The 57,671-nt window shown below is 69.0% G+C and carries 44 protein-coding genes (2 of these 44 running past the window's edge); 25 read left to right on the top strand and 19 right to left on the bottom strand.

The genetic code is table 11. From position 1 onward, the window contains the following. Positions 1-469 carry the 5' portion of a peroxiredoxin gene (locus HUA75_RS21540; protein WP_174461779.1) on the bottom strand. It extends 8 nt beyond the left edge of the window, so only the first 469 of its 477 coding nucleotides appear in the window; it begins with the start codon at positions 467-469; its stop codon lies beyond the left edge, outside the window. Between the two features lie 295 nt (positions 470-764). Further along, positions 765-2,054: a hypothetical protein gene (locus tag HUA75_RS21535; RefSeq protein WP_174487423.1), complete on the bottom strand. Its 1,290-nt coding sequence runs from the start codon at positions 2,052-2,054 to the stop codon at positions 765-767. A 402-nt stretch (positions 2,055-2,456) separates the two neighbouring features. Here HUA75_RS21535 and HUA75_RS21530 point away from each other — a divergent pair, with 402 nt between their 5' ends. The 4 genes from HUA75_RS21530 to HUA75_RS21515 all read left to right on the top strand — a co-directional run bounded on the left by HUA75_RS21530 (position 2,457) and on the right by HUA75_RS21515 (position 7,833). After that, positions 2,457-2,627 carry a hypothetical protein gene (locus tag HUA75_RS21530; RefSeq protein WP_174457234.1) on the top strand — a complete coding sequence of 57 codons (171 nt, stop codon included), beginning with the start codon at positions 2,457-2,459 and terminating at the stop codon, positions 2,625-2,627. A 166-nt stretch (positions 2,628-2,793) separates the two neighbouring features. Further along, positions 2,794-3,960 (top strand): aminopeptidase, encoded by a 1,167-nt coding sequence (locus HUA75_RS21525; protein WP_174487422.1) that lies wholly within the window; start codon positions 2,794-2,796, stop codon positions 3,958-3,960. Next, positions 3,957-5,222: an MFS transporter gene (locus HUA75_RS21520; protein ID WP_141648383.1), complete on the top strand. Its 1,266-nt coding sequence runs from the start codon at positions 3,957-3,959 to the stop codon at positions 5,220-5,222. Before HUA75_RS21525 ends, HUA75_RS21520 begins: the two co-directional genes overlap by 4 nt. A gap of 4 nt (positions 5,223-5,226) precedes the next feature. Then, complete coding sequence (locus HUA75_RS21515; RefSeq protein WP_174487495.1) at positions 5,227-7,833, top strand: pitrilysin family protein; 2,607 nt, start codon at positions 5,227-5,229, stop codon at positions 7,831-7,833. Between the two features lie 30 nt (positions 7,834-7,863). Here HUA75_RS21515 and HUA75_RS21510 read toward each other — a convergent pair whose 3' ends face one another. Further along, complete coding sequence (locus HUA75_RS21510; protein WP_174487421.1) at positions 7,864-9,075, bottom strand: hypothetical protein; 1,212 nt, start codon at positions 9,073-9,075, stop codon at positions 7,864-7,866. A gap of 188 nt (positions 9,076-9,263) precedes the next feature. On the opposite strand from HUA75_RS21510, the gene HUA75_RS21505 reads away from it, so the two are divergent. Beyond that, the gene (locus HUA75_RS21505) at positions 9,264-9,728 is read left to right on the top strand and encodes a DoxX family membrane protein (RefSeq protein ID WP_174487420.1); all 465 of its coding nucleotides are present in this window, start codon (positions 9,264-9,266) and stop codon (positions 9,726-9,728) included. Here HUA75_RS21505 and HUA75_RS47950 read toward each other — a convergent pair. Beyond that, complete coding sequence (locus HUA75_RS47950) at positions 9,683-9,979, bottom strand: hypothetical protein (RefSeq protein ID WP_371746165.1); 297 nt, start codon at positions 9,977-9,979, stop codon at positions 9,683-9,685. The two genes, HUA75_RS21505 and HUA75_RS47950, sit on opposite strands and share 46 nt — an antisense overlap. A 268-nt stretch (positions 9,980-10,247) precedes the next feature. Beyond that, positions 10,248-12,485 (bottom strand): M9 family metallopeptidase, encoded by a 2,238-nt coding sequence (locus HUA75_RS21495; RefSeq protein WP_174487419.1) that lies wholly within the window; start codon positions 12,483-12,485, stop codon positions 10,248-10,250. Between the two features lie 305 nt (positions 12,486-12,790). Here HUA75_RS21495 and HUA75_RS21490 point away from each other — a divergent pair, with 305 nt between their 5' ends. Genes HUA75_RS21490 through HUA75_RS21475 form a run of 4 tightly spaced genes read left to right on the top strand, consistent with a single transcriptional unit; the run spans position 12,791 to position 16,071 of the window. Beyond that, positions 12,791-13,558 (top strand): AHH domain-containing protein, encoded by a 768-nt coding sequence (locus HUA75_RS21490; RefSeq protein ID WP_174487418.1) that lies wholly within the window; start codon positions 12,791-12,793, stop codon positions 13,556-13,558. A gap of 32 nt (positions 13,559-13,590) precedes the next feature. Continuing rightward, positions 13,591-14,178, top strand: coding sequence for an imm11 family protein (locus tag HUA75_RS21485; protein WP_174487417.1), 588 nt, complete (start codon positions 13,591-13,593; stop codon positions 14,176-14,178). Between the two features lie 28 nt (positions 14,179-14,206). Then, positions 14,207-15,301: a hypothetical protein gene (locus HUA75_RS21480; protein WP_174487416.1), complete on the top strand. Its 1,095-nt coding sequence runs from the start codon at positions 14,207-14,209 to the stop codon at positions 15,299-15,301. A gap of 5 nt (positions 15,302-15,306) precedes the next feature. Further along, positions 15,307-16,071: an immunity 49 family protein gene (locus HUA75_RS21475; RefSeq protein ID WP_174487415.1), complete on the top strand. Its 765-nt coding sequence runs from the start codon at positions 15,307-15,309 to the stop codon at positions 16,069-16,071. A 95-nt stretch (positions 16,072-16,166) separates the two neighbouring features. On the opposite strand, the gene HUA75_RS21470 is transcribed toward HUA75_RS21475, so the two are convergent. Together HUA75_RS21470 and HUA75_RS21465 are read right to left on the bottom strand one after the other, a co-directional pair. Then, on the bottom strand, positions 16,167-16,472 hold the full coding sequence (locus HUA75_RS21470) for a hypothetical protein (protein ID WP_371746160.1): 306 nt from the start codon (positions 16,470-16,472) through the stop codon (positions 16,167-16,169). 198 nt (positions 16,473-16,670) lie between these two features. Continuing rightward, positions 16,671-17,024, bottom strand: a complete 354-nt coding sequence (locus tag HUA75_RS21465) for a hypothetical protein (protein WP_174487413.1) — start codon at positions 17,022-17,024, stop codon at positions 16,671-16,673. A 248-nt stretch (positions 17,025-17,272) separates the two neighbouring features. Here HUA75_RS21465 and HUA75_RS21460 point away from each other — a divergent pair, with 248 nt between their 5' ends. From HUA75_RS21460 to HUA75_RS21440, 5 genes are all read left to right on the top strand, one after another. Further along, positions 17,273-18,409, top strand: a complete 1,137-nt coding sequence (locus tag HUA75_RS21460) for a YcaO-like family protein (RefSeq protein ID WP_254627655.1) — start codon at positions 17,273-17,275, stop codon at positions 18,407-18,409. Next, a complete protein-coding gene (locus HUA75_RS21455) occupies positions 18,406-19,584 on the top strand; it encodes a TfuA-like protein (protein WP_174487412.1) in 1,179 nt (392 codons plus the stop codon). Before HUA75_RS21460 ends, HUA75_RS21455 begins: the two co-directional genes overlap by 4 nt. 273 nt (positions 19,585-19,857) lie before the next feature. Next, the gene (locus tag HUA75_RS21450; protein WP_174487411.1) at positions 19,858-21,891 is read left to right on the top strand and encodes a protein kinase; all 2,034 of its coding nucleotides are present in this window, start codon (positions 19,858-19,860) and stop codon (positions 21,889-21,891) included. Between the two features lie 73 nt (positions 21,892-21,964). Beyond that, a complete protein-coding gene (locus HUA75_RS21445; protein WP_174467513.1) occupies positions 21,965-22,780 on the top strand; it encodes a DUF2381 family protein in 816 nt (271 codons plus the stop codon). 97 nt (positions 22,781-22,877) lie between these two features. Continuing rightward, positions 22,878-23,660, top strand: coding sequence for a DNA methyltransferase (locus HUA75_RS21440; protein WP_141647582.1), 783 nt, complete (start codon positions 22,878-22,880; stop codon positions 23,658-23,660). Here the strand turns inward: HUA75_RS21440 and HUA75_RS21435 are convergent. Next, on the bottom strand, positions 23,639-24,277 hold the full coding sequence (locus HUA75_RS21435) for a 2OG-Fe(II) oxygenase (protein WP_141647583.1): 639 nt from the start codon (positions 24,275-24,277) through the stop codon (positions 23,639-23,641). The genes HUA75_RS21440 and HUA75_RS21435 overlap by 22 nt on opposite strands. Positions 24,278-24,384: 107 nt before the next feature. Here HUA75_RS21435 and HUA75_RS21430 point away from each other — a divergent pair, with 107 nt between their 5' ends. The 3 genes from HUA75_RS21430 to HUA75_RS21420 all read left to right on the top strand — a co-directional run bounded on the left by HUA75_RS21430 (position 24,385) and on the right by HUA75_RS21420 (position 28,266). Then, on the top strand, positions 24,385-25,662 hold the full coding sequence (locus HUA75_RS21430) for a dicarboxylate/amino acid:cation symporter (protein ID WP_174461789.1): 1,278 nt from the start codon (positions 24,385-24,387) through the stop codon (positions 25,660-25,662). Positions 25,663-25,734: 72 nt separating this feature from the next. Further along, positions 25,735-26,241, top strand: a complete 507-nt coding sequence (locus HUA75_RS21425; RefSeq protein WP_141647585.1) for a peptidylprolyl isomerase — start codon at positions 25,735-25,737, stop codon at positions 26,239-26,241. A gap of 123 nt (positions 26,242-26,364) precedes the next feature. Beyond that, positions 26,365-28,266, top strand: a complete 1,902-nt coding sequence (locus tag HUA75_RS21420; RefSeq protein WP_174487410.1) for an OPT family oligopeptide transporter — start codon at positions 26,365-26,367, stop codon at positions 28,264-28,266. A gap of 66 nt (positions 28,267-28,332) precedes the next feature. Here HUA75_RS21420 and HUA75_RS21415 read toward each other — a convergent pair whose 3' ends face one another. Continuing rightward, the gene (locus HUA75_RS21415) at positions 28,333-29,238 is read right to left on the bottom strand and encodes a flagellar motor protein MotB (RefSeq protein WP_174487409.1); all 906 of its coding nucleotides are present in this window, start codon (positions 29,236-29,238) and stop codon (positions 28,333-28,335) included. A gap of 288 nt (positions 29,239-29,526) precedes the next feature. Between HUA75_RS21415 and HUA75_RS21410 the strand changes: the two genes are divergently transcribed. Continuing rightward, positions 29,527-31,983, top strand: a complete 2,457-nt coding sequence (locus HUA75_RS21410) for an ABC transporter permease (RefSeq protein ID WP_174487408.1) — start codon at positions 29,527-29,529, stop codon at positions 31,981-31,983. A 47-nt stretch (positions 31,984-32,030) separates the two neighbouring features. Here HUA75_RS21410 and HUA75_RS21405 read toward each other — a convergent pair whose 3' ends face one another. The 3 genes from HUA75_RS21405 to fusA form a co-directional block, all read right to left on the bottom strand. Further along, on the bottom strand, positions 32,031-33,422 hold the full coding sequence (locus tag HUA75_RS21405) for a fibrinogen-like YCDxxxxGGGW domain-containing protein (protein ID WP_141645977.1): 1,392 nt from the start codon (positions 33,420-33,422) through the stop codon (positions 32,031-32,033). A gap of 103 nt (positions 33,423-33,525) precedes the next feature. Beyond that, a complete protein-coding gene (locus tag HUA75_RS21400) occupies positions 33,526-35,454 on the bottom strand; it encodes an ABC-F family ATP-binding cassette domain-containing protein (RefSeq protein ID WP_174487407.1) in 1,929 nt (642 codons plus the stop codon). 86 nt (positions 35,455-35,540) lie between these two features. After that, positions 35,541-37,655: an elongation factor G gene (gene fusA / locus HUA75_RS21395; protein WP_174457212.1), complete on the bottom strand. Its 2,115-nt coding sequence runs from the start codon at positions 37,653-37,655 to the stop codon at positions 35,541-35,543. A gap of 213 nt (positions 37,656-37,868) precedes the next feature. On the opposite strand from fusA, the gene HUA75_RS21390 reads away from it, so the two are divergent. Beyond that, the gene (locus HUA75_RS21390; protein WP_174457211.1) at positions 37,869-38,231 is read left to right on the top strand and encodes a nuclear transport factor 2 family protein; all 363 of its coding nucleotides are present in this window, start codon (positions 37,869-37,871) and stop codon (positions 38,229-38,231) included. A 57-nt stretch (positions 38,232-38,288) separates the two neighbouring features. Next, positions 38,289-38,615, top strand: a complete 327-nt coding sequence (locus HUA75_RS21385; protein ID WP_141645973.1) for a hypothetical protein — start codon at positions 38,289-38,291, stop codon at positions 38,613-38,615. Between the two features lie 3 nt (positions 38,616-38,618). Here HUA75_RS21385 and sthA read toward each other — a convergent pair whose 3' ends face one another. The 4 genes from sthA to HUA75_RS21365 all read right to left on the bottom strand — a co-directional run bounded on the left by sthA (position 38,619) and on the right by HUA75_RS21365 (position 44,697). Next, the gene (sthA, locus tag HUA75_RS21380) at positions 38,619-40,025 is read right to left on the bottom strand and encodes a Si-specific NAD(P)(+) transhydrogenase (RefSeq protein ID WP_141645972.1); all 1,407 of its coding nucleotides are present in this window, start codon (positions 40,023-40,025) and stop codon (positions 38,619-38,621) included. 36 nt (positions 40,026-40,061) lie between these two features. Continuing rightward, positions 40,062-41,861 carry an acyl-CoA thioester hydrolase/BAAT C-terminal domain-containing protein gene (locus tag HUA75_RS21375; protein ID WP_174487406.1) on the bottom strand — a complete coding sequence of 600 codons (1,800 nt, stop codon included), beginning with the start codon at positions 41,859-41,861 and terminating at the stop codon, positions 40,062-40,064. Between the two features lie 94 nt (positions 41,862-41,955). Then, the gene (locus tag HUA75_RS21370) at positions 41,956-43,779 is read right to left on the bottom strand and encodes a right-handed parallel beta-helix repeat-containing protein (RefSeq protein ID WP_254627654.1); all 1,824 of its coding nucleotides are present in this window, start codon (positions 43,777-43,779) and stop codon (positions 41,956-41,958) included. Between the two features lie 111 nt (positions 43,780-43,890). Next, positions 43,891-44,697: a pseudouridine synthase gene (locus HUA75_RS21365; protein WP_141645970.1), complete on the bottom strand. Its 807-nt coding sequence runs from the start codon at positions 44,695-44,697 to the stop codon at positions 43,891-43,893. A 150-nt stretch (positions 44,698-44,847) separates the two neighbouring features. Between HUA75_RS21365 and HUA75_RS21360 the strand changes: the two genes are divergently transcribed. Further along, positions 44,848-45,852, top strand: coding sequence for an alpha/beta hydrolase family protein (locus tag HUA75_RS21360; RefSeq protein WP_174487405.1), 1,005 nt, complete (start codon positions 44,848-44,850; stop codon positions 45,850-45,852). Between the two features lie 5 nt (positions 45,853-45,857). Here the strand turns inward: HUA75_RS21360 and HUA75_RS21355 are convergent, their stop codons facing one another. Further along, the gene (locus HUA75_RS21355) at positions 45,858-46,082 is read right to left on the bottom strand and encodes a hypothetical protein (protein WP_254627653.1); all 225 of its coding nucleotides are present in this window, start codon (positions 46,080-46,082) and stop codon (positions 45,858-45,860) included. A 127-nt stretch (positions 46,083-46,209) separates the two neighbouring features. On the opposite strand from HUA75_RS21355, the gene HUA75_RS21350 reads away from it, so the two are divergent. Beyond that, complete coding sequence (locus HUA75_RS21350) at positions 46,210-47,208, top strand: DUF1028 domain-containing protein (protein ID WP_174487404.1); 999 nt, start codon at positions 46,210-46,212, stop codon at positions 47,206-47,208. 124 nt (positions 47,209-47,332) lie between these two features. Further along, positions 47,333-47,569: a hypothetical protein gene (locus HUA75_RS21345; RefSeq protein WP_141645967.1), complete on the top strand. Its 237-nt coding sequence runs from the start codon at positions 47,333-47,335 to the stop codon at positions 47,567-47,569. Here HUA75_RS21345 and HUA75_RS21340 read toward each other — a convergent pair. After that, entirely contained in the window at positions 47,566-48,288 is a 723-nt protein-coding gene (locus HUA75_RS21340; protein ID WP_174457207.1) for an RNA methyltransferase, read from the bottom strand. The genes HUA75_RS21345 and HUA75_RS21340 overlap by 4 nt on opposite strands. 262 nt (positions 48,289-48,550) lie before the next feature. Between HUA75_RS21340 and HUA75_RS21335 the strand changes: the two genes are divergently transcribed. Then, positions 48,551-54,292: an alpha-2-macroglobulin gene (locus tag HUA75_RS21335; protein ID WP_174487403.1), complete on the top strand. Its 5,742-nt coding sequence runs from the start codon at positions 48,551-48,553 to the stop codon at positions 54,290-54,292. Between the two features lies 1 nt (position 54,293). Then, positions 54,294-56,666 carry a penicillin-binding protein 1C gene (gene pbpC, locus HUA75_RS21330; protein WP_174487402.1) on the top strand — a complete coding sequence of 791 codons (2,373 nt, stop codon included), beginning with the start codon at positions 54,294-54,296 and terminating at the stop codon, positions 56,664-56,666. Between the two features lie 16 nt (positions 56,667-56,682). Here the strand turns inward: pbpC and HUA75_RS21325 are convergent, their stop codons facing one another. Then, a protein-coding gene (locus tag HUA75_RS21325) for a CotH kinase family protein (protein ID WP_174487401.1) crosses the window boundary here: on the bottom strand, positions 56,683-57,671 show its 3' portion. 811 nt of this gene lie beyond the right edge of the window; 989 of the gene's 1,800 nt are visible here — the last part of the coding sequence; its start codon lies beyond the right edge, outside the window; the stop codon is at positions 56,683-56,685.

The raw sequence follows: 57,671 nt of genomic DNA, 5'->3' as shown, positions 1-57,671 counted from the left end.
CCGTGTCGTAGGCGACGGGGAGCGGGGTGGACTCGAGGTAGCGCAGGACGTCATCCAGGTGGCGGTACACGCGCACCTCGTGGCGGATGATGTCCTCGATGCGGCCGTCGGGGCCGATGATGAACGTGACGCGACGGTCCACCCGGAGCACCGGCCAGAGCACGTCATAGGCCCGGCTGATGACCCGGTCCGGGTCTCCGAGCAGGGAGAAGTGGATGTCTTCCTTCTCCGCGAAGGCGCACTGGGTGCGCTGGGTGTCCACGGAGACGCCCACCAGCTCCGCGCCCAGCTCCTGGAGGCGGTGGTGGTTGTCCCTGAACGCCCGGTTCTCGATGGTGCAGCCGAGCGTGAAGGCCTTGGGAAAGAAGAACAGGACGACCCTGCGGCCCCGGAGCGCGGACAGGCTCAGGGGCGCGCCATGGCAGTCCGTGGCGGAGAAGTCCGGCGCGAGGTCTCCAATGGCGAGCATTCCGACGGCTCCCTTTCTGGTGGCCGCGACGGTCCACCGGTACCACGTTTTCCGCGCGAGTCCGGGGACGTATTCCCCACCGGACGCCACCCGTTCTCCCCTCGACTGCGGGACTGTGTCCTTCCCAAGTCCCGGGGAGGGGCGCGTCCTGCATCGCATGGTTGGAGTCACCGGGGTGTTAAGTAATGTTGAGCGCCGCGCCAGGGGGTGGAGCCGTCAACGCACCCGGCGACGCCCGGTGCGGCGCTCACACCCCCCTCACTCCCGCGGAACGTAAGCCAGGCCGTCAGGGGCTTCAGCGAAACCCACGGGGGTTGAACAGGGGCTGTCTGTTCTGCTGGCAGTCAATGGTCTGCTGGATGAGGTTCGGATGGCGGAACGGGAGCAGGTTCATGCCCGGCGCGGCGAGTCCATCCGCCTCCAATTTGCTCTGGAGGAACTCGAGGCTCTCCTTGGGGGTGACTTGCGACTGGCAGGACTCGTCCAGGTAGACCTTGGGGTCGGGAAGGTAGTGGCCGGAGGCGGAGTCCGCCTGGGTGACCTGGCCTCCTTTCGCCAGCAGCATGCCCGCCGCATACACGTCGCCCCCTGACGCCAGATAGCTGTGGGGCACGGCGTTGTTCGTGGTGGCATCCGTCCCCGTGTAGGAGATGGCCACCCGCCCATCCTTCGCGCGGTGGGAATAGGCGTAGTAGCCGTCCTGGGCCAGGTCGTTCGGGCCCGACAGGAAGCTCACCCCGGGAATCTCGGTCGGGTCTTCGGGATAGCTCCACCTCCCCGTGGCGAATGCATTCAGCCAATCCTTCCAGACGCCATGATTGGACCAGGTCTTCGGCGCAACGGGGGCGTCGGCCATATCGCACGTGGGAAGAGGCATGGGCAGGAAGCTGTCCATGAGGCCGGGGACCTTGCACACGTCCTGCCGCAGGCCGGTCATGTTCGTCAGCGCGTTCGACGGGCCACTGGGGCCCATGGGGAGCGACATCGCATTCGCCTTGGGCAGGATGTTCTCCACCGCGCTCTGGGCCGCGAGGAACATGGTGCCGTACTTCAACACCTTCCACGCGAGCCCACCCCAGCCTCCCGAGTCCTGCTGCGTGTCCTTGTCATCAAGGTCCTCCTGCGGCCCCACCGGGTAGTCCGTCCCCTCCCGGGCATTCAGCTGCTGGGTCAGCAGGTCCGCGGCGTCTTCGTAGTACTCGAACTCCTGGTCCTCCCCCATGGCCGCGAGCTGCTGCTTCATCTCGGGCCAGTAGCGGTCGGGAATGCCTTTGTCCCAGAGGAACTCCTCCACCGTCTTCCAGGCCTCGTCGACGCTCTCCGTGATGTCACCACTGGTGATGCGCATGCGCTGGACGACGGGGGCCCGTGCTGGGCCGCGCTGCATCGCCGCCACCCTGGGGCTCGTGTTCAGCAATTGCTGGTAGCCGGACACGCGCTGGACCGGAGGGCTCTGATTGGCGCGTTGCTGGCATTGCGCGAGCCCCCGCTCCGCGCTCGTGTGGACTCCCTCCCCGCTCACGGTGCGCGAGGGATGGGCCATGCCGTGCATCTCAGAGGGGGCTGCATAGGCCGTCGCGCGCATGGGCTCAGCTCCTGTGGGCTGTCCCAAGAATAGACGCGGGGCTCGCCTCGGAAACAGTTGCTGGCGAGTCCTCCCACTCGAAGGGACTCCCCGCGTCGGGCCCCCTACCCGTGGAGTCGAGAGGGATGGGGATGGCTGTGATGCGGAAAGCCCTGTCATGGAAAGCCGCTACAGCGCGGGCGCGCGCCGCGTGGATGGGATTCAAGGCGCTGTCCGGGGATGTCGGGTCGTCAACGGTGCAGCCACGCCATGTCACTGGGTTGAGAGGATATGGTGCTCGGGGGTTGTCTGGAATTCGTGATGGGATTGCCCTGGGTGGCTGGGTGTCTGTTTTGTGGAGTGCGTTGTGATAGTCCTTGGGGGCGCCAATCCAGGCGTGACCGGCGTACCGGGAGGTTGCACATGGAACATTCGAACCGTGATGAAATCCTTGCGCAGACCCTGATGGAGATGCAGAGCGCGGAGCCCGAGGGCTTCGAGAGCTCCGGACTGAACCCCTGCAACCTGAGCGACTCCAACGCCGAGCACACCATCGGCATGTGGTCGATCTGGACCACCGAGCAGAACAACTAGTCGCACCGCGCGACTTCGCGGGCACCTGCCCCAGGCACTGGTGGTGGCCTGGGGCAGGCGTAAAGGCCGGGCGGGACGTCTGGCGCGGTGTTCATGCGCAAGGCCCCGAGCTTCAAACCATGGGCAATCTCAACCTGCTGCCGCAGCACATCCGGGGAGTCGCGAGATGAGCAAAGTGGACGAGCGAGTCTGGGCCGGCATCGATGTCCTGCTTGATGATTACGCGCGCCTCGTGCCGGAGGACCAGGTCCTCGTGGCCTACACGCCCGAGAGTCGCGAGTCCGCCGCGTGGATTGCCACCGTCTTGCGGATGCGTGGGATGGAGGCGGCCTTGTTGGGGATGCGGCCCAAGCCCTTCCCGGACGAGACCTTCCCTCAGCGCCTGGACGCGGCGTTGCCGCCTGCCGAGAGCCTCAAGGGCAAGCTGGTCATCATCACCGTCGAGCGCGACTCGATGTCGCACATGATGACCTTCCGCAACGCGCTGGCGCGCTATGACTTGGACAAGTGGCTGGCGGTGCGGATCATCAACGCCTCCCAGGACTTCTTCCTCAAGGCGCTGAACGTCAGGTCCGGGATGTTGTCGGAGCTCAACGCGGGCTTGCTGGACCGGTTCATGAAAGCGCGCGAGCTGAAGGTGAAGACTCCATCGGGAACGGACCTGCGTATCGGGCTCGACTCGGAGCGGTACCGGTGGATCAGCAACCGGGGCGTGTGGCGTCCTGGGAGCTTCGTCATCCTGCCCGCGGGAGAGGTGGCCACCTTTCCGGGCACCGTGGACGGTGTCCTGGTCGCCGACGGGGCCTTCAACATCAATGCCTTGACGCAGGTCGATGCGCGTCTGGCGAAGAATCCCATCCGCATCCGGATTCAGGACGGCCATGCCGTCGATTACGAGTGTGACAGTCCCGAAGTGAGCCGCCTGGTGGAGGCGGTCTTCGCCCAGCCCAACTCCAGACGGGTGGGGGAGGTGGGGTTCGGGACGAACGGAGGGCTGGGGGAGTTCATCTCCATGAACTCGCACATCAACGAACGCCATCCGGGCGTGCACCTGGGTTTTGGCCAGCACAACCAGAGCATCCATGTCCTGGACTACTACTCGCCCATCCACATGGACCTCATCTCCCCGGGAGGGCAGGTGTGGGTGGACGACGACCAGGTGCCGTTGGACCTGCTGAACCTCAAACCCTCGCAGGTGCCTCACCCCAAGCTGGTCTTCAACGAGGACATCGACGGGAACTGCTGCGGGTTGACCGGCGACGAGGAGATGCGGGAGGTGTGTCCGCTGCCGGATCGCCTGAAGGCCTCCACGCGGACCCAGCGGGCGGGATGAGCCCGGGCCCTCCGCCCGGTCTCTGGCGCAACGCCACCTTCCTGCGGCTGTGGGCGGCGCAGACCGTCACGTTGACGGGCTCGGCGGTGACCAAGGTGGCGCTGCCGCTCGTCGCGGTGACCATCCTGAACCTCACGCCCCAGCAGATGGGGTTGCTGATGGCCGTGGAGATTGCGCCGACCCTGCTGCTGCGGCTCCCCGCCGCGGCGTGGGCCGATGCGAGCTCGCGTCAGGTGCCCGTCCTGGTGGCGTGCAGCCTGACGAGCAGCCTGCTCATCGCCTCCATTCCGTTGCTCTGGTGGATGGGCCTGTTGAGCTTCGGGTTGCTCCTGGGGATGGCTTTTTGTCTGACCTCGGTGAGCGCCATTGGCGGGATGTTCGCCGCGCCCATCCTCCCCGCGGTGGTGGGGGACGGGCAGCTGGTGGAGGCCAATGGCCGGTTCAGCGTGACGCGCAACCTGGCGGACGTCTCGGGGCGCAGCCTGGGGGGCCTGCTCGTCTCCGTGCTCTCGGCGCCCGTGGCGCTGCTCGTGGACGCGGCCTCCTTCGCGGTGGCCGCGCTGCTGACGGTGGCCGTGCGTGTCCCCCGCAAGCCGCAGCATGTCCCGGCGAGGAACACGGCGAGCCTGAAGGGGCTCACCCTGGGCTTCTCGCTGCTGCTCCAGCGGCCCTTCCTGGGCCTGGGGCTCGTCATCGTCGGGTATCTCTGTCTGGCCAATGGCGTGGTCTCCGCTCTGCTGGTCCTCTTCATGTCCGGGGACCTGGGCATGTCGCCGTCGCTCATCGGTCCCATCGTCGGGGTGGGCTCCGTGGGGGGCATCGTCGCCAGCCTTCTCGTGGGGACCTTCCACCGGCGCCTGGGAGCGCAGTGGACCGTGGCGGTGGCAGTGGCCCTGCTCACCGGCTCGTTCGCGTTGCTGCCGCTGGCCCGGCCCGGGGCGCTGGGACTGGTGGCGTGCCTGAACTACGAGTTGATGGGCAGCTTCGGCGCCTCGCTCCTGCTCATCACGCTCTTCGCGGAGGTCCCCCGGCAGGTGCCCTCCAACGCGCTCGCCCGGGTCATGGCCGTCATCAGCCTGATGCCCGAGGTCTCGACGATGCTGGGCGCGCTCCTGGGCGGAACGCTGGGGACTTCGCTGGGCATCCCACGGGCCTTCGCGGTGAGCTTCGCCTTCGCCCTGCTGTCGGGGACCGCGCTGGCGCTGGGGCTCGCGTGGCGCCGTCGCCTGTTGCTCAAGCGCCAGGCCATGGTGGGAGGTTAGGACCCTGACGGCTCAAACGTACACGCTGGACAATGGGCTCACCGTCGTCTTCGAGCGACGAGACACCGCACGCGCTGTCGCCTTCCAGGTCTGGGTCCGGGCCGGCAGCGCGGACGAGCGGCCCGACCAACTGGGCCTGGCCCACCTGCATGAGCACATGCTCTTCAAGGGGACATCGCGTCGGGCACCCGGGGATATCGCTCGCACGGTGGAGGCCCATGGTGGGCAGATCAACGCCTGGACGAGCTACGACCAGACCGTCTTCCATGTCGTCATCGCCAGTCGGTTCGCCCGGCTGGGGCTGGACATCCTCGCGGACGCGGTGCGTGGCTCCTCGTTCGACGCGGGAGAGCTGGCGCGAGAAATCGAGGTGGTGTGCGAGGAGATCAAACGCAACGAGGACCTCCCCGCGCGGCGGGCCTCGCGGCAGTTGTTCGCCGCCGCCTACCCCCAGCATCCCTACGGACGCCCCGTGATTGGCACGGCCGCGAGCGTGCGCGACTTCACCCGGGAGCGGGTGCTCGAGTTCTACGCGCGGCACTACACCCCGCGAAACCTGGTGCTCAGTCTCGCGGGCGACTTCGACGAGTCGCGGCTGCGCGCATGGGTGGACGAACTTTTTGGCGGTGACTGGGGGCAGCACCACTCGGGGCCGATGCCGCGTCCCGCCGAGCCGGAGCGCACCGCGCCGCGGATATGCCTGCGAGAAGATGGCGTGAAGGAGGCCTGGCTGCATCTGGGCTTCTCCATCCCGGACGTCGCGCATCCGGACGTGCCGGCGCTGGACGTGCTGGCGCTGCTGACGGGGCAGGGGGAGCGCTCGCGGGTCATCCGGGAATGCAAACGGAGACAGGGCCTCGTCAGGGCGCTGGAGTCCTCGTCCTATACGCCCTTGGACCCCGGGCTCTTCTCCCTCCGGTTCACGCTCGCGCCGAACCAGGTCGCGGAGGCGGTGGAGGAGGAGCTGCGGGTGCTGGCCCGGCTGCGCGCGGAGCCGGTGCCCGCCGAAGAGCTGGCGATGTTGCAGGCCCACTTCGAGGCGCGGGCCGTGCAACAGCGCGAGGAGGTGCAGGAGCTGGCACGGCGGCTGGGCTACTACCAGTTCATGCTGGGCGGCCTGGAGGCGGAGGCGCGCTACCACGAGGCCATCGCTCGACTCACTCCGGAGCGATTGCACGAGGTGGCGGAGCGCTACCTGCGCTTCGACCGGGCTGTCCTTACGGGGCTGCTCCCCCAGGGCTGCGACTTCTCCACCGAACGGGCGGAGGCGTTGTTGATGCGGGCCGCGCACGACGGTGCGTCACGGGGGCGCGTGCCAGCCTCGGTGCGTGAAGGGCCAGCGCCGCTGCCTCGGCTCGTGAGGCGCAAGACGACCGAGACGGCTCAAGGGGTGGTGGAGTCGCGACTGCCTTCGGGGGCACGGGTGTTGGTGCTGGAGTCGCGCGCGGTGCCGCTCGTCGCGATGCGAGCCTGCTTCGCGGGCGGCGTGCGTTACGAGACCGCGGAGACCAACGGGCTCACCACGTTGCTGGGTCGCTGCCTCACGCGTGGCACGGCCACTCGCGATGCACAGGAGGTTATGCGGCGGGTCACCGCCATGGCGGGCTCGCTCCAGGGGGCCCATGGGCGCAACCTGGTGGAGCTTCGCGGCGAGTTCCTGTCACGCCACTTCCAGCCCGCGTTTCGTCTCTTCGCGGACTGCCTGCGCGCCCCGCTGTTCTCCGAGAGTGAGGTGGCTCGCGAACGCGGGAACTTGTCCAGGGAGCTGGGCACTCGCGATGGCAAGCCCGAGGGCCGGGTGTTCGATGTCCTCGCGAGCACGCTCTACCGCACGCATCCCTACCGGTTGCCGGTGTCAGGGGAGAGCCGCGCGGTGGCGCGACTGGGCCCCGAGTCGCTGCGTGCCTGGCATGCGGCCTACATGAACCCCGCGCAGATGGTGCTGAGCGTGGTGGGGGACGTGCGCGCGGAGGAGGTGCTGGCGCGAGCGCATGAGCTGTTCGGCGACGCTTCGGGAGCGCTGGCCGCACCGCCACCCGTGGCGCCAGAGCCGCTTCCGGAGTCGCCTCGCGAGCACAGGCAGGTGCTCGCGCGCTCCTTGACCCATCTGGCGCTGGGCTTCATGGGGGCACGGGTGACCGATACATGGCGCCACGCCTTGAAGGTGCTCAGCACGCTGCTCGCGGGGCAGGGCGGGCGATTGTTCCGCGAGCTGCGTGACAAACGCGCCATGGCCTACAGCGTGAACAGCTACAGCATGGAAGGCGTGGACCCTGGCTACTTCGCCATCTACATGGGGACGAGCCCGGAGAAGGTGACAGCGGCGCTGGTGGCCATCCGTTCCGAGCTGGAGCGGGTGAGGGACGAACGGGTGAGCGAAGAGGAACTGGAGCGGGCGCGCCAGCACCTCATCGGCACGCATGAGCTGGGGCTGCAGCGCAACGCCGCTCGTGCGGCGATGCTGGCGATGGATGGGTGTCTCGGGGTCGGACAGGAGAACTTCCAGCACTACGCGCAGCGGGTCTCCGAGGTGACGGCCGACCACGTGCGTGACGTGGCCCGGCGGGTCATCGACTTCGAACGCAGCGCCCTGGCGGTCGTCGGTCCCTGACGGGGGAAGGCCCTCGCGGCTCCGTCTCCATCATTGCGTGAGCATGAGCAGCGTGGCGCCGGCTTCCACCCGCGCCCACGGCTGGACGTTCTGCTCCACCGTGGGAAAGGGGCGCCCCGGCTCGGCGACGAAGAGCACCTTGGGGAAGACATTCACCAGCGTCTCCTGACCCTTCCCATCTCCATCGGAGAAGAACACCGAGAACCAGGGCATATAGGTCATTGGATCGTAATAGGTGCGCTTCGCGGGCGGCGGCATGAACCAGTCCAGGGGCAGCTCCACCTCGATGGCCTCCGGGGAGGTCCACCGAATCGTCGGCGGTGGCGTGTCCTTCTTCTTGGGAGGCTTGAACCACGTGGCCACGGGCACCCCCAACGCGTTGCGCGCGACCCCCAGCTCCACCGGCCGATTCTCCATGCGCTTGGTGGTGCCCCACTCCGACCAGCGCAGCTCGAGGTGGTCCGCCGCGAGGATGGCCTTGGGACTGGCATCTGCGGCAACGACTGTTTTGTCATCCTTCAGCCGGACACTGACCACCATCAGGTCGCCTCTGCGACGCAGGCTCACCGTCAGGTCCGCATCCTCGAGTCCCTTCCAGTTCTTCTGGCCCCAGGTGACCTTTCCCGGAGTCGGAAGCACCGTCGACTCCAGGTCCGTCACCACCTGCGCCGGGCCTTCCCACCGGGTCTCATTCCCCTCGGGGTCCTGTTCCTCCGAGGTCGGCGCCGTGTAGTTGTAGGTCTGGGCGCGCTGGGTCAGCAGGTCCATGCGGTTCGAACTGGAATATGTCGTCACGTGGCTCGCCACGAGCAACGGGCCGTTCCGGTCGAAGCGCAGCGACACCGATGACGAACTTCTCATCCCGGTTCGTGGCAGCAGCAGGACCGGCTTGCCCGTGTTTGACGCTTCCGGGGTGGGGGACGGGCAGTCCAGTTCGACGTCCAATCCCACGCCTGTGTTCACCGCGAAGCGCTCTCCGCTGGCCAGCCCCACCAGCGTGACCGGGGCTCCATCCCCGCGACTCGTTTCGTCGCTTTTCACCAGGGAATAGCAGACCACCTCGTCCTCGCGCCCATCACCGTCGAGGTCCACCTGGTATCGCGTCAGGACCTTTGGCTGCTCCTCCTTCGCTCGCGCGTCGAACCAGCTCGAGAAGGCGGCAGGCGCAGGCTCGGCGCGTGCGGCGGCGGGTGGCACGGAGTGAAGGGTGACAAGCACGGGCAGCCACGGGGCGAAGGCCATGACCCCTCACTGAACCCCGGGAGATACATGCATGCAAGGGCAGACCTCGACGCCGAGGGCACCTGGATGAAATCGTCGCCGTGTCGATCTCCCGGAAGGCCGTTCGTCGCGAGGGTAGAGGCAGCGCCCCCGGGGCGGTCCAGGAGCCTTGCCACCAAACCAGAAGTGACACCGAGGAGGAGTACGCCATGGGAACGGGAACGACGCTGAACGCAGAGGTCACCGGAGCGGGCCAGGACACGAAGTCGTTTGCTCGCCACCTTCCAACCGTTGCGAGGGTCCTGTTGGGGCTCCTCTTCTTCGTCTTCGGGCTGAACGGCTTCCTGAACTTCATCCCGCCGCCTTCCGAGCCCATTCCCGAAGGCGCCATGGCGCTCAGCATGGCGTTCATGAAGTCGGGTTACATGATGCCGCTCATCAAGGGCACCGAGGTGCTCGTGGGCTTGCTGCTGCTGACGAACCGCTTCGTGCCGCTGGCGCTGGCCCTCCTCGCGCCCGTCGTCGTCAACATCGTCGCATTCCATGCCTTCCTCGCCCCGACCGGCATCGTGATGACCGTCGTCGTCCTGGCCCTCCACCTCTATCTGGCCTGGGCGTACCGGGCGACCTACCGCCCCATGCTCGTCGCGCGGGCGGTGCCCGGCGCGAAGTGAGCGTTGCGGCGCGGGGAGCCACTCACCCCTATGCCGCGGAGACGTTGGTGTAACCACCATCCACGGGGAGCACGCTCCCCATCATGTAGCGAGAGGACTCCGAGGCAAGCAGCAACAGGGGCCCATCCAGCTCCTCGAGGTGGCTGGTCCACCATGGCCCGGCCCTCCGCGGTGGCGAGGAACTCCCGGTTGATATTCGTCTCGAAGTAGCCGGGCGCCAGCGCGTTGACCCGGATGCCGTGGGGCGCCAGGTCGATGGCGAGTGCACGGGTCAGGTGATTGACGCCCGCCTTCGAGGCGCACTACGCGGGCAGTCCTCCCTGCACCACGCTGCCGAGGATGGATGAGACATTGATGAAGGAGCCCCCTCGTCCGTGCCAGATGAGATGGCGAGCCGTCTCCTGCGCCATCGTCCTCGCGCACCTTTCACGCCTCGGTGACTTCCCGCGCCCAGGCGTGCTGCGGCTGGAGGGACTCCCAGGTGGCTTCACGCCCACCTGGGAGTCTGTCCTTTCCTCGTCAGGGCGCCCTGTCGAAGTGGGCCTCCAACTTCACGTCTGCGTAGGCCGGGCGGGCCACGAGCATGAGGTAGTAATAGCCTCCGGTCGCGGGTGAGGCGATTTCCACCGTCTCGTCATTGCCCGGGAGGTAGGGCCGGTAGTCGTACACCGTCGTCGTGGGCCACGTGCCGGCGCGGGCGTACAGGTCCGCGTTGCCGGTGCCGCCGCTTGCCTTGAGGCGCAGGTTGCTCGCTCCGGGGGGCACGTAGAGATAGAAGTAGTGCACGCTGCCGGTGGAGGCGAGCGGGCCCCGATAGCAGCCGTTGTCCAGTCCCATGGGGTTGGAAGCCGTGCAGGGCGGGGTGGGGCCGGGTCCGGAACCGGGTGGGATGCAGATGCTCGGGTCCGTGGCTGTCGCGACGCAGTCGATCCACTGGTGGAACTCCACGTCGTTCGCCGTGCCCAATGCATCCAGGGACTGGCGATAGGTGCTGTAGTTGCCCGCGCGGAACTGTTCGACGAAGGTGTCCACCTGGTCTGAGTGGCGCTCGAACATGAAGCGCGTCGCCAGATAGCCCCACGAGTACACGCGGTCGGTGCTGCTGTTGTAGTCATTGCGGAGGATCTGGCTGAGCTGGAAGGTCTTGCCCCGGCCCAGCGCCACCGCGCTGGCATTGTCGCTTTTCTTGGAGATGTACTCAGCCAGGCCTTCGATCCACCAGACGGTGGGCTGGCTGATGCTCGTGGTGAAGTCGCCCTTCATGTTGAAGCGGCCGTCCAGGTAGTGGATGTATTCGTGCCGCAGGTTCCAGATTTCAAAGGCGGGCCGCAGCCACTCCGCCTCGTAGGCGATGAAGCGGGCCTGATTGCCGGAGGCGGCGGGGTTTCCCTCCAGGTACATGCCGCCATTGTTGGTGTTGATGCCGAACAACACTCCGCCGTACGTCTGGTAGTCGAACCTGCTGTCGAAGACGACCATCTCCAGGGACGTGTTGTTGTCGCTCGCCACGGGCACGCGGTGGGTCTTCAGCGTGTCGTGGAAGGAGGACTCCTGCGTGGCGACCTGGTCGCAGCTCTGCGTGAGCTGTGGGGCCGTCATGTCCTGCACGCGCATGCGCAGCGTGGGGCCACACGTATGGGTGATGCCGAGCACCGTCTGCTCCAGCGTCCGCCGGAAGTCGCAGACACCGTAGTAGGCGCAGTTGGCTCCATCGTAGAACTCGACCATCTCCGCCGAGCCCACCCAGAGGCCCGCGGTGGGGCCCGTCATCGAGTGGTTGTCGATGACCGTCTTCACCAGGGGGCGCGTCTTGTTCTGGAGGGTTCCGGAGTGCTGGACGAAGCGAGCCATCTCTCGCGCCGCGTTGACGGTGAGGTACTGGTTGGACGTGGCCAGCAGGTGCTCGGTGCGGGTGATGAAGGAGTCGAGCGAGTCGATGAGGGACATGTCCGCCCGCACGGCCGCGACGAAGTCCGTGTTGAATTGACCCCGATAGATGCCGTTGAAGACGCTGTTGGTGGCGCCGCGCATGTATGTGGAGGCCACGGTGGTGTCATTGAATCGGTCCAGCAGGCCCCGCAGGGTGCCCAGGTGCCAGGCGGTCTCTCCCGCGCTGTCGATGAGGGTGACGAACTCCTGCAGCACCGCGCCGTGCGCGTCGTTGTTGTCCGTGAAGTGGCTGTTGGCGACGAAGGCCGCGAGCGCCGGGCGGATGGCGTTGCGCAGCGGGGTGCCGTAGCTGCCCACCGAGCCCGACTGGTAGAACTGCACGTAGTAGCCGGCGCGCAGGAACAGGATGAGCTGGAGCGTCTGGGCGGTGTTGTCGCCCACGTACTGTTGGGCGTTGACCGTGAGCGCATTGGCGACGGTGACCATCTTGCTCTCGGCGAAGACCTGGCCGGCCTGCGTTCCCGTGACACCGAACAGCGTGTTGAGACACTCCGCCGTGGAGCCCTTCACCAGCGTGACGAGCCCGGTGCCACTGGCCGATGCGAAGGCCGCCGTGTCACAGGCGACCAGCAGGGCCCGCGAAAGTGCGACAGGAACATGCTCCCGGTGCAGTTCCTCGGGGGAGACATCCGGCTCACGCTGGTCGGGCCGGATGCGTTGATGGGTGTGTTCCAGCCCGTGGGACTTCCAGGAAGACTCGGCGGGCGGGGGACTCCTCGGGCGGGCGAGTGCCCCCGCCGAGAAGAGGGTGAGCGTGACAGCGAAGGCGATGGGACTGCGATACCAATCCGTGACAGGACAGCGCATGGACTCATGCTCCTGGGTGATAGGGCCTGCTGCGCGGTGTCAGCCGTTCCGGCCGACTCGGGTCGTGCTGGTGAAGTCGCGATAAAATAGTATTAGCAGTCAGGTCTGACAGTGGGGCGGGCTGCCGCGGGCCGGGTCCAGGAGGGCGCGCTCCGATGGGCGCCTACGCTGGTCCCAGGGCGTGGAACCGAGGACGCCGTCCTCTCCAGGGGTTACTTCACTGAGAGTCCAAGTCGACCTTGTCGTTTCCCTGAGCTTTCGCGATGATGGATGCAGGGAAAGCCTGATTTCGTGGAGGGTGCGTCATGTCCGAGGAAAGACACACACGAGATATCGAAAACAAGCTCGACCACCACACCGCGGGTGGCACGGAAGGCGGGAAGTGTCTGAATCGACACGAGTCCCGCAAGCCGAACAACTCCTGCAGCCACATCTGGCAGGCCACGAAGAAGGCCCAGAGTGACGACGGGCTGTATAACTGGCCTCGCTACAAGGACATGCCGGGCACAATCCAGGTCTTCTTCCAGGGGCGCGAGGCGGAAGCCGGCAAGCCCCAGAAGGGAGATTGGGACGTCAAGGCCGGGAACTTCGACACCCACTGCGACGTGCCCTACTTCCACGAGGCGCATCACGTCATCCCGAATTCGACCCTGAGCACCACCATCAGTGACTACCTGGGCAACCCGGATGAAGGGGGCTCGCCGGAGCTGGTCACGGTGGTCCGGGGTGGGCTGCTCACCGCGGGCTACAATCTCAACCATATGGACAACATGATCATGCTCCCCCTCGACGCGACCGTCGCGCGGGTCATGCGCCTGCCCCGACACCGGACGCTGCCCAAGATGTATCACGGTGTCTACAGTGATCATGTCAAGAGCGAGCTGAAGGCGCTGCTCGCCGACAACCTCGAGGACCTGGTCGATCACGAGGCCCCCAAGTACAAGGACTTCAAGGACAAGCTCATTGCCCTGTCCAATCGCCTCTATGGCTCCATCAAGCAGGCCGGCGAGGACGGGGTGGACGCGCTCGACCGTATGGCGAAGGAACTTTTCAAGCAGCAGAGCGCCAGTTGAGACACGGTGGTGCTCACCCCGGAGGGAAGTGAATGAAGTATTTCCTGTTGTCGACGGTCGGAGACCTCAACGACCGCGATCTTTGCCTGATTGATGATCCTCCCAAGGGGATTGGCCTGCGCCGTTTCCTGATGACCAAGGGCCGGCCAGCCAAGGCTTTCTACCCCGCGGAGGCCAAGATCTTCCTGCGCGAAGAGAACCCAGGCATCAAGCTCTCTTCCGTGCTGGGGAACACGGAGAACTACCTCATCGCCTCATCCGAGGTGAAGACGGTGTTCGAGCAGCTCTGCGCGGGCTGCGATATCGAATATCTCCCCTTCGACTTGTATGACCACCGCGAGCGGCTCTACAGCAAGGATTACTTCATCATCAATCCCATCGGTGCGCTCGACTGTCTCGACGAGCAGGCCAGTGGCGTCACCTATGGTGAAGAGGGGAGTGTCATCGACATCGCGGAGTTCGTGCTGGATGACAAGAAGGTGGGGCAGGCCGCCGCGCTGTTCCGAATCGACAAGAAGCCCAGCAAATATGTCGTGGATGAGCGCTTCGCCCAGGCCGTCGAGGCGCGGGGGTTCACCAACGTCCTGCTGACACCGCTCCGCTTGTCGGGACAGGGCTGACGGCCCGGGGGCGGCCTGGGAGGCATGCGTGGTGCTCTCGATTACAGGACTGGGAATGGTCACCAGCGTGGGGCTGGACGTCGTCCAGGCCTGCGCGTCGCTCCGGGCGGGCCTCACGAGGCCCCGGCAGCTTGTCTACTTCCCCGTCCTCGACGAGGAGAGTCAGGAGCGCGTGCCGGTGATGGGCCATCCCATCCAAGGCTTCACCGACGGGTTCGGGCCCGTGGGCAGGTGGATTCGACTCGCGCGAGGAGGGGTGGACGACCTGCTGTCGCTCGGGCAGGTGCCGGGTCGCGAGGACTCGGACTTCTGGCGGCGGACGGGACTCATCTGGGTGGGGCCTGTCTTGGATGAGTCCCGCTTCATGGAGGCACGCCAGCTGAGGCCCGACGTGTTGACGAGTACCTTCTGCCTGCAACTGAAGAAGGCCCTGGAGCTTCCGCTCGTCAGCGACTGTCACGCCATCCACCAGGGACACGCGGGTATGGCGGCGGCGCTCCAGTATGCCTCGCGGCAGCTGTCCCGCTCCGCCGTCGATCGCTTCCTCATCGTGGCCATGGACTCCTACCTGGACATGCTCAGCCTGGAGTGGCTGCAGTCCCACCGGAGGTTGAAGTCTCCTGACGTGCCGGTCGGCCTGATGCCGGGCGAGGCCGCGGCATGCATCCTGGTGGAGTCCCCCCTGTCCGCGCGCAGGAGGGGCATCACGCCCCAGGCCTCCGTGAGCGCCGCCTCGGTGGGACAGGAGCAGGACCTGTTCGTGACCCAGCGGCCGAGGGTCGGGCAGGTGCTGGCGGACACCATCGTCGACGTGCTCACGAAGGCGCCGGGGCCCACGGGCGCCTTCCAAGGAGACATCATCAGCGACCTCAATGGCGAGGTCTGGCGGGCCTCGGAATGGGGCCACGCACGCGTGAGGCTCGGCGACCGGCTGGATGAGTCTCATCGCCTGGTCATCTCAGGCACCTCCCTGGGGGATACCGGCGCCGCGAGTGGTGCCGTGGCCCTCTGCGTGGCGGTCCGGTCATTTCTTCGCAAGTACGCGTCCAGTTCCCGAAGCCTGGTGGTATCCAGCTCGGAGCATGGCTGGGTCGGTGCATTCGTCGTCAGCGCGGAGGCCTGAGCCGCATGTCTTCCAAGTTCCTCCAGGTGTTTGTCAGCAATGCCCGGTCCGACAACGCGGAGTTGTTGAAGGCCTTGGATGCGAACGCGAGTCTTCAGCAGGTCTTGACCTTCTGCGAGAACTATCGGATTCGCGGGATTGGTCGCTTCCTCCTCTACGGTGACGCGGAGGCGCTGCATGCGTGCCTCTACAAGAGTGGCCGCGCCTACCTGTCGCTCATGGAGAAGGTGCCGGAGTCCCAGTGGGTGACGAGCCGCTCGGCGCCGTTCTTCGACGCCCTGGCCGCCCAGGACCTCGACGGCGCCGGGGAGATTGCCAGACGCGCCAGACGCACCTGGCAACAAGGGATGGAATACAAAGAGGACTTTCTCTACGTCCATTTCCTGATGAGTCGTTTCTTCCTCGGGGAGACGGATGCTCGGTTGGTGGAGCTCCTGGCGGATTACGAGCAGGTGCTGCAGGGCTCGGAGGACCTCCGCCTCCCGCTCTGCCACGCCCTCCTGAAGGGAGATGGGGAAGAAGTGGCGCGGGGATTGGAGACGTTCCTTGTCGCGGAGCGGTCCCGTCAGGACCGCCTCCTGCAGCGGGAGAAGATCTCCGAGGAGCGCTGGGCCACGGTCGCGCAGGTGTCGGTCGAGGGACTGGCGTTGATGACCCTGGCTGAACACGCGGGGCTGCCCCTGGTGGGCGAGTTTCCATTCGTGCCCTCCCTGGCGCGTGCGCGTGGCAGGCCGCGGCTGCCAGTGGATTCGTGGCGCAGCCTCGATTGAGCGCCGTCCGTGGAGGGGTATTCCTCGCGCGAAAGCGTCTCCACCGGAGACGACGGGCCCGGAGACGACACGGGCCCGTCCGCGCTCCACTCGGCCTAGAAGCAATCCCCACAGGCGTAGTCGCCCGTGGGTCCCGCGTCGTAGAACTCCGTGCCCGACTGACAATACAGATGCAGGACGTTGTAGTGCCCGGGCCCGCCGTAGTTGCAGGGAGGCGCATGGGCCGCCAGTCGCTTGCAAGCCCAGAGATAGACATCCGTGTAACCCGCTGGACAGCTTGGCGCGAGCGACTGCTCCTGTGAGGAATCAGCGGGTGCTGACTCCTCCGCCGCCACGCCACCGCAGCCCATCACCAGACTCGCCACCAGGAACGAGACACCCCTCAAAGGCACTCTTCGCACGTGACCTCCCGGAGAAGCATTCATGTCTGTACGGCGCCAGCATGATAGCGAATTCCGCGAAGAACATCCGACGGCGAGGGGAGCCGTTGAGGGGCGTGTGTAGGCGAGGAGGGGATGAGGCGCGCCGCTGGCGGAGCCGTCGGAGCTGCGTGCCAGGCCGGGCGGAGGGACTGCTCCGCCCGGCCGTGAGTCAGACGGCTAGCAGTTCTGGACGCACGCCGAAACGGTCGAGGACGGGCGGCTCGTCGCGCTGCTCCCGCAGACGTACTGCTCGTTGCCGCACTCCTGGCGGTACTTCTGGGTGCCAGCCTGGTACTGCTTGCAGGCCCAGAACTTCCATCGGTACGTGCCGCCAGTGCAGGCGGGGTCCGAGTAGCCGCCCGCGCCCCAGTCACGACAATTGTTCTGGAACGTGCCCATGGCACAGGCCCGTTGCTCCACGTCATCCACGAAGACTTCTGATTCTCGCGGCTCGGTCTCCGCGCCGCCGCAAGCGCTCACGCATGCCACCACCGCCCCCAGGAACAACGAACGCACGAAGTGCTTCGACATGGTTCGACTCCATCGGTTGTGTGTCAGCTCGCCGTCCACCGGGTGTCTGCCCTGGCGAAGCCAGTCGCGGGCGGCGGGTGGGCGCCTTATCCCAGACGTCTTCATCCGCCAGGGATTAAGCGGAATTAAGTCCGATTAAGGCCCGGTCCGCCGCGGGTCTCCGCGCCGCCCCGGATGACAGGGCTTCACGCGTCGCTGCTGACCGTGCCCGGCCAAAGTGCTATCCGCCGGGTGTGTCCTTCGAGCGAATGACGTCGTCCCGGCTGGCCCGGGCCATGGGGGTGACGCGGGTGGCTCGCGTCACCGGGCTGGACCGCACGGGTGTGGAGGTGGCGTGCGCGGTGCGCCCGGGCGGGCACGTGCTCCAGGTGTGCAACGGCAAGGGGCTCACCCCGGACGAGGCCGCGTGGGGCGCGCTGTTCGAGACCGCGGAGTTGTGGGCGGCGGAGACGGTGGTGCCGGGGCGGCTCGCCTGGGGCTCTCGCGCCGAACTGGAGGGCCGGCTCGGGACGCTGTGGGGCGCGGACTCGCTGGGCTCGGCCGGCGCGCTCGTGGAACCCCGCCTGTGGGCAGACGGGGTGCGGTGTGCGTGGCGCGAGGCGACGGAGCTGGGCTCGGGCCAGACGGTCTGGGTGGCCGCGCAAGGCGTCCATGTGACGCCCCCGGGAGGCCCCTCGCTGGGGCCGGTGGCGGCGGCGTGGACGAGCAACGGCTCCGGCGCGCATCCGGAGGCGGCGCGAGCGCTGCTGCACGCGCTGCTGGAGGCCACTGAAAGAGATCAGCTCGCTCGGGTGTTTCCGGAGGGGTGGACCGAGGAGACCGTGCGGGGACGCATGCTGCGGACGGCGGAGCTGGAGAAGGCCGTGCCTCGGACGGCGGCGCTGGCCGAGCGTCTGAGGGAGCGTGGCTTCGCGGTGTACCTGTTCGATGCCACGCCATCCGCGCGCACGCCGGGCGCGGTGGGCCTGCCCGTGGGCGCGGCGGTCCTGGTGGACCAGGAGGACGGGCCCGTGCCGCTCACGGCGGGATATGCGTGCGCGCTGGAGCGTGACACCGCGCTGTTGAAGGCCTTGCTGGAGGCGGCGCAGTCGCGCCTGACGGACATCCACGGCGCGCGCGAGGACGTGGCGTCGGTGGACCGACAGGCGGCTCGGGACTTCGCGGAGGCCTGCGCGGGAGTGCGCGCACGGCGACGGGCTGGAGAGCTGCCGGACCTGGGCGCTGTGGCCAGGGGGCCGGCCGACGTGGCCGTGCGGCGGGTGCTGACGCGGTTGAAGCGCGCGGGGTTTGCTCGCGTGGCCTCGGTGGAGCTGGACGCGCCCGTGCCCGGCTTGCACGTGCGGCGGGTGGTGGTGCCGGGCATGCTCATCTCGGAGCTCCTATGAAGCGGCGCGCGGAGGAACTGGTGGTCTTCCTGGGGCCCGCGCTGCCCGCGGAGGAGGCGCGGAAGCTGGCCCCCTGCGTGGTGTTGCCCCCGGCCCGACAGGGCGATGTGTGGCGCGCGCTCGGTGCCAGGCCCCGTGCGATAGCGCTGGTGGATGGCGTCTTCGAGGCGCAGCCGTCGGTGTGGCACCACGAGCTGCTGGCCGCGCTGGAGGCAGGGGTGGCCGTCTTCGGCGGCTCCAGCATGGGGGCGTTGCGCGCGGTGGAGCTGGCGCCCCATGGCATGGTGGGCGTCGGGCGCATCTTCGAGTGGTATCGCGACGGCGTGATTTCCGACGACGCGGAGGTGGCGCTGCTGCACGCGGACTCGGAGCACGGCTGGAGGCCGCTCACCGTGCCGCTCGTCAACGTCCGGCATGTCGCCGAGCGGGCTCGGGAAGCGGGCGTGCTGAATGCGCGCCTGGCCCGGGGCCTGGTGGACGTGGCGAGCGCGTTCTTCTACCAGGAGCGCACGTGGTCCCGGTTGATGGAGCGCGCGCGGGAAGGGTGGTCGGAGGCCACACGGGACGCCTGGGAGCGCTGGTTCTCGAAGGGCGTGGAGGACTTGAAGCGACAGGACGCGCGCGCCTGCATCCTGGCCGCCGCGCAGTGGGTGGCCTCGCGAGCACCCTCCGTGCCGGGGACCCGGCGGTCTCCCTCGTCCCTGGTGCGGCGGCGACGCCTGGTGGAGGACGTGACCCGGCTCCCCGACGCCGTCGTGCCCTCGGGGCAGGTGCTGGAGGTGCTGAGCCAGGCCCCCGACGCGCGGGCGCTGGCGGAGGCGGGGCTGCGACGGGCGCTGCTCGCGGGTTGGGCCCGGACGATGGGGCTGTCACCCACGGCCGACGAGGTGGCGGAGGCGGAGGCCGGGTGGTGGCGCGAGCGCGCGGTGCCGGTGCGCAAGCGCGACGCGTGGCTGGTCTCGAATGGCCTGGATGCCGAGGGGCTGCGGGCGCTGTGCGAGGAGCTGGCGCTGGAGCGGCTGGTCCTGACGCAGTCGACGCGGCTGCTTCCGGATGGCCCGTCCTGGGAGGAGGCGCTGGCCTCCGAGTCCCGGCTGCGCGGGCGCTGGGCGGAGGCCGCGCTCACGGTGGCCGCGAGCGACGAGGTGGACGCGCTCGAGCACGACTCGGACTGAGCGGGGAGGATGGCCCGGAGCCAACGGGTGACGTTGGGTTCCCCTCGCCGGAGCCTACCCACCTGCCGGGTGGGAAAAATCGTGACAGTCCCTGAAGAAAGGCTAGGGTCAACCCTGGAGGTTACCCTTGCTCAACCCCGTTTCCTGGGTGGTCACCGAGCCCCTCGTTCCGCGGGGTGCCGCGCGCATTGAGGCGTGGGCGTCCGCGGGCTCCAGCGCGCATGGGCTGGGGAGTTTCGAGGAAGGCGGGTCTTCGCGGGAGGGGTCGTCGCCGTGAGGTCTCCGCCGTTCCATCCGGACCAGCTCTCGCCGGGCAGCGTGGTGGGGCCCTGGAATGTGGTGGCCTCGCTGGGCGCGGGGGGCTTCGGCCGTGTGTTCAAGGTCGAGCGGGGAGGGCGCTTCTACACGATGAAGATGGCGCTGCGTCCCGCCGGGCCCCAGGTGTCCGAGGAGGAGGACGTCAACGGTCGGCTGTCGCACGAGGTGGCCACGCTCCTGGCCTGCGCGCCCCATCCGAACCTGCCCCGCGTCCACGCGGTGGACCGCTGGCCGGAGCCGCCCGAGGGCTACCTGTTCTTCGTCACCGACTTCATCGACGGAGAGACCTTCCATGAGTGGCGCTGGCGGGTGAAGCCGTCGGCGGCGCACCTCTTGTCCGTGTTCACGGAGGTGGTGCGCGCGGTGTCGGACCTGCATCGGCGCGGGTTGCACCACCGCGACGTGAAGGGCGACAACCTGCTCATCCGCCGCGAGGACGAGCGCCCGTTCCTCATCGACCTGGGCACGGTGCGGATGCCGGGCGCGACGACGCTGACGGTGGGCGTGGCGCCGGCCTCGCCGCACCTCTTGCCGCCCGAGTGCGTGGCCTTCCTGCGCGAGGGCCAGTGGGAGCAGGGCGCGCGGTTCGACGCGGGAATCCCCGGCGACCTCTATGCGCTGGGCGCGCTCCTGTACGAGTCGCTGACGGATGGCTACGCGTTCGACCCGAGGCTCCCGTACGACCGGCTCCTGCCGGCCATCGAGACGGTGACGCCCCGGGCTCCGCATGTCGTCAATCCCAAGGTGCCTCCCGCGCTGGGAGACATCGCGCTGCGGTTGTTGGCCAAGCGCCCCGAGGAGCGCTACGCGGGCACCGAGGCGCTGTTGCAGGCGCTCTGGGAGGTCGCGAAGGAGAAGCGACAGCCGGCGTGGAAGGTGTCGCTGGACCGACCTCCGGACCCCGAGTCTCCTCGTGACGTGGAGGCCGACACGCCTCGGGTGCGCATGGTGCCCGAGCTGGTGCGCTCGTCGGAGTCCCACCCGCACACGCCGGAGCCCGAGGAGTCGCGGCCACCTGACGAGTCCGTCGCCGAAGCGCTCCTGGTCGCGCCTCTCGTCGAGGACCCGGTTTCCGCGGGCTCGGAAGTTGTCGCCCCGGTGGAGTCACCGCGGGCCGAGCGGACCCCGGCGCGAAGGTCGCGCGGCTGGACGATAGGAGTCGGAGTCGTCGCGCTCCTCGTCATCTGCTTCGCGGCGGTGGGCCTCGCCCGCCGCGAGCCCTCCCCGAGTTCCATGCAGGCGGTCGTCCCCCCTCCACCCCCTGCTGAGAAAGGAAGTTCCGTCGTGACGAGTCGTCCCCCTCACACCCCTGTTACAGCCGCTTCTTCGTCGCCGCCTCGCGTTGTCGAGGTGCCTCCCGAGGCTCCCTTGCAGGCGCCCGTCCTGAAGGTCGAGCGCGCCGTGGAGGCCACCCCTGAGGTGTCACCCTCCGCGAGGAAACGCTCATCCGTGGGCAGCACCCTGGGAAAGACAGCGGCGGTCGCATGCCTCGCGGGAGCTTGTGCCGGGGGGGCGCCTCAGGTCCGGACGACGTCTCCGGAACAGGAATGCCCGCAGTCGACCATCGAGGTCATGACGAAGATGGGCTGGAAGCTGCCCAGCGTGGTGACCGACGGGAGACTCTGGCTCATCCCTCGCTTCGATGGGCGACGGCTGATACCGGTCCCGCCAGAAGGGCCCATCACCGCCTATGCCGCGGAGAAGCCCATCCTGGGCTATGGCGGTGTTGTGGACGATGCCGGAGATCCCATCGCCTTTCCCGTGGGCACCCGGTTCCAGGGCACTCTCTTCCATGGGAAGGAGCGCTACTTCGGTTGGTTCACGGAAGCCGAACTCCCCGATGGCAGGCGCGTCCCTTTGTGCCTCCAGATCACCTGGTACGGCCGTAAGGAATTGGGCGTCCCCTACGACCCGTCGAGCACCCCGGAGCTGAAGCTGACGGAGCCCCAGTTGACGGTCACCGCGACGAGATACCTGGGAAGGTTGTGATTTGCCTGCCGCGTCTTCAGTCCTCGTGGTCGCGTGGGGAATGATGGTCGCCCTGGGGGGGGAGTTGGCCCCCGTGCGTCGAATCGAAGTGGGAGCGGAGCCGCGTGTGCCTGCCCCCGAGATTCGCATCGCTCCGGGGCGCTCCACGACGTTCTTCTTCGACGCGCGCATCCTGCCGGACGAACTCTCCTTGGAGGGGCGTGAGCGCTTCCAGCGACTGGGAATCTCCGATGACCACCTCGCCCTCGTTCCGTCGAGTGCGCTCCGGGAGGGGGAGCGGCTGCGCCTGGGGCTGCGTTTTCGGGACGGCGCGGCGCCGGAGCAGGTGACGTTCGTGCTGGTGGTGGATGCGGTGCTGGGTGAACCCCAGGTGGAGGTCTATCGCCGTGCTCGTTCGGTGGAGTCCTACCGGCAGGAGGTGGAGGAGCTGAAGGGTCGTCTGTCGCAGGCCCGGTTTGAGTTGGACAGGCTCCAGTTGGAAGGTCGGTCGTCGGGAGGGGTCGAGTCGCTCGTGGCGGCGCTGGAGAACCCCGAGGAGCTCGCAGTCAGGCCTCTGACTCCCACGAAGGTGGTGGCCCATCCCGAGGTCAGTGTCTCGCAATCACGGTTCGTGACGCATCAGATGCGCTGGCGGGCGATTCGCGTGGATTTGCGAGCGCTGCCAGGGGGCGCGGGATGGGTGGCGACAGGGGCCTCGCTCACGGATGCGCGTGGGCGAAGCCACAAGGTCCTGTCCCACTGGCAGACGGCTCCCTTGCGTGAGGATGTGGCGCAGGCCCTGGTGGTCCGCGTGGACCACACCACCGACCTGGATCCGGGTCACTATGTGCTCAAGCTGTGGGACGCGAAGGGGCGCACGGTGACGCTGGAAGGGCTTTCGTTGAAGTGAGACGGAGCCTTGCTCCTCGGTCGTCCGGGCATCCGCATGAACCCCCACGTCGGGCCTTGAGCCTCGCTGCCCTCCGTGTAGGGTGCCGTCCCGGACGATGACTTCCCCGCTCCCTTCCGACGCCCTCCGCTGCATCCGCGCCGACTCTCGCGAGCCCGAGGGCTACCGCGCCGCCCTGGGCGACCGCCGCGCCTCGCTCCTGCTCACCGACCCGCCCTATTGCCTGCTCACCCGGCGTCGCAAGGGCGGCGACCTGAGAGACCCGCGCGCCCACAAGAAGATCGACCAGAATCCCATCGTCCGCTTCGAGACCGTGCGCGACTACCGCGCCTTCTCCGAGGCCTGGCTCTCCCGCGCCCTGGCCCACCTCACCCCGGACGCCCCCCTCGTCATCTGGACCAACCTGCTCGGCAAGGAGCCCATCGTCACCGCCGCCAGGGCCCTGGGCTATCCCCACCTGCGCGGCGAGTTCACCTGGGGCAAGCGCACCACCGACAAGAACGCCAACGAGCAGACCCTGCGCGTCTACGAGGTCGCCCTCGTCATCGCCCGCACCCCCGAGCCCGTGCTCGCCCCCGGTGACATGCCCACCGTCTGGGCCGTCGTCGGCGGCTATGACGATGACGGCGACGCCGCGCGCTGGGGCAGCCACCCCCACCACAAGCCCTTCTCCGTCGTCGAGCCGCTCGTGCGCACGTACAGCCGCCCCGGCGACACCGTGCTGGACCCCTTCGCCGGAAGTGGCTCGATGCCCGCCGCCGCCCTGCGTCTGGGCCGCCAGCCCGCGTGCCTGGAAATCGAGCCCGAGTGGGCCGAACGAGTCACCCACCGTCTGCGCGAGACGGCCGCCGCCTTCCCTCAGCCTCCCAGCGCCCGGTAGAGCCGCGTCTCCGACCAGCGCGGCACGTCCGTGGGCCGGTGTCCCCACCAGTTCATCACCAGCGTGCGCCTCAGCCGCGAGCGCCCCGGCAGCTTCCCCTCCGGAATCTGGTTCTCCGCGTCCAGCACCCCGTGCGTCAGCGTGCCGTCGAACAGCACCAGCCGGTTGGGGCGCGGCGTCACCAGGTCCGCGGTGTCCATGCGCGAGGGCGCGAGCGACGGATTCGCCTCGTCTGGCTTCTCTCGCGTCACCACCAGCGCCCCGCCGCGCACCCGGTTGAGGAACAACACGCTGCTGATGCGCGGATGCACCAGCTTCCCCGTGCGCAGCGCGAGCTTCTCGTCCCGGTCCTGGTGGAAGTCCACGCGCACGTCCGTCGGGTACATCCTCGACAGCCACCACTCCACCCCGGCGATGCGCCGCTTCCCGGCGACCTGGGGCCGCAAGCTGGAGATGACGTCCTCCACCACGTTGGTCGGCGGCCCGAAGTCGTACCAGAACGTCGTCTGGTAGGTGTCCTTCAGTCGCTCGCGGCCGAGCACGCCCAGCCGCCGCAACAGGCGCCGGAAGAGGGGAGGGGACACGGCGCCTTCAGTGAGCTGGACGAGGGTTTCCACGAGAGACCGCAGCTTTGTCCCATGCGAAGGGTGGGCGCCACCTTCCTTTGCCGGTAGGCTGCGCGCCCCATTGCCCTCCTGCCGGAGGCACGCGGAGAGACTGCTCGATGAAGGCTCACCACAAGATGCTCATCGGCATCGTCACCGGCACGGTGGCGGGACTCGCCGCCAACGCGCTCGCCGGCGGTGCCCCCTGGCTGGACTGGACCGTCACCAACGTGGCCTCCCCCGTGGGGCAGATCTTCATCCGCCTGCTGCTCATGCTCGTGGTGCCGCTGCTCTTCGCCGCGCTCGTCATGGGCGTCGCGGAGCTCGACCTGAAGCAGGTGGGCCGCCTGGGCGTCCGCACGCTGGGCTACACCGTCGTCCTGTCCACCATCTCCGTCCTCATCGGCCTGGTGCTCGTCAACCTCATCCAGCCCGGCGTGGGCCTCAGCGAAGAGGCCCTCGCGCTCGCTCGGAGCGGCACGCAGATCAAGGCGGCGCCGCCCCCGTCCGACACGTCCTTCGGCGCGGTGCTGATGTCCATGGTGCCCACCAACCCCCTGAAGGCCGCGGCCGACGGAGACATGATTGGCCTCATCGTCTTCTCGCTCATCTTCGGACTGGGCGTGGCGCTCACCCCCGGCGAGCCCGTGCGGCACCTGCGCGACACCATCCAGGGCCTCTACGACGTGATGATGAAGCTCATCGACGGGGTGCTGAAATTGGCGCCCTTCGGCGTGGCCGCGCTGCTGTTCGCCATGACGGCGAAGCTGGGCCTGGGCATCCTCGGACAGCTCGCCGCGTACGTGGGCACGGTGCTGCTCGCGCTCGCCATCCACATGTTCATCGTCTACTCGCTGTCGGTGCGCTTCCTCGGGGGCCGCAACCCCATCGAGTTCTTCCGCGACAGCCGCCTGGCCATCGTCACCGCCTTCTCCACGTCCTCCTCCAGCGCCACGCTGCCCACCGCGCTCAAGGTCGCCGAGGAGAACCTCAAGCTTCCGCCCAACGTGTCGCGCTTCGTGCTGACCGCCGGCTCGGCGATGAACCAGAACGGCACCGCGCTCTTCGAGGGCGTCACCGTGCTCTTCCTCGCGCAGGTATACGGCGTGCCCCTGGACCTGCGGCAGCAGGCGCTCATCATGTTCATCTGCATCCTGGCCGGCATCGGCACCGCCGGCGTGCCCGCGGGCTCCATCCCGGTCATCGCGATGATTCTGGGCATGTTCAAGATTCCGGTGGAGGGCCTGGGGCTCGTCCTCGGCGTGGACCGCTTCCTGGACATGTGCCGCACCACACTCAACGTCACCGGGGACCTGGCCGCCGCCGTGTACGTGGCGCGCGGGGAACCGCCTGCCCGCACGGACGTCGAGCGAGCGACAGGCCCCACTGCCTCCTGACGCCGGGCATAAACCGTCCCCATCCTTCCCACCGATAACCGTCTCACCGCCTCACCCGACATAGGAGCCCGCATGAGGGTCACCAAGGATTCGATTGTTTCGCTGGAGTACCGGCTGCACCTCGGTGACGGACAGGTCATCGACCAGAGCGCGCCGGATCAGCCGCTCGCCTACCTGCACGGGCATCGCCAAATCGTCCCAGGCCTGGAGGGCGCCCTGGAGGGCCTGGGTCAGGGCGACAGCAAGCAGGTGGTGGTGCAGCCCGCCCAGGGGTACGGCGAGCATGACCCCGAGGGCGTGCGCGTCGTCCCGCGCTCCATGCTGCCCCCTGGCTTCAACCCGCAGCCCGGCCAGACGCTGATGGCCCAGACGGAGCAGGGCGACATCCCGCTGCGCATCCAGGAAGTGCGGGGCGACGACATCGTCATCGACCTGAACCACCCGCTCGCCGGCAAGACGCTCCACTTCGACGTCACGGTGAAGGACATCCGCCAGGCGTCCTCGGAAGAGCTCTCCCATGGCCACGTCCACGGGGCCGGTGGGCACGACCACGGGGCCGGTGGGCACGACCACGCCTGATCTCGGGGCGTGACGCCGTGCGGCGACACGGAGGGGCGGGGCAGGAATGCCTCGCCCCTTTCGCTTGCCTGCCGGAGTGAATGCTTCGTCGGGGAAGGGGCGTGCACTATCTTTGCCGCCCCAATGAGCCAGTCCCCCCCTCAACAGACTCCGAGCCCCAGTGGGCTTCGCCTCCAGCCCACCGACCCGCACGCAGGCGAGCCGGGTGCTTCCGCGACGCAGGACCCGGAGATGTACTGGCTGAAGAATGTCTACCAGGGGGGCTCGCGCCAGCTCACCGTGCGCGCCGTCATCGCCGGCATGTTGATTGGCGCGGTGATGTGCCTGTCCAACCTGTACGTCATCCTCAAGACGGGCTGGAGCCTGGGCGTCACGATTACGGCGTGCATCCTGGCCTTCGCGGTGTTCGGCACGCTGCGCTCGCTCAGGCTCTTGAAGAACGACTTCACGGCGCTGGAGAACAACGCCATGGGCTCGGTGGCGTCGGCCGCCGGCTACATGACGGGCGGTGGCAACATGGCCGCCGTCCCCGCGCTGCTGATGCTCACCGGCGCGCTGCCTCCGTCGGGCTGGCTGGTGGTGTGGTTCGCCGTCATCTCCGCGCTGGGCGTCTTCGCGGCCATCCCCATCAAGCGCCAGCTCATCAACATCGAGGCGCTGCCGTTCCCCACCGGCACGGCCACCGCGGAGACCATCCGCGCCCTGCACGGCCACGGCGAGGTGGCCCGCCGCAAGTCCAAGCTCCTGGCGGGCGCGGGCCTCATCGGCGCCCTGCTGGTGATGCTCCGCGACGCGCGCTTCACGTGGCTCACCAACATCCCGGACAAGGTGAGCATGCCGTTCACCATCCTGGGCAAGAAGGCCTCCGCGTGGACGCTGTCGTTCGACTTCAGCCTGCTGCTGGTGGGCGCCGGCGCGCTGGTGAGCTTCCGCACGGGCTGGTCCATGCTGCTGGGCGCGGTGCTGACGTACGGCTTCCTCGCGCCCGCCATGGTCACCCAGGGCGCCATTCCAGAAGTGACGTACCGGGCCATCAACACGTGGATGGTGTGGACGGGCTCGGCGGTGCTGGTGTCCTCGGGCCTGTTGGCCTTCGCCTTCCAGTGGCGCAGCGTGGCGCGCTCCTTCAAGGCGCTGTCGGGCCTGTTCGGTCGCAAGAGTTCCAAGGAGGAGGAAGCGGACCCGCTGGCGGGCATCGAGTGTCCTCCGTCCTGGTTCCCCCTGGGCTTCGCGGTGCTGGGCCCCATCGCCATCTTCCTGATGGCCTACCTCTTCCAGATTCCGTGGTGGGCGGGCGTGCTGGCCATGCCGTTGGCCGTGGTCATGGGCGTCATCGCCAGCCGCGTCACGGGTGAGACGGACACCACGCCGACGAAGGCGCTGGGGCCCGTCACGCAGCTCATCTTCGGAGGCCTGGCGCCGGGCAACATCCCCGCCAACGTGATGAGCGCCAACGCCACCGGTGGCGTGGGGCTCCACGCGGCGGACCTGCTGACGGACCTCAAGTCCGGGTGGCTTCTGGGCGCCAACCCTCGCCAGCAGTTCGTCGCGCAGTTGTTCGGCGTGGTGGCTGGCGCGGCGGTGGTGGTGCCGGTGTTCAACATCCTCATCCCCAGCCCGGACGTGCTCGGCTCCGCCGAGTTCCCCGCGCCCGCCACCATGGTGTGGGCCGGCGTGTCGAAGCTGCTCGCCACGGGCGTGTCGGCGATGCCCGTCACCGCGCGCTGGGGCGCCCTGTGTGGCGGAACGCTCGGCATCGTCCTCGTCCTGCTGGAGCGGTGGGCGCCAGCGAAGCTGAAGGGCTACGTGCCGTCACCCGCGGGCTTCGGGCTGGCCATCGTCATCCCCGGCTCCAGCTCCATCGCCTTCTTCCTGGGCTCCGCCATCGCCGAGGTGATGCGTCGCAAGGCGCCGAAGCTCGCGGAGGAGACCGTGCTGCCCGTGTCCTCGGGCTTCATCGCGGGAGAGAGCCTGTTGGGCATCGGCATCGCGATGGCGAAGGCCTTCGGGGTGATGCCCAAGTAGGCAGGCAGCGGCGCCTCGCATCGAATCCCCAGAAGGGGAGCGCGAGGCGCCCTCACGGCTTGTCCGTCAGTCCACCCGGCTGGTGGAGAACGAGGCCCCGGCCAGGAAGCGGAACGTGGGCGTGTCCAGGCCCGCGCCGACACCCGGGCCGCCCATGACGTAGAGGTCCATCCAGGACGTGGTGTGGCGGCGGATGGCCACCATCAGCTCCGCGCCCGTGCGGCCTCCCTGGAGCGGCACGCCGAGCAGCAGGCTCACCTCGCCGCGTGTCAGCTCTCCGGCGCGCGACGTCACCGTGCCGGCCAGCCGCAGCTCGTTGCCGATGACGTCCGCGGACTCGGCGGACAGCGCCATCAGGTTCTTCTTCTCGCGCAGGAAGACGCCGACCTCGGCGCCCAGCTGCCACGTCTCCGCGAGGAAGCCGAGCTGGAGGCTGGGGTGCACCGCGTAGGTGTCGCGCGCCAGCAGTTCCTTGCTTCCCACCGGCAGGGCGGCGGAGAGGTCCACGGCGAGCTGGAAGCCGAAGGCCGGACGCACCAGCGCGGCGCGAGCCCCCAGCCACGGTGAGCCCAGGCCCTGACCTTCCGGCGGGTTCACGTCCATGAAGGTGGTGCCGCCCTGGGTGACGATGAAGGGCACCTCCGCGTCCACCTGGAGCCAGTCCAGCACGCCGATGGCGGCCGTCACGTCCATGGTGAACTTGTTCTCCACCAGGCCCATGCCGCCGCCCGGCTCCCAGCGCGTCTGGAAGTGGAAGGGGAGCTGCTCGTAGTGCCCTTGTACGGCCACTCGCACCATGCCCGCGGGCAGCGTGCGGCCGGTGCTGACGACGAGCGAGCCGAGGCCGGCGGGGTCCAGCTCCAACCGTTGCAGGTTGAAGGTGGGCAGAGCGGCCGACTGCGCGGAGGAGGGCAGGGCCAGGACGACAGAGAACAGCGCCGACAGCAACGCAACCGCGGGCCGGAACGACACGACGACTCCTTCAGCAGTCATTGAAATGGCAGCTCACTCGAACAGAGGACCCCAAACGCGAAGCACTCGCATGGCGGAGGGGGGCGCGCAAGTGGACCTCCAAGTCACCCCTCTCCGGAAAGTATCGAGGCGTCGCCCCATGGAACGGCTTGACGGAAGTCTCATCCGGATTCTCCCGGGCTTGCCGTGAAGTCATTGCCTTGTCCCACGCGTGGGAAAACAGACACCCGGTGCAATGGCTGACGGGGGCGCCGCGTAGGGTCCATGTCCCCCACCAGGAGCCTTTTCGTGGCCATCCTCCTCGAGGATCTCCGCTACGCCGTCCGGCTGTTGCTCAAGAGCCGGGGCTTCACCGTTGTCTCCATTCTCACGCTCGCCCTGGCCATTGGTGCGAACACGGCCATCTTCAGCGTGGTTCACGGAGTGTTGCTGCGGCCGCTGCCGTACCCGGAGCCCGAGCAACTCGTGCAGGTGTTTCGCCGGGATGAGGACGGGCGGGCGACCTCGCAGGCCATCGCGCAATACGTCTGGCTGTCGACGGAGGGCTCGCCCTTCTCCCAGGTCGCCGCGTCGGAGCTGCTGCCCACGGGCTTCAACGTCATGGGGGATGGGCTCCCGGAGCGCCTGTCCGGCATGCGGGTGACGGGGAACTTCTTCGAGACGTTTGGCGTGCGGCCCGCGCTGGGGCGCGGCTTCCTGCCGGAAGAGGACGTGGTGGGCGGGCCTCTGGTGGTGGTGCTCAGCCATGGGTTGTGGCAGCGGCGCTTCGGAGGCGCTCCCGACATCATCGGCCGCTCGTTCACGCTCAACGACCAGCCCTACACGGTGGTGGGCGTGGCGGCGGAGTCCTTCCAGCATCCTCGGCAGGCGCAGCTGTGGACACCGCTCCAACTGGACCTGACGAACACCGATGACTCCAACTTCCTCCACGTCGTTGGCAGGGTGCGCGCGGGGCTGTCGCCGGAGGGCGTCAGCGCGGCCCTGAAGACGCTGTCCGAGCGGCTGCGCGCGGACACGCCGCACCTGCTGCGTGGGCGGGAGATGTTCGTCGCGGAGGACCTGCGGACGTTCCTGGCGGGAGACCTGCGGCTGGCGCTCTGGGTGCTGCTGGGCGCGGTGGGACTGGTGCTGCTCATCGCGTGTGTCAACCTGGCCAACCTCCAACTGGCGAGGGCGGCGGCGCGACAGCGGGAGCTGGTGGTGCGCGCGGCGCTGGGGGCTCCGGCCCGGCGGCTGGTGGGGCAGCTCATGACGGAGAGCCTGTTGTTGTCCGTGGTCGGCGGTGGACTGGGCGTGGTGCTGGCCTCGGCGGTGCTGCCCGCGCTCCTGGCCCTGGCGCCCCCGGAGCTGTCCGTGCCGGGCGCGGCGGTGGGCTTGAATGGCGTGGTGCTTGCGTTCTCCGTGGGCGTGTCGCTGCTGACGGGAGTGCTCTTCGGGCTGTTGCCCGCGTGGCAGGCGTCGCGGCCGGACCTCCAGGACGCGCTGAGGCAAGGGGCGCAGCGGGCGACGTCGGGGCCTGGGGGCGGCAGGACGCGCAAGCTGCTGGTGGTGGGGCAGGTGGCGCTCGCGGTGGTGTTGCTCACGGGGGCCGCGCTGCTCATCCGGGGCTTTGGCGCGCTCCAGGTCGTCCGCCCCGGCTTCGATGCGAGCGACGTGCACGTGCTTCGCCTGTCGCTTCCGGAGGGGCGCTATGGCGAGCGGGAGGCCCTGGAGCGCTTCCACCGACAGGTGGAGGAGCGGGTGCGGGCGCTGCCGGGCGTGACGGCGGTCGGCTTCACGCCCGCCCTGCCGATGGAGCTGGGGCCCAGCATGGGCTTCGCCATCGACGGCAAGTTCGAGGGCCGCCTGGACGGCCCTGGCGTGGGGTTTGGCCAGTATCGGCCCGTGTCGCCGGGGTACTTCGGTGCCCTGGGGCTGGAGCTGGTGCGAGGCCGGTTGCTTTCGGACACGGACGTGGCGGGGGCTCCGCACGTCGTGGTCATCAACGAGACGGCCGCGCGCAAGTACTGGCCGGGCGAGGACGTCATCGGCAAGAGCTTGCGTGTGGCCTACACGGTGCCGTCGCTGCAGGACACCGTGCCGCGCGTCATCGTGGGCGTGGTTCGCGACGTGCGCGAGAACGGGTTGGACCGGGAATCGCCCGCGGTGTTGTACGTGGCCTCGGGGCAGGTGGCCCCGACGCTCAACGGGATGCTGGTGCGCATGCTGCCGCAGAACCTCCTGGTGCGAGCCTCCGGGGGGCACGCGGCGCTGGTGGCGTCCGTGCAACGCGAGCTGTGGGCGGTGGACGCGCGGCAGCCGGTGACGGAGTCGCTGAAGCTGGGAGACCACGTGACGCGCACGCTGGGCTCCGAGCGCTTCAACATGGTGCTGCTGGGATTGATGGCGGCGCTGGCGCTCGGGCTGGCCGCGGTGGGCATCTACGGGGTGCTGTCCTATCTGGTGAGTCAGCGCACGCGGGAGATGGGCGTGAGGCTGGCGCTGGGGGCCACGCGCGGCGAGGTGGTGCGGCTGGTGTTCCTCCAGGGACTGGGCTCGGTGGGCGCGGGCGTGGCGCTGGGCTTCGTGGGCGCGCTGGGCCTGACGCGGGTGGTCTCGGGGATGGTGCACGGTGTCAGCGCGCTGGACCCGTGGGCCTTCGTCACCGCGCCGCTGGTGCTGCTCGCCGTGGGACTCGTCGCCACGGGGCTGCCGGCCCTGAGGGCCTCGCGCGTGGACCCCATCATCGCGCTCAAGTACGACTGAGTGGAGGGACGGGCCCACGCGCGAGGTCTGCGTGGGCCCCGCGCCTGTCAGCGAATGGCGAAGCCCCAGGTGTAGGGCGTGCTCCGGTAGCGGCAGGTGGTGCCGTCGCTCCAGGCCCAGGTGGAGTCGAGCCGCCCTCCCGCGCAGTACTCGCCCGCGTAGTCCGCCAGGTGCCCTCTTGCCCGGCCCTCGTGGTCATTGTCGCAGGCAATCTCGAGGTAGACGCCGCCTCGCCAGCTGAAGCCCACGCAGCCCATCATGATTTCCGAGCTGGCCGGGCCGTAGGTGCCCTGCTTGAAGGCGATGCCCGGTGTGCCGATGGCCATGTTGACCGCGGTGTGGTTCCACGTCTGGGCCGGGTAGGCCTGGACGAAGCCCTCGCCAAAGGTGCGGTTGAAGACGCGAATCTCGGTGAAGGGAACGCACGCGAGTCCGCGAGACCAGTCCTCGCTTCCCACCGTGCCGCGCGAGGTGAGCCCCAGGCTCGTCCTGGCCGAGGCCGCCTGCCAGCCGGCGACGGTCCACCCGCCTCCCTCCGAACTCATGTCGCAGTAGTGCTGCGTGGCGCCGGTGTCACAGGGGTTCAGCGCGTACACGCCACTGGGCAGGGCGGGGCAGTACTGGTGCAGCAGTCGGCACGAGGCGGGCGCGGCGGTGGGGGACTCGGGGCAGGGCTTGTCGGGGATGCTCGGGCCCGAAGGGTCCGTGCCCGTCGCGGGGTTGCTGGTGACGGACACGATGAGGTCGGAGAAGTTGTTGTTGGCCTGCTCGTGGGCGCGGTCGAAGTCCTCGAAGGCCAGCACGCGCCGCTGCGCGCCCGGGTGGTAGAGCGAGACGAGGTGCCGGCGCTGCGACGGGAGGGGCTCCGGGTTCAGCGCATCCACCGAGTAGTAGGTCGTCCGGCCGTAGTCGACCTGGCCCCAATCCCAGCCGTTGGAGACGAGGAAGAAGCCAATCCGGGTGCCCGCGGGAAAGCGTCCCAGGCGCATGCGGTCACCCGGTGACAGCGTGCCCCCGGAGCCCCAGGCGGAGGCGTTGCCGAAGACGAGGTGCTTCTGCAGGCCCACCGTCGTGGTGGGCGGGCTGCTCTCCGGATAGGTGAAGTAGCCGAAGGCGTTCAGGAACGTCGCGGCCTCCGACACGAAGGTCACCCAGACATCCGACTCCGCGACGACGCGCACGTTGGGGTCGAAGCTCGACGACAGGTACTCCGGATGGTGCACCAGGACGGACTGTCCTTCGGGCAGCGCCAGCTGGATGTCCTGGAGGAAGTCCGCGGGAAGGCTCTCCGGCGGTGCCTCCTCCACGGCGGCGCGGGATGTGGCCAGGGCGGGCGGCGCGGATTCCAGGCTCGCCTCCTCCGAATGACAGCCCCACGCCAGCAACAGACACAGCGGTGACAGCACCCGGCGCACCGGGCGGGACGAAATGAAAGACATGTCAGGGGACTCCCTGGAGGGAAGGGATGGCTCCGCGAGAGCCCCTGGATTGAATGGCAAACTTCGCGTGCCGGCAATTCCGGCCGCGCATGGAATGGAGGGACTAGGCCGAGCCGGCCGCGAGGTCCTGGAGGACCTGCCAGCGCGCGTAGAGGCGGTCGATGTCGGCGATGGCGCCGTCGAGCTCCTTCTGCACCTCCGCCACCTTGCCACTCTTGCTGTAGATGGTCGGGTCGGCGAGCTGGACCTCCAGCTCCGCCTTGCGCTTCTCGGCCACTTCGATGGTGGCTTCCATACCGTCCAGCTCGCGCTGGTCCTTGTAGGAGAGCTTGACCGCCTTGCGCGCCTCCGGCTTCGCCGCGGGAGGGGGGGCGACGGGGGCGGGCTCGTCCTTCTTCGGCGCGCCCTTCGCGGCCATGGCATCCGACTGCTCCTTCAGCCGCCGGTACATCGCGTAGTTGCCCTCGTAGCGCGTGACGCGGCCGTTGCCGTCGAACGTCACGATGCTGGTGGCAACCTTGTCCAGGAAGTACCGGTCGTGCGTGACGAGCAGCGTGCTGCCACCGAAGTCCAGCAGCAGCCGCTCCAGCACGTTGAGCGTGACGATGTCCAAATCGTTGGTGGGCTCGTCCAGCACCAGCACGTTGGCGCCTTCCAGGAACAGGCGCGCCAGGAGCAGCCGGTTGCGCTCACCGCCCGACAGGGCCTTCACCTTCATCCGCTGCATGGGCACGGGGAAGAGCAGGTCGTCCAGGTAGTCGCGCAGCGCGACCTTCTGGTCGCCCAGGTCCACCCAGTCCTCGCCCTGCGAGGCCGCGTCGTACACCGTCATCTCCGGGTCCAACTGCGCCCGGTTCTGGTCGTAGTACGCGACCTTGGTGTTCTTCCCGATGACGAGCTTGCCGCCGTCCGGAGGCAGCTCTCCCAGGATGACGCGCAGGAAGGTCGTCTTGCCCACGCCGTTGGGGCCGACGAGGCCCACGCGCTCGCCGCGCTGGAGCCGGAAGTCCACGCCCTGCAGCACCTTGCGCTCACCGAAGGACTTCTGGAGCCCCTCCGACTCGATGACGGTGTGGCCCAGCCGGGGCGCGGCAATCACACGCAGGTCGGCGACCTTGGGGCGCTGGAAGCCCTTCTCCGCCATCAGCTTCTGTGCCCGGTCGATGCGCGACTTGCTCTTGGTGCGCCGCGCCTCGGGGCCCCGGCGCAGCCAGGCGACTTCCTGGGCAATCCACCGCTCGCGCTTGTGCTGCGAGACCTCGGCGTTCTCCTGCGCCACCAGCTTCTGCTCCAGGTACGCCTGGTAGTTGCCCGGATAGGACGTGACGCCGCCGCCCGGCTGGATTTCGACGATGCGGTCCACCAGCCCGTCCAGGAAGTACCGGTCGTGCGTGACGAGCAGGAGCGAGCCGGGCAGCTTGTCCAGCTCCTCCTCCAGCCAGTCCACCGTGTCCGCGTCCAGGTGGTTGGTGGGCTCGTCCAACAGCAGCATGTCCGGCCGCGTGAGGAGCGCGCGGGCAATGGCCACGCGCTTGCGCAGGCCTCCCGACAGCTGCGCCACCGGGCGGTCCCAGTCCTTCACGCCCAGCCTGTCGAGCAGCGTCTTGGCGTGGTGCTCGGTGTCCCAGCCGCCCAGCTGTTCGATGCGGTCCGACACCACGGCGAGCTGCTCCATCAGCTTCTCGTGGGCCTCCGGGGGAGAGGCCTCCAGCTTCAGCGCGAGCTCCGCCTGGGCGGCCATCGCCTCGCGCAGGGGGCCCTGGGCCACGGACAGCTCCGAGGCCACCGTGGCGCCCTCGGCGAACTCCGGCTCCTGGGGCAGGTAGGTGACGCGGGCGCCCCGGCGCAGCTGCAGCTCGCCCGTGTCGGGCTTCGCCGCGCCCGCGAGGATCTTCATCAGCGACGTCTTGCCGGAGCCATTCACGCCCACCAGGCCCACGCGCTCACCCTCTTCGATGGTGACGGTGAGGCCCTGGAAGACGGTGCGACTGCCGAAGCTGAGCTGGACGTTGGCGGCACGAAGCAGCGTCACGGTGTTCTGACTCCTGAAAAGGCGAAAGGCGCCCCTCACTGATGAGGAGCGCCTTCCTTACAACCTCGACGTCGCGGTGGCGCGGACTACTTGCGCGCCGCCTGCTCGGCCGCGAGCTTCTCCTTGTACTGCGCCATCAGGGCCTCGGCCTCGTTGCGCGGCACCGGCGTGTACTTGGCGAACTCCATGGTGAACTCGCCCTTGCCCTGCGTCGCGGAGCGAAGGTCCGTGGAGTAGCCGAACATCGCGTTCAGCGGAACCTCGGCCACCGCGGTCACCTGGCCCTCGGCCGTCTCCGTGGAGAGGATGGTGCCACGGCGCTGGTTGAGCTGACCGACGACGGAGCCCTGGAAGTCCTCGGGCGCCGTGACCTCCACCTTCATCATCGGCTCGAGGATGATGGGCTTGGCGGCGGCGTAGCCCTCGCGGAAGCCCATGATGGCGGCCGTCTTGAACGCCATTTCGGACGAGTCGACCGCGTGGAACGCGCCGTCGTTGATGACCACGCGCAACCCGACGACGGGGAAGCCGATGAGGCTGCCCTTCTTGATGGCCTCGTTGAAGCCCTTCTCGCACGCGGGGATGAACTCGCGGGGAATCGAGCCACCGACGATGTCATCGACGAACTCGTACTGCTGCACCGCGTCCGAGGGCAGGGGCTCGATGTAGCCGCACACGCGCGCGAACTGACCGGAGCCGCCCGTCTGCTTCTTGTGCGTGTAGAAGAACTCGCCCTTCTGGCTGATGGTCTCGCGGTACGCCACCTGCGGCTTACCGGCCTGGACCTCGCACTGGTACTCGCGCTTCATGCGCTCGATGTAGATCTCCAGGTGCAGCTCACCCATGCCGCGGATGATGGTCTGCCCGGACTCTTCATCGCGGTGCACGCGGAAGGTGGGGTCTTCCTTGGTGAAGCGGTTGAGCGCCTTGGAGAAGTTGGCCAGGGCGGAGCGGTCCTTGGGCGCCACGGCGAGCGAAATCACCGCGTCCGGGACGTGCATGGACGTCATCGTGTAGTTCACCGTTCCATCGGTGAACGTGTCGCCGGAGGCGCACTCGACGCCGAACAGCGCGACGATGTCGCCGGCCGTCGCGTCGTTGATGTCGTCCATCTTGTTGGAGTTCATCCGGACGATGCGCGGAACCTTGACCTTCTTCTGGTTCACCTGGTTGAAGATGAAGTCACCCTTGGTGACGCGGCCCTGGTAGATGCGCATGTACGTCAGCTGCCCGTAGCGGCCGTCTTCCAGCTTGAACGCCAGACCGACGAAGGGCTTCTCCGGGTCGGACTCGAGGATGACCTTCGCCTCGTTGTTCTTCTGGTCCAGCGCCTCGTTGGTCGCCTCCTTGGGGTTCGGGAGGAAACCGCAGACCGCGTTCAGGAGCAGCTGCACGCCCTTGTTCTTGTAGGCGGAGCCGCACATGACCGGCGTCATCTTCAGGGCGATGGTGGCCCGGCGGACGGCGGCGGTGATCATGTCGTTCGGGATGGCGGCGTCGGACAGGAACAGCTCACCGAGCTGGTCGTCGACCTCGGCCACGCCTTCGATCATCTGCTGGCGACGGACCTTGGCCTCGTCCAGCATGTCCGCGGGGATCTCCTCCTCGCGGACGATCTCACCGTTCTCACCGTCGAAGTAGAACGCCCTCATCTGGATGAGGTCGATGAGGCCCTTGAAGCGGTCCTCGGCGCCGATGGGGTACTGGAGCTTCACCGGGTGGTGGTTCAGCTTCTCCTTCAGCTGCGCGGCCACGCGGTCATAGTTCGCGCCGGCGCGGTCCATCTTGTTGACGAACGCGATGCGCGGAACGCGATAGCGCTTCATCTGCCGGTCCACGGTGATGGACTGGGACTGCACGCCCGACACCGAACAGAGGACGAGGATGGCGCCGTCGAGAACGCGCAGGGAGCGCTCCACCTCGATGGTGAAGTCCACGTGTCCCGGCGTGTCGATGAGGTTGATGTTGAACTCACCCCACATCGCGTACGTCGCGGCGGACTGGATGGTGATGCCCTTCTCACGCTCCAGATCCATCGAGTCCATGACCGCGCCCACGCCGTCCTTGCCGCGGACCTCGTGGATCTCATGGATCTTGCCCGTATAGAACAGGATGCGCTCGGAGAGCGTCGTCTTGCCCGAGTCGATGTGGGCAGAGATACCAATGTTACGAATCTTGTCGATGGGTGCGTTGGCGGCCACGATCCGGTCCTTCTTCTCTTGAAAGTGCCTGAGGGAACAGAGCAGGCGGGGCCCTTACTTCCCACGGGACTTGGTTTCCAGCCAAATCCGCATGACGGTGGGGTCCTATACTCCCACCTTTGTCTACAGATTCGGCCCACCTTATATACAGGGCGACCGGTCTCCCCGCTGCGCGGAGGGGCCGATCTGAATTCTTCCGAGGGTACCTAAACCATGAGTGCGAGCGAAAACTTCTCCGTGGCCAGAGCCTGGCTGCACGCCTTCAACGCCCACGACGTGGAGGCGCTGGTGGCGCTGTACGCCGAGGACTGCACCCACACGTCCCCCAAGATTCGGGTGCTGCATCCGGAGACCGGGGGGCAGCTGGTGGGGCGCTCGGCCCTGGGGAAGTGGTGGAGGGAGGCCATCGCCCGGCTGCCTGGCCTGCGCTACGAGGAGACGGCGCTGACGGCGGACGGGGAGCGCGTCTTCATGGAGTACCTGCGCCATGCGCCCGGCGAGGCGCCCATGCCGGTGGCGGAGGTGCTGGAGGTGCGCGGGGGCCGGATTGTCGCCTCGCGCGTGTACCACGGCTGAAACGGCCCCTGGCGCTGGGAATGGGCTAGGGTGGCGCGGCTCCAGAGGAGGACGGACGTGGCGACGAACCCCAGCGCTTTCGACAAGGACTTCGGCTACCTGCTGCCCTTCCTGGACAAGGTCGCCGCCGCCGCGGCCGAGCTTCCGGAGGGCTCCGCCCGCGAGGAGCTGACGCGGTTGATGGCGGAGGAGAAGGTCCGCTGGCAGCGCGCCCGGGAGCTGCTTCGCGGTGCCGCCGGGACAGTCGTGGACAGCGGGGCCGCGCCGCGCGCGCTGGCCCGGTCCTCCGCGGACGAGGTCCACGAGACGGCGCCGAGCCCCTCGGGGCTCACCGTGGGCAGTCTGAAGAGCGTGGGGAGCGTGAATCCTCCCCGCCGCCGCTGAGCCTCAGACGGTGCCGTGCTTGAGGTGGTCCAGCGCGTCGAACGTGGCCGCCTTGTAGGCCTCCGACAGCGTCGGGTAGTTGAAGCAGGTCTCGATGAACAGCCGCGCGGTGGAGCCGGTGAGCATCGCCACCAGCCCCACGTGCACCAGCTCCGAGGCCTGTTCTCCGATGACGTGCACGCCCAGGAGCTTCAGGCTCTCGCGGTGGAAGAGCAGCTTCAGCAGGCCGTACATCTCTCCGATGATCTGCCCGCGCGGGTTGGTGGCGAAGGCGGCGCGGCCGGCCACGTAGGGCACCCGCTTCGCGCGCAGGCCCTCTTCCGTCTCCCCGGCCATCGAGACTTCGGGGATGGTGTAGATGCCGTAGGGCAGCACCGTGGCCAGGGCCTGCGGGCCTTCCAACGTGAAGGCGTGCTCCACGGCGATGCGCGCCTGGTCCATGGAGGTGGAGGCCAGGGCGGGAAAGCCGATGACGTCGCCCACCGCGTAGATGTGGGGCACCGCCGTCTGGAAGCTGGGGCCCACCTCCACCTGTCCGCGAGCGCCCAGCTTCACGCCGATGTCCTGTAGCCCCAGGCCCGAGGTGTTCGCCGAGCGACCGGAGGCCACCAGCACCTGGTCGGTGTCCACCTCCTCCCCGGAGGAGAGCGTCAGGCGGATGGGCACCTCGCACGCGGCGGGCACGTCCACCTTCTCCACCGTCTGGCCGAAGCGCAGGCGGATGCCGAGCGCCTCCATGCGCTGGGCGAGCAGCGCGGAGATTTCGTCGTCGAGGAAGGGAAGCACCTCGGGCTTCACCTCCACCAGCGTCACGGGGATGCCCAGCGCGGCGAACATGCACGCGTACTCGCAGCCGATGACGCCGCCGCCCACGACGACGAGCGAGCTGGGGAGCCGTCCAATCTCCAGCACCTCGTCCGAGTCGTGCACGCGGATGTCGCCGAAGGGATACAGCGGAGGCCGGTACGGGGAGGAGCCGGTGGCGACGAGGATGACGGAGCCGGTGAGCAGGAGGTCCTCCGCGCCCTTGCGGCACACCCGCACGGTGTGCGCGTCCACGAACGAGCCGACGCCTTGCAACACCTGGACGCCATGCTTCTGGAGGTTGTGGCCAATGCGCTCGCGCTCCATGCCCTTCACGCGGCGCTCGCGGTAGAGGAAGTCGGAGACGGTGGCCTCGTGGCGCAGCGTGGTCTCCACGCTGTAGAGGCCTCGGGCCTTGAGGCCGGACAGGTGCAGCGCCGTCTCGCGGAGCGTCTTCGAGGGCAGCGTGCCGGTGTTCGCCGCCGTGCCGCCCAGCACCGACTCCCGTTCCACCACCGCGACGCGCTTGCCCGCCATCGCGGCCTGCACCGCGCCCCACTCGCCGGCCGGGCCGGAGCCAATCACCACCAGGTCAAAGTCCACCATGGGGCGAAGGTACGCGAGGCCACGCGACCTTTGAAGTCACGGAAGGAGATGTTCCTCGAAGAAGAGGGCCGTCTTGCGCATCGCCTCGCGCGAGTCCTCCACGTCGTCCGTCAACTCGAAGCCGTGGTGACCCTCCGGAAGCTCCATCAGCGTGAGGGGGGCCCCTCGGCTCCGGGCCTCCTTCACGAAGTCGTCGAGGGCGGCGTTGAGCGGAGGCGTGTCCAGGCCTGCGCGCAGCACGAGCAGCGGCGGCACCTTCCGGGCATTCGCTGCCTTCAGGCCGTCCATGGGCCCGAGGCCCCGGGGCACGTCCGGGCCTCCGAGCAGGGGGTACCACGCCACCGCGCAGCGCAACCAGGCGGGAGGCGCCTTGCTCAACGCGGGAGACAGCCCCCAGAGCCCTCCGGCGGACATGGCCATGAGGCAGACGCGGTCCGCGTCGAGCGGCTCCGTCGCCGCCTGCTTGCGCACGAAGGCCAGCGCCGCGTCCACGCGTTTCTGGAGGTCGGCGACGCGTGTGAGCCACTGTGACTTCTCGATGCCCGTGGACGGGGAGCCCAGCTCCACCAGCGCCACCGCGAAGCCCTGTGTGGCCAGCCAGCGGGCCTGACCGGCGAAGGCGGGCAGGTCTCTCACGAGCGGGGTCAGGTCCGGGTGCAGCAGCCCATGGACCAGCACGATGAGGGGCACGCGTCCCTGGGACACCGCCTCCGGGATGTAGAGGTCCAGCTTGTAGTCGCGGCCGCCCGCGCGCGTGTACGTGAGCGCCCGGCGGACCTGCACCTCCTCCATGCCGGGGATGGTGAGGACGGGCCGGGCCTTGGTCCACTCGGGTAGCGGGAGGCCGTGGAGCTCCGGAGGCGTGGGGAGGGCAATCATCGGCGGGCCGAAGGCGGGTACCTCGCCGAAGCCCAGGTGCGTGCGCAGCCATTGGGCCCGGTCCCTGCGCGCGGCGTCGCCCAGCTCATGGCCTCCTTCGTAGACCTTGGCGAGCTTGGGCATCGTGGCCGCGTCGATGAACGTGTTGACCTGCGCGGCGGTGACCCAGGCGTCCGAGCGGCCATTCTGGAAGAAGAGTGCCCGGGGCGCCGCATGGCCCACCCCCACCACGCCGTCGAGCACCGCCATCTTCCGCACGAGCTTCGCGAAGTCCTCCTTGGACATCGCGTTGGCGAGCTGCTTCTCGTTGTCCAACTCCATCTCGCGGATGCTCTTGGAGTAGTCGCCCACGCCATTCATCAGGACGAAGGCGCGCAGACGGGGCTCCACGCCCGCGAGGGCGCCGCCCACCATCGCGCCCATGCTGTGGCCCACGAAGCCCAGTCGCCGAGCGTCGACCTCCGGCCGCGAGGCGAGCAGGTCCACCGCGCGCCGCATGTCCACCAGCATTTGAAGGGACGAGTCGTAGATGGCCGCGCCCTTGAGCGAACCACGCCAGGGGGCCGGGCGGACATGGGGGGCATCGACCAGCAGCGACACCACGCCCGAGCGGGCCAGGGAGAGGGCCTCGTCGAGGAACTCGTTCTTCGAGCCTTGTCCCCAGTGCAGGAAGGTGAGGCCGGCGAATGGCCCGGGGCCCGGGGGCGTGACGAGGTAGGCGGGGACGCGTCCGCCCTTCGGGCTGGCGTACGTCAGCTCCGTCACCGTGATGTCGCCGCGCCGCTGCGCGCGGACCGTCTTCACGTCGAGCGGCGCCTTCGCGTCGTAGTCCGTCACGCTCCGCAGTTCGCCGAGGAGCGTCGCGGCGGCGGGCTCCTGCTCGGCTCGGGCCGAAGGAATGGTGAGCAGCGCCAGCAGGAGGACGAGCCAGCGCGGAGCGGGTCGATACCGGGTCATGGAAGCGCCTCGGCTTCGGACTGCGGGCCTCCCTGGAGTGGGAGGGAGGCCCGAGTCTGAGCCGTCCCCGCGCGAGCGCAAGTCTCGCGTGAGGTCAGGAGCGCGGGCCGTAGACGGGCAGGGGCGCTCCGACTTCGTAGGCCCCCAGGTCCGGCGCCGCGCCGCTGAAGCCGTCGTTGATGTTGGCGAGGGGCGCTCCCGCGTTCTCCACGGCCGAGCCCGTGCGCGGGCGCAGGTCGGGCGCGGCATACAGCGTCATGGGCGCGGCGGGGTAGGCGACGGACGCGGCGAAGACTCCGAGGTCCACCTGCACGGCGTTCTTTTCGGTGGTGCTGGCACGCAGGGCGCTCAGTCCCGTCAGGGCGCTGCCACCCCAGGTGGCGGTGAAGTTGCCGGACGTGGTGCCGAAGCCGTCGTGGTCCAGGTTGGCGCTCGCGGTGACCAGGTCGGGGATGTGGAGCACCCGCCCGTTGGCGTTGCCGCTGTTGTAGCCGTTGAAGGACCCGCCCGGTCCGCCGATGAACAGGTTGTTGCGCGAGTACAGGTTCGCCACGGGCCTGCCCGCGGTGATGCCGAGCCCGTCGCCATGCTTCACCACGGTGTTGTGCAGCAGCACGTCGCCCGAGCTGCCCCGGTACAGTTTGAAGGCGATGTGCACCGTGTTGTAGGCGGCGTTGCGGACGAAGTACGTGGGGCCGCCGAGGCTCGGCTGCGACGACAGGGCGATGAAGTTGTTGGTGAGGCGGTTGCCGACGATTCGGCAGTTGTGGAAGCAGAAGTCCGCCTCGACTCCATCGTCCGCGTTGCCGATGAGGTCGTTGTTGAGGATGTCGATGCTGTACTGGTCCACCGCGGCGTCGTCCTCCATCAAGGAGATGCCGTCGCGGAACCCGGTGACGCGGTTGTTGAGAATCACGTGGCCCGGGCCCGTGACGCAGATGCCCTCACCCTGGTTGTTGCCGTTGACGCCGAGCGAGGCCTCCGCCCATTGCGTGACACCTGTCACGACGTTGTCGGCGATATAGGCGTTCTCCGCGCGCAGGAAGGTGACGACGGCGTCGCCTCCGTTCGCGGTGGTGGCGTTGACGGTGGAGCGGGTGAGCACGAAGTGCTTCGAGCCGTTGAATCGGACGCGGCCGTTGATGGTGAGCCGGTCGAAGTGCACGTAGCTCTGGTTGAACAGGTTGATGGGGCCGGTGACGATGGTGCCGGTGGTGCCGCGCAGGACGATGGGCTTGCCCTCGGTTCCGCTGCGAGACCAGTCGAACGCGCTGTACGTCCCCGCGCCCAGCTCGAGGATGTCGCCCGGCTGCGCGCCGGAGGCGACGGTGGCGAAGGTGGCGGGGGTCACCGCCTTGACGGGAGCACTCGCCATGGGGGCTGGCACCGCGCGCGTGGTCGCCGTCTCCGTCCGCGTGGTGGAGCCTCCGTCCGGGTCCGTGAGGGTGAGCTCCAACTCGTAGCGCGTCCCTGGCTGGAGGCCGAACACGCTGCCGGAGTGGCGCGCGCCCCAGCTGAAGCCCTCGTTGTCTCCGGCCGGGATGCGGCGCAGCGGCAGGGCCTGCAGCCAGGTGCCCGTTCCGACGGGGCGGTAACGGACGGAGACGACGCCGTTCGCGTTGGGGTCACCGGAGAAGGCCCACTCCACCGTCAGGTGGTGCAGCGTCGGGAAGGGGAGGGTGATGGCTCCAGGGACGGTGGCGTCGGCGCTGGTCGCCCCGCCGTCGGGGTTCGCCTGGGTACCTCCGTCGGGGCCCGGCTGGGAGCCGCTGTCCTCGCGCGTGCCTCCGTCGGGGAGCACGGAGCCATCGGGAGCGCCTGTTCCCGCGTCGTCCCCGGTGTCGTCGTCTCCTCCGCCACACGCGACGCAGAGAAGCAGCAGGACAGCGCAGGACCACTGCCGGATGAGAGCGTTCATGCGCCGGGATTCTGCCCGGAGCGAGGCCTCACCGCGAGAGAACCTGCTGTCGCGGACGGTGTGTCAGCCGCCGTCGCGGATGTGGGTGGCGCGAGCGAGCGCGCCGCGAGGTCACTCGCTCGGTGGGGTGCGCCCCGAGTAGAGCAGGCCGTCGCGCACTTCCTCCTCGGTGAGGAGGCGGTAGGTCCCCTCGGGGATGTCGTTGAGCTCGATGCCACCCACGGCCTCGCGGTGGAGGGCGCGCACGGGGAGCCCCACGGCGCCGAGCATCCGCTTCACCTGGTGGTGTCGGCCCTCGGTGAGGGTGACCTCCACGGTGTGCTCGTCGCGGATGCGCACGGTGGCGGGGCGGGCGGGGCCGTCGTCGAGCGTCATCCCCTGGCGGAGGGGCTCCACGCGCTCTTCGTCGGGGGTGCTGAAGACGGTGGCCACGTAGCGCTTGGGCAGTTGCGTGTCAGGGGAGGTGGCGTGGGCGACGAACTTGTCGTCATTGCTGAAGAGCAAGAGGCCCGTGGAGTCCACGTCGAGGCGGCCCACGGCGTGCCACGTGTAGCCGGCCAGGTCCGGGGGCAACTGGCGCAGGAGCACCTCGAAGACGGTGCCGGTGCGGTGCTGGGACACGGTGGAGGACAGCACGCCCGCGGGCTTGTGGAAGGCGAGCACGCGCGTGGCGGGGGCCGACAGCGGGACGACCTTGCCATCCACGCGCACGACGGAGCCGGGGGGCACGGGGGCGAGGGGCATGAGCGCGACGCGCGCGTTGATGGTGACGCGGCCGGCGCGGATGGCGTCGTCGGCCTCCTTCTGGGGGAACACGCCTGCTCGGGCGAGCGCGCGCGACAGCCAGTCCGGCTTCTCCTTGCCCTCCCAGCGCTGGTGTTGCTGAGGGGCCTTGGGCTTGTCGTACTTGCGAGGCATGGGCTTCCAGGGGGCAGGTGACGCGAGGGCGGGTCGGGAGCACCGGGTGTCGTCGACCCGCCGCGAGGGCGGCGTCATATCATCACCAGTTCCCCGACGTGGCGCATCTCACCGCCGACGTCCGGGAGCGGTCGTCGTAGAGTCAGGGGCATGACCTCGCGTGCCGGAACACCGCCTGTCCGGGATGAAACCCGGATGCATCCGCTGGATGGGTTCATCGCCTCGCTGGCGAGTCACTCGCTGTTCTGTGACGGCTGGGGGGACGAGCAGGCGTTCACGGGGCCGGGTCTGTCGGATCGGCTCTGCGCCCGGCCTGGCCCGCTCTCCATGAGCTGGGAGGCGGAGCAGTCGCGGGGGCGGCGTTGCTTCCGGGATGGCGCGTTCGAGTCGCCCTGGGCGGCGCTGCCTCCGGAGGTTCGTCGCGGCAAGGTGCGGTGGTTCTCCTCCACGCGAGGTCGCGGGCGGAATGCGTGCGTGGTGCTGGCCTCGTCGCGGGACGAGGGATTCCGGCTCAGGACGTGGCTCTTCGCGCCGTTGGTCGACGAGGGCGTGGACTTGTTCTTCCTGGAGAATCCCTTCTACGGAACGCGCAGGGCGACGGGGCAGAAGGGGCCGCACATCCGCACGGTGAGCGAGCAGTTGAACATGAACATCGCGAGCATCGAGGAGGCGCGGGCGCTCGTGGCGCATGCGCGGCGGGAGGGCTACGAGCGCGTCGCGGTGGCGGGATACAGCATGGGTGGCTACATGGCGGCGCTCGCGGCGGCGACGATGCCGGAGCCCGTGGGAGTCGCGGCGCTCGCGGCGGGAGCGTCACCCGCGCCCGTGTTCACGAAGGGCGTGCACGGGCGCTCCATCGACTTCAAGAAGCTGGGAGGCTCGCCGGATGAAGCGGAGGCCCGGCTGCGACTCGCGACGATTCTGGACGCGGCGAATGCGTGTCTCTTGCCGCCGCCCGCGAAGCCGAGCGCCGCCGTCATCGTGGCGTGCGCGAGGGATGCCTTCGTGCCGTTGTCAGAGGCGCGAGCGCTTCACGCGCACTGGGCCGGAAGCGAGCTGCGCATCCTGGACGCGGGCCACATCTCCGCGCTCATCACCTCCGGGTCGGCGCTGCGCGGAGCGATTCGAGACGCGGTCCATCGCTCCGGCGAGTGACCCCGCTACTCACGTCGAATCGTGTCCGGGTCCTCGCCATCGGACATGCCCGGAGTCTTGCCCGGTTCATCCTCGGGCTTCCGCCGCTCTTCACCTTGCTCGTCGCCCTCGGCCTTCCGCGGCGTGCGGCCTGGAGCCTCCTCCTCGCGCTCGTCCTTCCGGGGCTGGCCACCGCCGCGCCCCGGTTCATCGTCGCCCACCACCATCGACTCGTAGGGCATGTGATCCATGCGTGCTCCTCTCGCGGGTTCAGGACTCCTCCCGAAAGGTAGGGCCGTCCCCCGGGCGTGCCGCGCCGGGCCTTGCGGTCGCCCGCCCGCTCGCCCACCCTGCGCCTCCTCGCCCGCAGGAGCCGCCATGTCCCGCCTCGCCGCCTGTCTCGTCCTCCTCACGCTTCCCGCCGTCGCCGCCGAGCCAGCCATCACCCCGCGCCGTCCCGTCCACACCTACTCCATCGTCGCGAGAGACCCCGTGACGGGAGACCTGGGGGTCGCCGTCCAGTCCCACTGGTTCTCCGTGGGCGCCACCGTGCCCTGGGCCGAGGCCGGCGTCGGCGCTGTCGCCACCCAGTCCTTCGTGGACCCGTCCTACGGTCGTCTGGGCCTGGAGCTCATGCGCGCCGGACGCAGCGCTCCCGATGCCCTCAACGGCCTGCTCGCCGCGGACTCCGCCAGCAACGTGCGACAGGTCGCCATGGTCGACGCGCAGGGCCGCGTCTCCGCGCACACCGGCAGGAGCTGCATCGCCGCCGCAGGGCACGTCGTGGGCGAAGGCTTCTCCGTCCAGGCCAACATGATGGACAAGGCCACCGTCTGGCCCGCGATGTCCCAGGCGTACCGCGACTCGAAGGGCGACCTGGCCGAGCGCATGCTCACCGCGCTCGAAGCCGCGGAGGCCCAGGGCGGCGACATCCGGGGCAAGCAATCCGCCGCCCTCATCGTCGTCTCCGCGAAGTCCACCGGCCGTCCCTGGCAGGACCGTCGCTTCGACCTGCGCATCGAGGACCACCCGGAGCCCCTCAAGGAACTCCGTCGCCTCGTCACCCTCCAACGCGCGTACAACTTCATGAACGAGGGAGACCTCGCCCTCGAGCACAAGGACACCGACGCGGCCCTCGCCGCGTACTCCTCGGCGGAGAAGCTCGCTCCCGGAAACATGGAGATGGTCTTCTGGCACGCCATCTCCCTCGTCGGCGTGGGCCGCGTGGATGAAGCCCTCCCGCTGCTCCAGCGCACGTACGCCGCCGATCCCCGGTGGCGGGAACTCGTCACCCGGCTGCCCGCTGCGGGGCTCCTCCCGGACGACCCGAAACTCCTCTCCCGGCTGACGGGCACGAAGCCGAAGCCCGCGAAGTGAATCGCGGACTCAGCCGCACAGGGAGCAGGGGCCCGAGCGTTGGGGATTCCTCTCGGTGGGACGGCGGGCGCGAGCGCTTGTGTCCACCGAGCGCGATGGAGAGGTTCTCAAGACGAGGACACCCATGCGCATCCCCCCGGCCCCATTGCTCGCGTTGCTCGTCCCGTTCATGGCGCTGGCACAGGTGCCTCAGGACGTGTCCCTCTCACCCGAGGAGTCCAGCGGTCCCAGCTACTGGTACTGGGTCGCGCTCCTCGTCATCGCCGCGGCCGTCTTCGCGTGGGTCTCGGTGCGCCTGTCGCGCAGGCATCGAGGTCCGCCACCGACGTCGCGGCCACGCCGCTCCACCCGCTCCGTCTAACCCGAGGGCCGGTGCTTGCGCAGCGTGTGCAGCGCGGCCAGCCACAGCCGCGCCTCCTTGCGCGTGAGCCGTGAGCGACGCAAGGGCGCGAAGAGGTCTCTCAGGGCCGTGCGCCCCGGCTGCTCGTCGATGAGGAATCCGCCCGAGCTGAGCACGCCCCCCAGCGTCGACTCCACCTGCGCCAGCTCCGTGTCCGTGGCCGCCACGGGCAGCGGACCCGGTGGCGGCGCGTGCTCCGCCAGCGTGGCCACGCGGACTTCATAGGCATACAGCAGCACGGCCTGCGCCAGGTTGATGGAAGGCTGCTCCGGAGCGGTGGGCACGGCCGACAGGTCGTGACAGCGCTCCACCTCCGCGTTGGTGAGCCCGCTGCGCTCATCTCCGAAGACGAGCGCCACCGTGCCCTGCGTCGCGCGAGTCACCAGCTCCTCACCCACCGAGCGCGGCGGCAGTCGTCGCTTGCCCTCCACCTTGCGCGAACTGGTCCCCACCACCCAGACACAGTCGGCGATGGCTTCCTCCAGGGTGTCGGCGCGGCGGGCGCCGTCCAAAACATCCTCGGCATGGACCGCCAGCCGGCGCGCGGGCGTCAAATCCTCCACTTCGGGCGTCACCCACACCCAATCCGAGAGGCCACAGTTCTTCAACGCCCGAGCAGCGGCACCCAGGTTCTCCGCGTTGCGCGGACGCATCAGGACGAAACGGACGGGCAGCACCATGCGCGGGGCACCTTAGCGTCTTCCGGGGCTCGGGCCTGGGCCGTTGACCCGGGCGCGGGGCCCCCCTATAGCGTGACGCCATCGACCGCCGGGTGAGGGCGCGGAGGCCACCGGGAGTGTGGCTCCGGGTACACCATGTGGGCTCGGGGACGCGTGGGGGCCGCGTCCCGGCCGTGTGCGTTCGACCACACCCCCCCTCGATTCCAGACGTGCACGCCGTCGGCACGTCACGTGAAGAACAGCTGGTACCTCCGGAGGAACCATGGGTTCGCAGTCCTCAGTCCTGACCACGCCGCACCGCGCGACACGCGCGGGCTGGCTCTTCGCCGTGCTGCTGGTAGGCACCTCGCTCGCGGGCTGTCAGAAGGAGAAGGAACCCGCGACCTCACCTCCGCCCGCGACCACCGAGGCTCCGCGGGTGACGGGGACAGACGCCGGAATCGCCGCCGCCCCGGCGCCGGTGCCCGTCAAGCCGGAGTCGGTGACGCCCATCATCAGCGCGCCGGGCACCGAGAGCGTGCTTCCCCAGCGCGTCGTCATCGAGCTGGCCCGCTCGCTGCGCCCGCCGGATGGCGAGGTGAAGCCGGGCACCGTCGTCAACATCGCGCCCCGAGTCGCGGGCAACCTGCAATGGAGCGGGCCGTCCACGCTCACGTTCAGCGCCACGGGCACCGGCTTCGCCTTCGAGACCGAATACACCGTGACGGTGGAGTCGCTGGAGACGGACGCTGGCGTGGTGAAGCCGCCCTCCGAAGGTGCGTGGACCCATCGCTTCACGACGCCCGCGTTCCGCTTCCTCCGCATGGAGCCCAAGCAGTTCGACCTGCTCAAGGGCCGCGTCGAGCTGGACCTCGCGTTCTCCGGTCCGGTGGAGCCGGCCGCCCTGCGTTCGCGCGGCTCCTTCCAGGTGGGAGGACAGGCCATCACCGACGTGAAGTGGCGCACCGTGGCCGGCAGCCGTGACGTCGTCACCGCGCAGTTGGCCCACCCGGGCCTCAAGGGCGGGGCCACCGTGCGCTTCGTCCTCCAGGCGGGGCTCGCCTCGGCCACGGACGGGAAGGCGCGCGCGCCCGCGGCGGAGTCCACCTTCGTGCTTCGCGGCGGCAAGCGGCTGGACATCACCGGCATCGCCCGTCAGAGCGGGGCCTCCGGGCACTACCTGGAAGTGAGCTGCCGCGACGTGGAGATGTCCGCTCCGCCGAGCCCTCGGCAGAACATGGACTACGACGAGTTCTACTGGGACTCGAGCAACCGGGGCTGTGTCCTGGACGATGCCACGGCCGAGGCCGCCATCCACCTGACGCCGCCGGTGAAGGTGTCCGTCGCCCCCTCGCGGCGCGGCTTCCGCATCTTCGGTGACTTCAAGCGCGGCGTGTACTCGCTGCGCATCGGCGCGGGGACGACGTCCCTGGGCAACGGCACGTTGCTGGCGGACTTCGTGGAGGACCTCTCCGTCCCGGCCCGGCAGCCGCAGCTCTCGTTCTCCTCGGCGGGGCGTTACCTGCCGCGCAGCGCGTGGCGCAACCTGCCGCTGCAGCACCTCAACCTGGACAGCGTGGAACTCACCATCCGCAACGTGCCGCCGGAGAACCTCGTCTTCTGGATGAGCGACGACCAGCGCGAGGTCGCCGACGAGCGCACGTCCAACGTGGTGGTGAAGAAGACGCTGGCCCTCCAGTCCCCCGCGGACACCCTGACCACCACCTACGTGGACGTGGCCAACCTGGTGCCGTCCACGACGCGCGGACTCGTGGAGGTCTCCGTGAAGAAGGATGACCTCCAGGCGGCGTCGCGCATCCTCCTCACGGACTTGAGCCTCGTGGCCAAGCGGGGCGGACCCGCGCCCGGCTCCACGGACCGGGGCGAGGTGTGGGTCTGGGCGCTCGGCATCGAGAGCACCGACCCGGTGTCCGGCGTCGAAGTCACGCTCGTGAAGAAGAGCGGCCAGTCGGTGGACCGCTGCGTCACCAAGGGCGCCGACGGGTGCATGCTGAAGGTGCCCGCGGCGGGCGCGGACGACAGCGAGCCCTTCGCGCTCATCGCCCGTCAAGGCGAGGAGCTGACGTACCTCAAGTACAGCGAGCTGAAGATGGAGATCGCCAACTCGGACGTGCAGGGCGAGCCCTACCGCTCCGAGAAGGCCTACCGCGCCTCCCTCTGGTCCGACCGGGGCGTGTATCGCCCGGGAGACACGGCGCACGTCGCCGCCGTGCTGCGCGGCCAGGATGACCTGGCGCCGCCCACGGGCATGCCCGTCGAACTGGTGGTGGTGGATGCGCGCGAGCGCGAGTGGAAGAAGGTGCCGCTGAAGACGAACGAGGCGGGACTCGTCTCGCTCGACATTCCCTTCGAGGCGTTCCAGGACACGGGCCGCTACCGCGTGACGCTGAAGGTCGCGGACCGGGACGTGGCCTCCTACGCCTTCAGCGTGGAGGAGTTCGTCCCCGAGCGCATGAAGGTGACCGCGACCACCGAGGCCCCCGGCTACGTGCAGGGCGTGGAGCTGCCCGTCGCCGTGGAGGCCGCCTATCTCTTCGGCGGCTCGGCGGAAGCAAGCCCGGTGGAGCTCAACTGCCGGCTGCTGCCGTCGGACTTCAAGCCGAAGCAGAACGCCCAGTTCACCTACGGCCTGTGGCGCCAGGACGGCAAGGAGCCGCGTCCCGTCACGCTGGGGCAGGCCAAGGGCGTGCTGGATGCGAAGGGCCAGGCGGTCCTCAACTGCCCGGCGCAGGCGGCCATGGGCGGTCTGCGGGGCGCGGCGAAGCTCAGCGCGCTCGTCAGCGTCTTCGAGTCCGGCAGTGGCCGCTCCACGGTGAACGAGGCCAGCGTGCCCGTGCACCCGGAGCGCTACTACGTGGGCCTGCAGGCCAGCGTCGGGAAGGTGAAGGCCGGCAAGCCCTTCACTGTCTCTGGCGTGGTGGTGGACTGGGACGGCAAGGTCGTCACGTCCGGCTCACTGGCGCCCAAGTCGGTGGAGGTCGAGTACGTCCGCCTGGAGGAGGAGTACGGGTACTACTACGACGAGTCGGAGGGGTATGACCGCTACCAGCGCTACCTGCGGCCGATTCGCGAGGGCAGCGCCGTGGCGAAGGTGGTGGACGGCCGCTTCTCCCTCAGCGTGACGCCGGGCGGAGATGCCGCGGGCTATCTGGTGCGCGTGCGCTCCGGCAATGCGCAGACGGACCTGGAGCTGGAGGGCGAGGGTCGCTACTACTGGTGGGGCGAGGGCTCGCGCGTGGACCAGACGCCGCGTCCGCTCAAGCCCACCTCGCTGGATGTCGCCGTGCCGGCGCAGGCCCGCGTGGGCCAGGCCATCACCGTCAAGGTGAAGGCTCCGTACAAGGGCCGGATGCTCTTCACCGCGGAGACGGACCGCGTGCTCGCCACCGAGTGGAAGGCCGTGGAGCCGGGCGAGGTGACGTGGACCTTCACGCCCAAGCAGTTCGCGCCCAACGTCTACGTGAGCACCTTCCTCGTGAAGGACCCGCATCTGGAGTCCCGCGAGGCGTTCATGCCGGACCGCGCCTTCGGCGTGGCCAGCGTCACGCTGGAGCCCGTGGACTTCACGCAAGCCGTGACGCTGAGCGTGCCCAAGGAGGTCCGCTCCAACGACACGCTCAACGTGGACCTGGACCTGGGGGCGCTGGAGGGGCCGACCTTCGCCACGGTGGCGGTGGTGGACGAGGGCATCCTCTCCCTCACGCGCTTCCAGAGCCCGGACCCGCTCAAGCAGATCTTCACCAAGCGCGCCCTTGGCGTGGGCACCTACGAGACCATCGGCTGGACGCTGCTGGTGCCGCCCGGCGGCAACTCGCGCTCCACGGGTGGTGACGCGGAGAGCGACGCGAGCGGCCGGGTGCAGCCCGTCAAGCCCGTGGCGCTGTGGAGCGGCGTGGTGCTGGTTCCGGCCAGCGGCAAGCTGCGCCTGCCCTTCCAGATTCCGCAGTACCGGGGCGCGGTGCGGGTGATGGTGGTGACGGCCGGACCCAAGCGCCTGGGCCGCGCGAGCGCGCAGGTGCTGGTGAGAGACCCGCTGGTGCTCCAGACGACGCTGCCTCGCTTCCTCACGCAGAACGACGAAATCCAGGTGCCCGTCTTCGTCACCAACCTGTCCGGCAAGCCGCAGGACGTGAAGGTGACGCTGGGCGCGGAGTCGCTGCCGGTGCCGGGCCTGTTGCAGCCCGCGACGGCGTCGTCGCCGCTCCAACTGCTGGGCAAGAGCGAGGGCCGGGCCCGGCTGGAGGATGGCAAGTCCACCACCTTCGTCTTCCAGGCGCGCGCGGTGCAGGCGGTGGGTGCCGCGCGGCTGAGCGTCGTGGTGGAAGGTGGTGGCTACACGTCCAAGGAGACGCTGGATGTGCCGCTGTCCCCGGCGGGCCCCCGCGAGCGGCGCGTGCAGCGCATCGAACTGGCGGAGGGTGTGACGGACCTCTCCAAGCACCTCCAGGGCTGGGTGCCCACCACGGAGCGCTCCACGCTGTGGGTGACGACCAATCCCTATGCGCAGTCGCTCCAGCACCTGTCGTACCTGGTCCAGTACCCCTATGGCTGCATCGAGCAGACGACGTCCTCCACGCGTCCGCTGCTCTTCGTGTCGGAGCTGGTGGACACCGTGGACCCCACGCTGACCCAGAAGGGCTCCGTGGGAGACATGGTGCTGGCGGGCATCAACCGCGTGCTGTCCATGCAGACGTCCTCGGGCGGCTTCTCCTACTGGCCGGGCTCCACGGAGCCGGTGGAGTGGGGCACCGCGTACGCGACGCACATGCTGCTGGATGCGCAGAAGCTGAAGTACCCCGTCTCGCAGGACCGGCTGAACGACGCGATTCAGTGGATGAGCAGCCGCATGGGTTCCTACGAGAACGCCGCGGTTCGCTCGGATGGCCGCATCAACAGCGAAGAAGCCTACATGCACTACGTGCTGGCGGTGTCCGGCAAGGGCCGCAAGGCGCGCATGTTGAAGCTGGTGGAGACGCTGGCCGAGAAGTCGAAGAAGGGCGCGCTCGATGGTCAGGAGCGTGAGGACGACTACATGCTCAAGGCCGGCCTGTGGCTCGCCGGAGACCGCCGCTACGAGAAGGAGCTGCGCACCCCGGACCTGTCGCCCGTCACCGACGAGCGCAAGAACAGCTGGTCCTTCTACTCGGACCGTCGGCGCCGTGGCTTCATGCTGAGCACGTACCAGGACCTCTTCGGCAACTCCGCCGCGGGGGAGCCCCTGGCGGCCATGGTGGCCGAGTCCCTCCAGGCCCACACGAGCAGCTGGTACACGACGCAGGAGCTGGTGTGGGGAATCACGGGCCTGGGCAAGCGCCTGCAGGGCGCGGCCTCTCAGTTCACTCCGCCGGTGTTGACGGTGGATGGCAAGGACGTGGCGTCGCTGCAGGCGAAGGACGCGCGCGCGTCGGACCGGACGTGGGCCCTGGCTCGGGCCAGCGAGCGCAAGCAGCTCCAGCTCGACGTGAAGTCCAAGGACGCGGGGAAGCTGTACCTCGTGTTGAGCAGCGAGGGCGTGCGCGCGGACGGACAGGTGCGCACCGGAGGCGAGGGCCTCACGCTGAAGCGCACCTATCGCAAGCAGGACGGCACGGAGCTGAAGCTGCAGGCGTCGCCCCTGGCCCTGGCGGAGCTCATCTACGTGGAGCTGACGCTGACCAACACCACGCACGAGCGGGTGCAGAACATCGCGCTGGTGGACCGACTGCCGGCGGGCTGGGAAATCGAGAACGCGCGGCTGGGGCGCGGCGGCTCGGTGGACTGGGTGGGCGCGGACGCGCTGTGGACGCCGGACTACGTCAACATCCGGGATGACCGGATGGAGGTCTTCGGCGCGCTCGGTGCTCGGGAGTCGAAGAGCATCGTGTACGCGGTGCGCGCGGTGACGGCGGGGGCCTTCACCCTGCCGACGGCGGAGGCCGAGGCGATGTACGACCCGCGCATCTGGGCCCGTGAGGGGGGTGGCACGGTGCAGGTGTCCGGCCCGTGGAAGGACAGCCTGCTCTGATATGCGCCGCGCTCGCCACCTCCTGAAGAAGCTCGTGTGGTTCGCCGTGGGGCTCGTCGGCCTCGCGGCGGTGGGGGTGGCGGCGGCGTGGGTGTTGCCGCTGCCGTCGCGGCTCTCCGCACCGCCCTCGGTGGTGCTGGAGTACCGCGATGGCACTCCGGCGCATGTCTTCCTCGCGCCGGACGAGCGGTGGCGCATCGCCGCTCCGGCGGAGCGCATCGACCCGGCCTACCTCCGGGCCCTGCTCGCGTTGGAGGACAAGCGCTTCTATTCCCACCCGGGCGTGGACCCGCTCGCGGTGGCGCGCGCGGCCGTGCTCAACCTGACGCGGGGCCGCCGGGTGTCGGGCGCGTCCACGCTGACGATGCAACTGGTGCGCATGCTGGAGCCCCGCCCGCGCACCTTCACCTCGAAGCTGGTGGAGGCCTTTCGCGCGGTGCAGCTGGAGCTGCGCCTGACGAAGCAGGAGGTGATGGGCGCCTACCTCCAGTTCGTCCCCTACGGTCGCAACGTGGAGGGTGTGGAGGCCGCGGCGCTCGCGTACTTCGGCCACACGGCGGCCCACCTGAGTCCGGCGGAGATCGCCACGCTGCTGGCGGTGCCGCAGAACCCCAACCGTCGTTTCCCCACGACGGAGAACCGCGCCCGGCTGCGCGCGGCCCGGGATGACGTGGCCCGACGGCTGCTGGAGGCCCACGCCCTCCCACGCGGCCCCGAGGGCGCGACGGTATCGGCCGAGCAGGTGCTCGCGGAGGTGCATGCCTCCGCCGTGCCCCTGGACTTGAAGGCGTTTCCTCGCGAGGCCCCGCACGCGGCGGTGTGGCTCCGGGCTCAGCGCCCGGGGCAGACGCGACTGCGCACCACGCTGGATGCGGGCACGCAGCGGTTGGTGGAACGGGTGATGCGCGACGGGGCGAAGGACCTGACGTCGCGCGGCGTCCACAACGGCGCGGCCGTGGTGGTGGAGCGCGAGCGGGGCGAGGTGCTCGCGCTGGTGGGCAACTTCGACTTCTTCGACGAGAAGCACGGCGGACAGATTGTCGGCTTCGCCGCGCCGCGCTCTCCGGGGTCGGCGCTCAAGCCGCTGCTGTACGCCATGGGCATCGACCTGGGGCTGGTGGGGCCGGAGCAGCTCGTGGCGGACATCCCCACGACGTACGGCGGTTATGCCCCACGCAACTTCGACGGCCGCTTCCTGGGCCTCGTGCGGCTGGAGTACGCGCTGTCCCAGTCGCTCAACATGCCCTTCGTGCGGCTCCTGGAGCGCGTGGGCGTGGAGCGCTTCCTGGGTTCGCTGCGCACGTCCGGCGTCGCCAGCCTCGTCCCGGAGCCCGGCTACTACGGCCTGTCCGCGGCCGTGGGCGGCATCGAGGTGACGCCCCTGGAGCTGGCGGGGGTGTACGTGGCGCTCGCCGGTGACGGCCGCACGCGGCCGCTGCGCCTGCTGGAGGAAGGGCAGCCGGTGGAGGCCCCCGTGGAGGTGATGTCTCCGGGCGCGGCGTGGCTCACGCGCAAGGCCCTGTCGCTGAAGGACCGGCCGGACTTTCCGGAGCGGCGCCGGCTGACGGGCCTGCCCGCGCGCGTGCACTGGAAGACGGGGACGAGCTTCGGGCACCGGGACGCGTGGGCCGCGGGCTCCGGGCCTCGGCACACGGCGGTGGTGTGGCTGGGCAACTTCGACCACTCGCCGAGCGTGCACCTGGTGGGCGCGGATGCGGCGGGCCCCCTGCTGTTCGACATCCTCGAGGGCGTGGGTCCCCGAGGCCGCTCGCTGCCGGAGGATGAAGTGAACGCGCCGGACGACTTGATGCGCGTGGAGGTCTGCGCGTACTCGGGACATCTGCCGACGGAGGCCTGCACGCAGCGCAAGGAGGTCTACGCGCGGCGCTCGGCGGTGCCCACCGCCCGCTGTCCCTATCACCAGCACGTGGAGGTCGACGTGGCCTCCGGGCTCGCGGTGGGACCCACATGCCGCGCGGGGCGGAAGACGGAGTCGCGGGTGTTCGTCACCTGGCCCGCCACCATCCGACGTTGGTTGGAGGAGCAGCACCGCCGCCTGCCGGAGCCTCCGTCCGCGGCGCCCGGCTGTGAGCCCGGTGGCGAGCGCGCCGCGCCCAGCATCGTCTCGCCCGCCCAGGGCCACATCGCGCTGCTGATTCCCGGAGTCCCTCCGGAGCAGCAGGAGATGCCGCTGGAGGCGGAGGCCTCCCACGAGCGCGCGCTCACCTGGTTCGTGGACGGCGCGCTCCTGGGAACGGCGCGCGCCGACGAGCGCATGTGGTGGAAGCCCTCGGTGGGCTCCCACGAAATCCTCGTCACGGATGACCGGGGACTCAGCGCGAAGCGCACGCTCGTCGTCCGCGAGCGGCGCTAAAGCGAAGCACTCCGGCTCAGCGGACCTCCCAGCCCTTGTCGCCGCGCTCGTATTGCTGACCTGCGCGCAGCGCGCCGTAGAAGAGGAAGTCCTTCACGCCCACGACGGACTTCCCGTCGAACAGGCCCAGCTCTCCCTTGGGCATCAACTGGATGCCCAGCTCGGAGAGCTTCAGCCGCACCTTCGCGCCCGGGGCCACCGTCACGTCCGGCAGCACCGCGCCCACGGGGGGCCTCACCAGGGTGGGCGCATGGTCGCTCTGCGCCAGGCTCACCCGCAGGTTCGTGGTCAGCACCATGCCCTTGAGCGACAGCGCCACCGTGCCCCGGTTGCCCACGTCCACCCAGCCCGCCACCGGGTCGAACGCCTCGAACATCAGGGGCGAGCCCTGGGCCTTCATCCGCGCCCAGTCCTTCTCCACGAAGGCCCGGCGCTCCTTCACGTAGCGCTTCATGTAGTCGCGGCCCGCCTGGAACTGGGCGAAGTCGGTGTACGGGGCTCCACGCATGTGCGGGGTGATGAGCGCGTGCAGCGCGTCGATGTACGGGTTCATCACCTCGGGGGTGAACAGCTCGTCGAGCGCCTTGTCGAGCCGTGCGCCCAACTGCTCACGCAGCGCGGGGTTGGCCAGCACGCGCGTGCCCAGGTTGGAGAAGACGGGCAGGTAGCCGGGATAGGACTGCGTCTCCGTCTTGCGCTGCAGGTACATCCTCTCCGTCCACGCATCCGTCAGCGTGAAGTTGAAGAGCGGGTGGCGCATGTTGTTGGAGCTGGTGCTCATTCCCTCCACGGGATTGAGGTACCACCAGCGCGCGTCCACGTTGTTGAGGTCCCAGGGCACGTAGGACCATTTCGCCACGGCCCGGTCGTAGATGAAGTAGCTCTCCGAGTCCTCGACGAAGTTGTTGGACATCAACGCGTCCAGCACCATGGAGCGCAGGTAGTGCTCGAGCTGGAGGTGTTTCTCCAGTGCCTCGGCGAACTGGGGTTCCGGCGTGTGGTTGA

The organism is Myxococcus sp. CA040A, from assembly GCF_013336725.1.
Lineage (GTDB): Bacteria > Myxococcota > Myxococcia > Myxococcales > Myxococcaceae > Myxococcus > Myxococcus llanfairpwllgwyngyllgogerychwyrndrobwllllantysiliogogogochensis.
The sequence above is the reverse complement of the archived record's forward strand: the minus strand, read 5'-3'. Positions and strand labels throughout refer to the sequence as shown.

Bases quoted from the DNA above. Each gene is read 5' to 3' on its own strand.
- HUA75_RS21360 (WP_174487405.1), top strand. From the start codon at position 44,848: ATGACCTCGCGTGCCGGAACACCGCCTGTCCGGGATGAAACCCGGATG.
- HUA75_RS21535 (WP_174487423.1), bottom strand. From the start codon at position 2,054: ATGCGCGCGACGGCCTATGCAGCCCCCTCTGAGATGCACGGCATGGCC.
- HUA75_RS21370 (WP_254627654.1), bottom strand. From the start codon at position 43,779: ATGAACGCTCTCATCCGGCAGTGGTCCTGCGCTGTCCTGCTGCTTCTC.
- HUA75_RS21460 (WP_254627655.1), top strand. From the start codon at position 17,273: ATGACGTCGTCCCGGCTGGCCCGGGCCATGGGGGTGACGCGGGTGGCT.
- pbpC (WP_174487402.1), top strand. From the start codon at position 54,294: ATGCGCCGCGCTCGCCACCTCCTGAAGAAGCTCGTGTGGTTCGCCGTG.
- HUA75_RS21355 (WP_254627653.1), bottom strand. From the start codon at position 46,082: ATGGATCACATGCCCTACGAGTCGATGGTGGTGGGCGACGATGAACCG.
- HUA75_RS21525 (WP_174487422.1), top strand. From the start codon at position 2,794: ATGAGCAAAGTGGACGAGCGAGTCTGGGCCGGCATCGATGTCCTGCTT.
- HUA75_RS21495 (WP_174487419.1), bottom strand. From the start codon at position 12,485: ATGCGCTGTCCTGTCACGGATTGGTATCGCAGTCCCATCGCCTTCGCT.
- HUA75_RS21475 (WP_174487415.1), top strand. From the start codon at position 15,307: ATGTCTTCCAAGTTCCTCCAGGTGTTTGTCAGCAATGCCCGGTCCGAC.
- HUA75_RS21420 (WP_174487410.1), top strand. From the start codon at position 26,365: ATGAGCCAGTCCCCCCCTCAACAGACTCCGAGCCCCAGTGGGCTTCGC.
- HUA75_RS21465 (WP_174487413.1), bottom strand. From the start codon at position 17,024: ATGTCGAAGCACTTCGTGCGTTCGTTGTTCCTGGGGGCGGTGGTGGCA.
- HUA75_RS21440 (WP_141647582.1), top strand. From the start codon at position 22,878: ATGACTTCCCCGCTCCCTTCCGACGCCCTCCGCTGCATCCGCGCCGAC.
- HUA75_RS21390 (WP_174457211.1), top strand. From the start codon at position 37,869: ATGAGTGCGAGCGAAAACTTCTCCGTGGCCAGAGCCTGGCTGCACGCC.
- HUA75_RS21505 (WP_174487420.1), top strand. From the start codon at position 9,264: ATGGGAACGGGAACGACGCTGAACGCAGAGGTCACCGGAGCGGGCCAG.
- HUA75_RS21490 (WP_174487418.1), top strand. From the start codon at position 12,791: ATGTCCGAGGAAAGACACACACGAGATATCGAAAACAAGCTCGACCAC.
- HUA75_RS21340 (WP_174457207.1), bottom strand. From the start codon at position 48,288: ATGGTGCTGCCCGTCCGTTTCGTCCTGATGCGTCCGCGCAACGCGGAG.
- HUA75_RS21530 (WP_174457234.1), top strand. From the start codon at position 2,457: ATGGAACATTCGAACCGTGATGAAATCCTTGCGCAGACCCTGATGGAG.
- HUA75_RS21520 (WP_141648383.1), top strand. From the start codon at position 3,957: ATGAGCCCGGGCCCTCCGCCCGGTCTCTGGCGCAACGCCACCTTCCTG.
- HUA75_RS21425 (WP_141647585.1), top strand. From the start codon at position 25,735: ATGAGGGTCACCAAGGATTCGATTGTTTCGCTGGAGTACCGGCTGCAC.
- HUA75_RS21375 (WP_174487406.1), bottom strand. From the start codon at position 41,861: ATGACCCGGTATCGACCCGCTCCGCGCTGGCTCGTCCTCCTGCTGGCG.
- HUA75_RS21350 (WP_174487404.1), top strand. From the start codon at position 46,210: ATGTCCCGCCTCGCCGCCTGTCTCGTCCTCCTCACGCTTCCCGCCGTC.
- sthA (WP_141645972.1), bottom strand. From the start codon at position 40,025: ATGGTGGACTTTGACCTGGTGGTGATTGGCTCCGGCCCGGCCGGCGAG.
- HUA75_RS21455 (WP_174487412.1), top strand. From the start codon at position 18,406: ATGAAGCGGCGCGCGGAGGAACTGGTGGTCTTCCTGGGGCCCGCGCTG.
- HUA75_RS21335 (WP_174487403.1), top strand. From the start codon at position 48,551: ATGGGTTCGCAGTCCTCAGTCCTGACCACGCCGCACCGCGCGACACGC.
- HUA75_RS21405 (WP_141645977.1), bottom strand. From the start codon at position 33,422: ATGTCTTTCATTTCGTCCCGCCCGGTGCGCCGGGTGCTGTCACCGCTG.
- HUA75_RS21510 (WP_174487421.1), bottom strand. From the start codon at position 9,075: ATGGCCTTCGCCCCGTGGCTGCCCGTGCTTGTCACCCTTCACTCCGTG.
- HUA75_RS21365 (WP_141645970.1), bottom strand. From the start codon at position 44,697: ATGCCTCGCAAGTACGACAAGCCCAAGGCCCCTCAGCAACACCAGCGC.
- HUA75_RS21345 (WP_141645967.1), top strand. From the start codon at position 47,333: ATGCGCATCCCCCCGGCCCCATTGCTCGCGTTGCTCGTCCCGTTCATG.
- HUA75_RS21430 (WP_174461789.1), top strand. From the start codon at position 24,385: ATGAAGGCTCACCACAAGATGCTCATCGGCATCGTCACCGGCACGGTG.
- HUA75_RS21485 (WP_174487417.1), top strand. From the start codon at position 13,591: ATGAAGTATTTCCTGTTGTCGACGGTCGGAGACCTCAACGACCGCGAT.